The sequence below is a fragment of the Streptomyces sp. CNQ329 genome, assembly GCF_000482585.1.
This window is the reverse complement of the sequence record NZ_AXVU01000031.1, coordinates 1-56,908: the sequence shown is the minus strand read 5'-3', so window position 1 is coordinate 56,908 and position 56,908 is coordinate 1. Positions and strand designations below refer to the sequence as shown.

Below are 56,908 nucleotides of genomic sequence, written 5' to 3'. Positions count from 1 at the left end.
CGTCTCGGGGCTGGACGCCGTGCTGATCGCCGGCTACCCGGGCACGCGGGCCTCGCTCTGGCAGCAGGCCGGGCGCGCGGGGCGGTCCGGGCAGGGCGCGCTGGCGGTGCTGGTCGCACGGGACGACCCGCTGGACACGTACCTGGTGCACCACCCGGAGGCGCTCTTCCGCCGGCCGGTGGAGTCCACGGTGCTGGACCCCGACAACCCGTACGTACTCGCCCCGCACCTGTGCGCCGCCGCCGCCGAACTGCCGCTGACCGACGCCGACTTCACCGGCGACACCGCCTGCTTCGGCGCCGGGGCCGCCGGGCTGCTGCCGCAGCTCGCCGACCGCGGGCATTTGCGCCGCCGCGGCGCCGGACCCGGGGCCGCCTGGCACTGGACCCGGCGGGAACGCGCCTGCGACCTCACCGACATCCGCGGCGGCGGCGGCCGTCCCGTCGACGTCGTCGAGGACGGCACCGGCCGCCTGCTCGGCACCGTCGACGCCGCGGCCTCCCACACCACCGTCCACGAGGGCGCCGTCCACCTCCACCAGGGCCGGACCTATGTGGTCCGCACCCTGGACCTGGAGGACAACGTGGCGCTCGTGGAACGCGCCGACCCCCCGTACACCACCGTCGCCCGCGACACCACCTCCGTCTCCGTGCTGGAGACCGAGCGCGAGATCCCGTGGGGCGACGCCCGGCTGTGCTTCGGGTCGGTCGAGGTCACCAACCACGTGGTCTCCTTCCTGCGCCGACGGCTGATCACCGGCGAGATCATGGGCGAGACGAAACTCGACCTGCCGCCGCGGACGCTGCGCACCCGCGCCGTCTGGTGGACCGTCACCGACGACCAACTGGACGCCGCGGACATCGCCCAGGAGCAGTTGGGCGGCGCCCTGCATGCCGCGGAGCACGCCGCCATCGGCATGCTGCCGCTCTTCGCCACGTGCGACCGCTGGGACATCGGCGGCGTCTCCGTCCCCCTGCACGGCGACACCCTGCTGCCGACGGTCTTCGTCTACGACGGCCACCCCGGCGGCGCGGGATTCGCCGAACGCGCCTTCGGCGTCGCCCACGACTGGCTCAGCGCGACCCGCTCGGCGATCGCCGCCTGCGAGTGCGAGAGCGGCTGCCCGTCCTGCGTCCAGTCCCCGAAGTGCGGCAACGGCAACGACCCCCTGGACAAGGCGGCGGCGCTGCGGCTGCTGACGACGCTGCTGAGGGAGGCGGAGCCGGGCCCGGCGCGGGAGCCGGAGCCGGAGTCCACTGCGGCGGTGGGGACGGCCGAAGGCTGACCGGCCGCACCCGCCTCCGGCGTCCCGTCCTCGTGCACCGGGGTGTCCGGGCCCCGGGCCCTACCGGGCGGTGCCCCGCTCCCCGGGGATCAGCCGGCGGCGTCGAGGCGGGCGCGCTGCTCCTCGCTCAGCTCCAGATCCACCGCGGCCAGGCTCTCGTCCAGTTGCGCCACGGACGAGGCACCGACCAGCGGTATCACCGGCACGTCCCCGCCGATCAGCCAGGACAGCACCACCTGGTTGACCGTCGCACCGGCCTCCTTCGCCACCGCGCGCAGTGCCTCCAGCCGCGCCGGCGTCCCCGGGTGGTCCAGCTCGTGCCCGAGCGGCTTGTCCGCGCGGACGTAGCCGCCGGCGAGCAGCGGGGAGTACGCGACGAGCGTGAGACCGGGGTTGTGGCGCAGGTAGCTGAGCAGCGCGCCGTCCGCGCCGCCGGGGGAGCCGTCCGGGTCCAGCTCGCTGGGCAGGTCGGTCCTGCGGCGCAGGTAGGTGTGGTGGTACTGCAGCAGCTCGTAGCCGGCGAGGCCGGACGCTGCCGCATGGGCACGGGCCCGCTCCACCCGCCAGACCCACTGGTTGCTCACGCCCAGCAGCCCGACGGTGCCCTCCGCGACGAGCGCGCCGAACGCCTCGACGGTCTCCTCCTGCGGCACGGTCATGTCGTCGATGTGTGCGTACAGGATGTCCAGCTTCTCCACCCCGAGCCGCTGCCGGCTCTCTTCGGAGGACTGCCGGATCACCCGCGCCGACAGGCCCTCGGCGTTGTCGACGTACGAGGTGCCGGGCGCGAGCGGCCGGGCGCCGAGCTTGGTCGCGATGACCACCTCGTCCCCGATCCCCCGGCTGCGCCGCCACCGCCCGAGCAGGCTCTCGCTCTCGCCGCCCTGCCGGCCGTTGACCCAGAACGCGTAGTTGTCCGAGGTGTCGACGAACGTGCCGCCGGCTTCGACGTAGCGGTCGAGAATCGCGAACGAGGTCTCCTCGTCGGTCGCGGTGCCGAACAGCATCGCGCCGAGGCTGAGCACGCTGACCTCGCGGCGGCGCTGCGGGTCGGCACCGATCGTGCGGTACTTCATGCGGAGTCCTTTCGTGTGTCTGCCGAAACCGGAGTCTGAGGGCTGGAGCGCGCTCTACCGCAACCCCGGCGGGGAATTTGAACCGACCGGCGACGGCGGGCCGGCGCGAGCGCGGACCTCGGCGGTGAAGCGGCCGGTACGCGCCGCCGCCACCACGTCCGCGACCTCCCCGGACACCGCGCACCGCGACAGGCGGGCGCCCTGCGCCGCCACCACCCGGCGGGCCGCGGCGCACGCCGCCGCCTCGCCGAGCAGCGCCCGGTCCGCCGCCGCCAGGGCGGCCAGGTCGGCCGCCCCGCCGGCGCGGTGGCGGGAGTGCACAGCCTGCCCCAGGCCCAGCGCGGCGGCGAACACCGCGCACAGCGCGAAGCACGCCAGCGCCGACCACACGGTCGCCCCGCCCCGGTCATCGAACGGTCTCTTCCTCAAGGGCGACCGCCTCCCCTCCGAGCTCCAGGGACAACGACCCCGGCCCGGGCGCCGCCGCCCGTACCCGGACGCGCACCAGATCGCCGTCCCGCGCCACCGCCACGTCCGCCCGCCGGGGAGCCGCCGCCAGGGCGGCCCCGCGTACGTCGGCGGAGGACTCGCCCCGGGCGGCGGCCCGCGCGCCCGCACGGGCGGCGTCCACGCACTGGATCTGCGCGGCGGCGGCCATCAGCGCCCAGACGAGCCCGAGAGCGAGGAACACCAGCGCCGGTACGGCCACCGCCGCCTCCGCGGTGACGAACCCCGTATCCGCCCGCATCCGGCGGGCCCGCGGGCCGGCGTCCGCATCCGGCCGCGGGCCGGCGTCCGGGTCAGAACGGAACGTCCAGCGCGCGTTCCACCACCGACTGCAGCGCACCGCTGACCGCATCGCTCGTCACCACCTTGTACAAGATCGCCGCGAACGCGACCGCGGCGATCGTGCCCACCGCGTACTCGGACGTCGTCATCCCCGCGTCCCCGCCGAGCCTCCGTGCGCACGCGCGCACCCTCCGAACGAACCTGCCGGCCATCTCGACCCCCGTGTCTCCGTATCCGTATCCGTGTCCGTCATGCACTGCCGCCCAGCAACTGCGCCGCCAGGCCCATCACCACCGGCGCCACCCCGACCGCCAGGAACGCGGGCAGGAAGCACAGCCCCAGCGGGCCGGCCACCCTGACGCCCGCCCGGCGGGCGCGGGCCGCCGCCGCACGTGTCTCCTCCGCCCGGCACTCGGCGGCCAGCCGGGAGACCGCGTCGACCACCGGTACGCCCGCATGGCCCGCCTGCTCCAGCCAGCCGGCCAGGCGTTCCCCGCCCGGGAGTTCCGCAAGGGGTCCCCAGGCCGCGTGCGGGGCGGCGCCGAGGCGCAGCTCGGCCGCGCCCTGCGCCAGCCGCGAGCCGACCGGGCCGCCCAGCGAGCGGCCCACCTCCGCGGCGGCTTCCCGCGGCTCCGCGCCGGCGGCGAGGCAGGCGGCGAGGAGGTCGGCCGCCAGCGCGAGGTCGGGCCCGGTCCGTATGCCGGCGTCGCGTCGTGCGACGGTGGCGGTCCGGCGCTGCCACCGCCGTATGCCGTACGCGGCGGCGAGTCCCGCCACCGCGCCGACCGCCCCGCCGACGAAGATGAGGACCGCCACGCCCGCCAGCAGGCCCGGTCCCCACCGGGTCACCGGGCCCCGGAGCCGCGCCACGGCCGGCAGCCGCCGGGCGCCGGGCCACCCGGACGGCTCCGGCCGCGCGGGCGGCGCGACGGGACCCGGCACGGCGGGGAGCCGGCGCCGCGCGGCACGTGCGCGCCAGGAGGAGAGGGCCGCATCCGCCGCACAGAACGCGGCGGCCAGGACGGAAAACGTTGTCCACAGGCTGTGGATGAACTCAGCGCGCATGGGCACCCCGCACGATCCGGCCCACCCAGGCCAGCCCCGCCCACTCCAGCAGACCGCCCACGACCAGGCAGACCAGCCCCGCCGGCGTGTGCAGCAGCACCCGCAGCGGCGCGGCGCCGAGCGCCGAGCCCATCAGCAGCCCGAAGCCGGGCAGCAGGGCCAGCAGCAGGGCCGTCGCCCGCGGGCCCGCCAACTGGGCCTGCAACTCGTCCCGTCCGTCCCGCTGCGCGCGCAACGCCGCCGCCACCCGGTCCAGTCCGTCCGCGAGACCTGCGCCGCCGCCCGCGGCCACCTGCCAGCACGCGGCGACGCCCGCCAGTCCCTGCGCCCCGGGCGCGCCGGCCGCCGCGCGCAGGGCGCCCGGCACGTCACCGCCGAACCGCGTGGCGGCCAGCACCTCCGGCCCGCCCGCAGGACCGCCGGGTGCAGCGGCGAGCAGCGCCTCGGCGGGCTGCCGGCCGGCCCGCAGCCCGCCCGCCACCGCCGCGCACAGCTCGACCACGGCCGCCGCCCGGCGCGCCTCCACCCCACGGCGCTCCCGGGCGCGCAGCCGCCGCCCGACGAGCGGCACCGCCGCCGCCCCCGCGAGCAACGGCAGCCACGACGCACCCAGCAGCGCCACCGCGCCACCGGCCGGCAGGCACCACACCTCGCGCCGCCCGGCCCACGTCCGTACGACCCCGGCGACCCGCCGGGGCCCCTGGCGCACCGCACTCACCGGCGCCCCCAGCAGCGCCCGGGCGCGCCGCACCGCGGGCCTCCGCCCGCCGCCGAGCACCACGGCCGCCCCCGCGCACAGGGCCGCTCCGCACACCGGCACCACCGCCGTGACCTCCCCGCTCACTCCGCTCCCCCGCCCCGCTCCAACAGCCGCTCCAGCCGCGGCCACCCGGCCCGCCGCGCGAACCCCGCGGCCGTCCACACCACCGCGGGCACCGCGGTCACCAGCCCCGCGCCGTCCCGCTCCAGGACGTGGACCTCCGCGATACGCCGCCGCCCCCGCCGGTCGCGCACCAGGTGGAGCAGCACCGACACCGCCGCCGCCAACTGGCTGTGCAGAGCGGGCCGGTCGAGGCCCGCGACCGCCCCCAGCGCCTCAAGCCGCGCGGGCACGTCGCCCGCCGCGTTCGCGTGGACGGTGCCCGAGCCGCCCTCGTGGCCCGTGTTGAGCGCGGCCAGGAGATCGACGACCTCGCGGCCCCGCACCTCGCCCACGACCAGTCGGTCGGGGCGCATCCGCAGCGCCTGCCGCACGAGGTCCTGCAGCGTCACCTCGCCGACGCCCTCCTGGTTGGCGGGTCGGGCTTCGAGGCGTACGACGTGGGGGTGATCCGGCCGCAACTCGGCCGACTCCTCCGCCAGCACGATCCGCTCGTCCCGCCGCACCAGCGACAGCAATGCGCTCAGCAGCGTCGTCTTGCCGCTGCCCGTCCCGCCACTGACCAGGAACGACAGCCGGGCGTCGAGGAGTCCGCGCAGGAGTCCCTCGCCGCCCGGCGGCACCGTCCCGGCGGCGGCAAGCTCCGCGAGTCCGAACGCCCGCCGCCGCACCACGCGCAGCGACAGACAGGCCGACCCCACCGCCACCGGCGGCAGGACCGCGTGCAGCCGCGTGCCGTCGGGCAACCGGGCGTCGACCCAGGGACGGGCGTCGTCGAGCCGCCGCCCCGCGACGGCGGCAAGTCGCTGCGCCAGACGCCGTACGGCATCGGCGTCCGCGAACCGCACGTCGACCCGCTCCAGACCGCACCCCCGGTCCACCCAGACCTCGTCAGGCGCGGTGACAAGCACGTCGGTGACGTCCGGCCGGGCCAGCAGAGGCTCCAGCGGCCCGCTGCCGATCATCTCCGAACGCAGCGCGCCCACGATGGCCAGCACCTCGGTGTCGCCGAGCAGCCGCCCCTCCCGCCGCAGCGCGGCGGCCACCCCGGCGGGCGTCGGCTCCCCGCCGCTCTCGGCCAGCCGCCGGCGCACGGCCTCCACCAACTGCCCCGACACGACAGGGGTTTCCCCGTCACCGCCGGCGGCCCCTCCGGACGGGAGCGCATCCTCGGCTACGGGCCCCGGCGGGTCCGCGTCGCGGAGGACCACCGGCCGCATCACGACACGGACAGGCGCACGCCCGGCACCCCGGCCCGGCTGCCCGCCCCCTGAGGCCGCGGAAGCCGGATCGACGACCCCCCGCCCGGCGTCCCGGCCGCCGTGCGCGTCCCGCCCGTACCGCGGCCGGGTCCACCCGGACCCCGCGACCGCCCCGGGCGCATCCTGCTCCGTGCGCCTCATGCCGCGGCCCCCTCCGTGCTCGTGCCGGGCATCGCCCGGGACCAGAAGTCCGTGCAGAAGCGGGCCAGCGGGGTACGCGGGCGGGCGCCCGGGGGAGGGGCGCCGGAATCGGCGGCCTGCGACAGGCCCGGTTCCACGGGGAGTTCGCCGGCCAGCGGGAGGCCCAGGAGATCGGCGACGTCCTCGGCCCTCAGACCGCCCCGCGCCGGGAGCCGGACCACCACACGCAGATCGCCCAGCACCATCCGTACGCCCTCGGCCACCCGGTGCGCCGCCGCGACCGCGCGCACCTCGGCCGGCACCACCAGCAGCCCCACGTCCACCTGAGCCAGCGCCTCGGCCACCGGCTCGTCCACCCGCCGCGGCAGATCGACCACGACGGCCCCGCCCCTCCGGCGGGCCGCCGCCAGCACGGAGCGCATCGCCTCCGGTGCCACCGGTACCGTCCCCGCCTCGCCGCCGCCCCGGTCCCAGCTCAGAAACCGCAGATCGTGCAGCCGCGGCAGCGACTCCTCCAGGGCCGCTCCGGCGATCCGTCCCCGCGACGACGCGAAGGCCGGCCAGCGCAGCCCTTCCGCCTCCTCACCGCCGAGCAGCACGTCGAGCCCGCCGCCCAGCGGATCTGCGTCGACCAGCACCGTCCGCCGCCCGGCCCGCGCCGCGGTCACCGCGAGCGCGCAGGCCAGCGTGGACGCCCCGGCGCCACCCCGGCCGCCGACGACGCCGACCGTGCGGGCCTGCGCGCCTGCCCCCTCCGCGGCGTCGGCGATCCGGTCCACCAGCTCCGTCTCCGCATCCCCCAGCACGAGCACCTGCTCGGCGCCGACCGCCACCGCCCGCTCCCACACCCCCGGGTCGTCCTGATCCCGGCCGACGAGCATCACACCGCCCCGCCGGGCCTGCCCCGCCGCCGCCAGCCGGCCGGCGCTGTCGTCCCCGACCAGCACCAGCGGCGCCGCGGCCCAGTCCTGCCGCCCGGGTGCATGAGAGACCTCCGCCTGCGTACCCGCCGCGGCGCACAGGCGCAGCAGGTCGTCGAGGAGGTCCTCGTCCTCGGTGACGACCAGCGGCCGCCCGTCGCCGCCGTCGTCGCCGGCGCCACCCCCGGAACCGGCTCTCGCGCCCGCCTCACCCCCCGACGCACCACCGCCGCCGGGACGCCCCGCAGCCCCGGCTCCGTGCCCACCGCCGGACAGCCCGCCGCTTCGCAGTCCACCGCCCCGCAGTCCGCCGCCCCGCACCCGGCTCATCACGCCGCCTCCCCGTTCCACCCGCCGCACCACCCGGCACGCCGTCCGCCTCGGCCCGCGCCACCGCCTTCCGCGACAGCACCCGGCCCTCTTCCGGCTCCCACGGTGCCCCGCCGCCGCCCATCTCGTGGATCTTGGTCAGGATCTGGGGATAACCCACCAGTTGTGGACAACTTCGTCACCCGATCGAGGGGGCATGCAGATCAAGGGCAACGGTTACCCACGGTGATGCGTCTAGTTTCACGACAGCGTGAAGACAGCCCGAAGGACGGGCCGAAGCAAGGGGAGACCGGGAAGAGCGGGAGGAGATCCGACGCAACCGGAGAAAAAATCGAAAAAACCGGAGTCCGGACATGCGACGACCCCCGCCGGGGGGGAGAGCGGGGGTCGTCCCCACGGCCGACTCGGGGGGGGAGGAGCCGGTCCGGGTTAGCACGGTCGCGAACGATCCGTGACTTCCATGGTGTACCCGAGAGCCTTCTCAGGCAAACCCACGCGCCACACCTTACGCCGAATGGTGGGCGCCTATGCTCGCACTCGTGGAAAACCACTCGTTGCCCAGGACAGCCGCCTTCTTCGATCTGGACAAGACGGTCATTGCGAAGTCGAGCACGCTGACCTTCAGCCGCTCCTTCTACGCCGGCGGGCTGATCAACCGGAGGGCTGTACTCCGATCCGCCTACTCTCAGTTCCTCTACCTCCTGGGCGGCGCCGACCACGAGCAGACCGAGCGCATGCGCGCCTATCTCTCCGACCTCTGCCGCGGCTGGAACGTGGCCCAGGTGAGCGACATCGTGGCCGAGACCCTCCACGACATCATCGACCCGATCATCTACGACGAGGCCGCCTCCCTCATCGAGGACCACCACCTCGCCGGCCGCGACGTCGTCATCGTCAGCAGCTCGGGCGCCGAGGTGGTCGAGCCCATCGGCGAGCTGCTCGGCGCGGACCGCACGATCGCCACCCGGATGGTCGTCGAGAACGGCCGCTACACCGGCGAGATCGACTACTACGCCTACGGCCCCGCCAAGGCGGAGGCGGTGCGGGAGCTGGCCGCGGCCGAGGGGTACGACCTCGCGCGCTCGTACGCGTACAGCGACTCGATCACGGACGTGCCCCTCCTGCAGACCGTCGGCCACCCCTTCGCCGTCAACCCGGACCGCGCGCTGCGGCGGGAGGCGGAGCAGCACGGCTGGCCGGTGCTGTCGTTCGCCCGGCCGGTACGGCTGAAGCAGCGGCTGCCGCAGTTCTCGCTGCCCTCCCGGCCGGTGCTGGCCGCCGCCGCAGGGCTGGCGGCGGCGACCGCGGCCGGAGTGGTCTGGTACGCGTACCGCCGCCGCGTCCAGGCGGCCTGAGCCCCTGAAGACCGGCGCCACCTGCACAGATTCCGGTTCGCCCGATAAGTTACCTTCGCTAGCATTTGCAGGTGAAAGTAAATAACTGGGCGCCGGGCTTCCCTCTCGCGGCCCGTAGGAGTACAAAGGAATTACGGCCCGCGAGATCAGGGGCTCCGTAAAGGATCCCCGTCAACCACGGTCCCGCGGACCGCACATGGAAGTCGGGAACCCACGCGACGTCGATCCCTCGAATAGGGACCGCCACACCAGGCAACGGACGGGTGCCGGGCCTGATGGGCAAAGAGTTCTGCACGCACTGGTACCCCGGCGGACATGAGATGGCGGCGGTGCCTGAAAGGGTGCCGCCGCAACTCTGTGCCCGCAGGACCGTACGGCCCCGCGGCTACGCCGCTCCCCGCTGCAGCGCCTCGCAGACCGCCGTGCTCTCCCGCGCGCCCAGCTCAACCGCGCGGCCGCAGTGCGCGATCCACCCCGCGACGCCCTCCGGGGTCCCGCTCGCGTAGCCCGCCAGCGCCGTCCCGTACTCCCCGCGGCCCTGCTCCGCGTGCCCCACCTCGGCCGGGCAGACCGCCTTCGGGTCCAGCCCGCTGCCGACGAGCACGATCCGCTCGGCGGCCCGCGCGACCAGCCCGTTGCCGGTGCGGAACGGCCGCAGCGTCAGCAGCTCACCGTGCACCACCGCGGCCATGACCAGCGCCGGAGCGGACGAGCCCGCGACGACCAGGGCCGCGAGCGCATCCAGCCGCGCCGCCGCCTCCGCGGCGCCCGGCAGCGGCGACGGCAGTTCCGCACCCGGTTCCGTGACGCTCTCGCCCGCCAGCCGCGGACGTCCCACCGCCTCGGCCGGATCCACGCCGGCGTCCCCCGCCCCCGCGGCCGGATCCCCCGTACCTCCCGACACCACCACGTGCAGCCGCGCCAGCACCTGCATCGGCGACTGCCGCCAGGTGCTCAGCAGCTGTCCCGCCTCGGCACTCGCCCGCAGCGCCCCGCCCACGGTCCGCGGCTCCCCCGCACCGGAGAAGTCGCTGCGCCGGCGTACCTCCTCCAGCGCCCAGTCCGCGCCCGACAGCGCCGCCGAGGCCCGCGCCCCGCGCAGCGCCGCCTCCGCCGACACCTCGTTGCTGCGCCGCCGCATGACCCGGTGCCCGTAGACGCGATCGACCGCCCTCCTTACAGAGGACACCGCCTCCTCCACTCCCGGGAGGGTGCTCAGGGCCGCCAGCGGGTCGGTCACGCTCGTCATGCGTACGAGACTACGCAACCCGATGGAGTGGACTTGTGCAGCCCTTTCCCCGACCGCGGGGCAGGATCCCGCTACCGTTCCTGAACATGAAGATCGCTTTCGTGGGAAAGGGCGGCAGCGGCAAGACCACCCTGTCGTCCCTGTTCGTCCGGCATCTCGCCGGCACCGGTCGCCCGGTGCTCGCCGTCGATGCGGACATCAACCAGCACCTGGGCACCGCCCTCGGGCTCGACGAGGAGGAGGCCGCCCGGCTGCCCGCGCTCGGCGCGCATCTCCCGCTCATCAAGGAACACCTGCGCGGCACCAACCCGCGGATCGCGGACGCCGCGGGCATGATCAAGACAACGCCCCCCGGAACGGGTTCCCGCCTGCTCACGGTCACCGGGGACAATCCGGTGTACGCCGCCTGCGCGCACCCCGTGCGGCTGGACAACGGCTCCGTACGCCTGATGGTCACCGGCCCGTTCACCGAGGCCGACCTCGGCGTGGCGTGCTACCACTCCAAGACCGGCGCGGTGGAGTTGTGCCTCAACCACCTGGTCGACGGGCGCGAGGAGTACGTCGTCGTCGACATGACGGCGGGCAGCGACTCCTTCGCCTCCGGGATGTTCACGCGCTTCGACATGACCTTCCTCGTCGCCGAGCCCACCCGCAAGGGCGTCTCCGTCTACCGTCAGTACAAGGAGTACGCCCGCGACTTCGACGTCGCCCTGCGCGTCGTCGGCAACAAGATCCAGGGCCCGGACGATCTGGAGTTCCTGCGCGCGGAGGTGGGCGCCGACCTGCTGGCCGCCTTCCCGCATTCGGACTGGGTGCGGTCGATGGAGAAGGGCCGCCCGCCGGCGTTCGCGCGGCTGGAGGAGCCTGCCGCGCAGGTGTTGCGGAAGCTGTACGGAGCCGTGGACGCGTCGTACGAGCGGCGCGACTGGGCCCGTTACACCGACCAGATGGTGCACTTCCACCGCAAGAACGCGGAGAGCTGGGGCAACGCGAAGACCGGAGCCGATCTGAGGGACCAGATCGACCCCGGCTTCGTCCTGGGCGAGGCCGCGCACCTGCGGACTCTCCCCGCCGCACAGGGCACGGCCGCCGCTCCTCAGCCCGCCTGAGGCTGCTTGGCGTGCGTGGTGCCGGCGTGGTCCTTCCGCGCGGACCCCGCCGGCTCTCCGGCGCGCCGCGCGCTGCCCCGCTTCGCCTTCGGCGACAGGAACTTCTCCCAGCCCTTCGCCGGCTCTTCGCCCACGTCCAGCGTGCGCAGCCTGGCGAGCATCTCCGGGTCCTGGGCGTCCAGCCAGTCCACCAACTGCCGGAAGGAGACACAGTGCACGTCCTTCTTGGGGCAGACGGTCTTGATGGTGTCCTCTACGGCGCGCATGTACGCGCCGCCGTTCCAGCTCTCGAAGTGGTTGCCGATGATGAGGGGCGCGCGGTTGGTCGTGTACGCGCGCTCGAAACCCGCCAGTAGCCCCTCGCGCATCTGCCGTTCGAAGGCCGCGTGCTGGGCGGAGGGCGCATAGGCGGTGCCCGACTGGTTGGCCATGAAGTTGTAGTCCATGCTCACGACTTCGAAGGAGCGGCCGGGGAACGGGACCTCCTGCAAGGACAGGTCCCAGAGGCCCTCCTTCTTCCTGGGCCACACCTGACTGCTGACACCGCTGGTGTCATAGCGGAAACCCATCTCCTTGGCGGCCTTCATGAGGTTCTTCTGCCCCTCCAGGCAGGGGGCGCGACCGCCGACCAGCTCCTTGTCGTAGTCGAAGGGAAGCGGATCGGCCTTCTTCCGGCCGGTGTTCGTCTTCCAGTGCTGCACGAACTGCTTGGCCTGCGCGATCTCGCTCTTCCAGTCCTCCTTCGACCAGCTCGCGACGCCTGTACGGCCGCAGAAGTGGCCGTTGAAGTGGGTGCCGATCTCGCTGCCCTCCAGCCACGCCCCGCGCACCTGCGCCAGGGTGGCGACGACCTCCTCCTCGTCCAGGTAGCCGATGTCGGAGGCCCCGCGGGGACGGCCGGGGGGCGCGTACTCCATGCGCTTGTCCCGCGGCAGCACGTACACGCCGCTGAGGAAGTACGTCATCGCCGCGTCGTTCTCGCGCGCCACCTTGCGGAAGTGGGAGAAGAGCCGCTGGCCGTCCTCGCCGGCGCCGTCCCAGGAGAAGACGACGAACTGCGGCGGCCTGGTGCCGGCTGTCATCCGGCCGATCGTGGGCTGGTTGGGCTGGGCGCCGGTAAAGGCCGTGGAGCCGTCGCCGATGAGCTTCACCGGCCGCGTCTTGCCGGGTGCCTCGCCATCGCTCCGTGAACGCTGCGCATCGCCTTCCGGTCCCGTCCCGGGAGAACAGCCGGCGACCGCCACGCCGCCGAGTGCGAGGACGCCGCAGATTCCCACGGCCGCCCGCCATGTTCCGAACAAAGCTCCCACCTCTTCCCGACGCCGCCAGGGACGCTGACTCGAATGGCCGCATGCGCGCGATTTCTCGCCGCACTCTCAGAAAGAGGGATAACCGGGAATTCAGATTATCTCTCTGTATTCACTCGATGGATGGGAGAAGTGGGCCGACCAGCGCAAAACACTTCGCTCACTCTTTACGCGGCATTACGATTCATTTACTCAACCTTGAGGGTCACCGAACCGTCACACTGAGTGATGCAACCCGTGTGCCCGTGCTGCACGACGCCCCCTCCGCATCGAGGAGACGCCACATGCCCGCAGGACGCCCGACGCCCCTGGAAAGCCCCTCCGCCGAGCGCGCGAAGGAGCCGGAACACGATCCCGGACACCACCCGGAACACACGGATGCCGCACCCGCGAAGCCCGCCGGGCACATCGCCGTTCCCGGCCCCACCGCTCCCCCCGAACGCACCGCACCCCGGCGGCCCTTCGCCGCGGACCTCTCCGCCTCCGTGACCGTCTTCCTCATCGCCCTGCCGCTCTCCCTCGGCATCGCGCTCGCGACCGGCGCCCCGCTGCAGGCCGGGCTGCTGTCCGCGGCCGTGGGCGGCATCGTCATCGGCCTGATCGGCGGGGCGCCGCTGCAGGTCAGCGGGCCCGCGGCCGGGCTGACCGTGGTCATGGCCGACCTCATCCAGCTGTACGGCTGGCGCGTCACGTGCGGGATCACCGCCGTCGCCGGGCTCGCGCAGCTCGCACTCGGCGCGCTCAGGGTGGCCCGTGCGGCGCTGGCGGTCAGCCCGGCCATCGTGCACGGCATGCTCGCCGGCATCGGGGTGACCATCGCCCTCGCCCAGTTGCACGTCGTCCTCGGCGGCAGCCCGCAGAGCTCGCCGGTCGACAACTTCCTGGCGCTGCCCGGGCAGCTCGCCGACCTGCACGCGGGTGCGGTGTCGGTGAGCGCCGTCGTCGTCATCGTGCTGCTCGGATGGCCGCGGCTGCGCGGGCGGGGCACGGATTTTCTGCGGTACGTACCGGGGGCGCTGGCCGCCATCGTGCTCGCGACCGGGTTCGCCGCCCTCGCCGGGCTGCGGCTGCCACGCGTCGACCTGCCGTCCTGGAGCAGTCACGCGCTCGCGGGGATGCCGGACGGGCCGGTGCCGGGGCTGGTGACCGCGGTGCTGACGATCACGCTCGTGGCCAGCGTGGAGTCGCTGCTGTCCGCGGTGGCGGTCGACAAGCTCGCGGTGGCACGCGGCGGCGGGCACCCCGTCCCGCGCGCCGACCTCGACCGGGAGCTGCGCGCGCAGGGTGCCGGCAACTTCCTCGCGGGACTGCTGGGCGGACTGCCCGTGACCGGCGTCGCGGTGCGCAGTTCGGCGAACGTCGCGGCGGGGGCGGTCGGTCGCCGGTCCGCCGTGCTGCACGGCGTGTGGGTGGTGCTGGCGTCGCTACTGCTGGTGGGGATGCTGGAGCTGATCCCGCTGGCGGCTCTGGGAGCGCTGGTGATGGTGGTCGGCATCCAGATGGTGAAGATCAGCCACGTGCGGTCGGTGCGGCGGCACCGGGAGATCCTCGTGTACGCGGCCACCTTGGCCGCCGTCGTCCTGCTGGGCGTGCTGGAGGGCGTCGCGGTGGGGATCGCGGTGGCGGTGGCGGTGTCGCTGCACCGGCTCTCCCGTACGCGGGTCACGCTGGAGCGGCACGACGGGGGTGCGGTACCGGACGCGACGAGCGGGACCCGGGAGGCCCCCGGGGAGACGTTCCTCGTGCGGGTGGGCGGGCAGCTCACCTTCCTTGCCGTCCCGCGGCTGAGCCGGGTGCTCGCCCAGGTGCCGCGGGGTGCGACCGCGCAGGTGGAGCTGACCGGCTCGTTCATGGACCACGCCGCGTACGAGACACTGCAGGAGTGGCGCCAGGCGCACATCGCGTACGGCGGCGCCGCGGAGCTGATCTCCGCCGCGGGCCACCGCATCGCCGAACCGGCCGCATCGCACCACTGCCACCCGTGGACGCCGTGGCGCAACCACTGCTGTGTCTCCGCACCGGAACGGCCCGCCCCGGCCCACCGGCTGCTCAGCGGGATCAGCAACTTCCAGCGCAACACCGCGCCGCGGGTGCGCGAGGAGCTGGCGCGGCTGGCCCGCGAGGGGCAGCGGCCCACCCAGCTCTTCCTCACGTGCGCGGACTCCCGGGTGGTCACCAGCATGATCACGTCGAGCGGGCCGGGCGACCTGTTCACGGTGCGCAACGTGGGGAACCTGGTGCCGCCGCCGGACGAGAGCGGGGACGGCGCCCTGCCCGACGACTCCGTCGCGGCGGCGATCGAGTTCGCGGTCGAGGTGCTGCGGGTCGAGTCGATCACGGTGTGCGGCCACTCCGGCTGCGGCGCGATGCAGGCTCTGATCGACGAGGAGGCCGGGCAGGGGAACGCTGGACCCACCGGCGAACGGCCCACTCCGCTGCGGCGCTGGCTGCGGCACGCGCTGCCGAGCCTGGCGCGGGCAAGGGCAGCAGACGGCCCCCGGATCGCCTCCCGGCCGTACGCGGACGACGCCGAGCGGCTGAGCCTGGCCAACGTCGCGCAGCAGTTGGACCATCTGCGCCGGCACCCGTGTGTACGCCGCCGGATGGCCGAGGGCTCTCTGAGCCTGCACGGGATGTACTTCCACGTCGGCGAGGCGCAGGCTTATGTGCTGGGCGCGCAGGACGACTTCACGGCCGTCCATCCCGCGGGAATGCCGGGGCAGGCTGCCGCCGATGTTCGCTAGCGCACGGCCCCTGCGGTGACCCATAGGTCTAAACCAATTTATCCCCAGGCCCTTGTCACGCCCTCCCCACGCCTGATGAGCTAGGCCCGGGACTGAGGCGGACATCCTGGAAAGGGAGATGTCGTGAGCAACGAAAGCCTGGCCAACCTGCTCAAGGAGGAACGCCGGTTCGAGCCGCCAGCCGAGCTGGCCGCACACGCGAACGTCACGGCGGAGGCGTACGAGCAGGCACGCGCGGACCGGCTGGGCTTCTGGGCGGAGCAGGCCCGGAGGCTCAGTTGGGCCACCGAGCCCACCAAGACGCTCGACTGGTCGAACCCGCCGTTCGCGAAGTGGTTCGAGGACGGCTCGCTCAACGTCGCGTACAACTGCGTGGACCGGCACGTCGAAGCCGGCCTGGGCGACCGCGTCGCGATCCACTTCGAGGGCGAGCCGGGCGACAGCCGCACGATCACCTACGCCGAGCTGCAGCGGGAGGTCGCCAAGGCGGCCAACGCGCTGGTGGAGCTGGGCGTGCAGACCGGCGACCGGGTCGCCATCTACATGCCGATGATCCCGGAGACCGTCGTCGCCATGCTGGCCTGCGCCCGCGTCGGCGCGCCCCACTCGGTGGTCTTCGGCGGCTTCTCCGCCGACGCGCTCGCCACCCGCATCGCCGACGCGGACGCGCGCGTGGTCATCACCGCCGACGGCGGGTACCGGCGCGGCAAACCGTCCGCGCTCAAGCCGGCGGTGGACGACGCGGTGCAGCGCACCGAGCAGGTGCGCAACGTCCTGGTGGTCCGCCGTACGGGCCAGGACGTGGCCTGGACCGAGGGCCGCGACGTGTGGTGGCACGACGTCGTCGACCGGCAGGCGGACACGCACACCCCCGAGGCGTTCCCCGCGGAGCACCCCCTCTTCATCCTCTACACCTCGGGCACCACGGGTAAGCCCAAGGGCATCCTGCACACCACCGGCGGCTACCTCACCCAGGTGTCCTACACCCACCACGCGGTCTTCGATCTCAAGCCCGAATCCGACGTGTTCTGGTGCACGGCCGACGTCGGCTGGGTCACCGGCCACTCGTACATCGTGTACGGCCCGCTCTCCAACGGCGCCACCCAGGTGCTCTACGAGGGCACGCCGGACACCCCGCACCAGGGCCGCTGGTGGGAGGTCATCCAGAAGTACAAGGTCTCGATCTTCTACACCGCGCCCACCGCGATCCGCGCCTGCATGAAGTGGGGCGACGCCATCCCGGCCAAGTTCGACCTGAGCAGCCTGCGGGTGCTCGGCTCGGTCGGCGAGCCGATCAACCCCGAGGCGTGGATCTGGTACCGGGAGCACATCGGCGCCGGCCGCACCCCGGTCGTGGACACGTGGTGGCAGACCGAGACGGGCGGCATCATGATCAGCCCGCTGCCCGGCGTGACGAGCACGAAGCCCGGCTCGGCGCAGGTGCCGCTGCCCGGTATCGCGGCCACCGTCGTGGACGACGAGGCGCGCGAGGTGCCGGACGGAGCGGGCGGCTATCTGGTGCTCACGGAGCCGTGGCCATCGATGCTGCGCACGATCTGGGGAGACGACCAGCGCTACAAGGACACCTACTGGTCCCGCTTCGAGGGCCGGTACTTCGCGGGTGACGGCGCCAAGAAGGACGACGACGGGGACATCTGGCTGCTCGGCCGGGTGGACGACGTCATGCTCGTCTCCGGGCACAACATCTCCACCACAGAGGTGGAGTCCGCTCTCGTTTCGCACCCCAAGGTCGCCGAGGCCGCGGTCGTCGGCGCCACCGACCCGCAGACCACGCAGGCCATCTGCGCCTTCGTGATCCTGCGCGGGGGCGCGGAGGAGGCCGAGGGGCTGGTGGAGGAGCTGCGGGCGCACGTGGCGAAGGCCCTGGGCCCGATCGCCAAGCCCAAGCGGATCCTGCCGGTCGCGGAGCTGCCCAAGACCCGCTCGGGCAAGATCATGCGCCGCCTGCTGCGGGACGTCGCCGAGAACCGCCAGATGGGCGACGTCACGACGCTGACGGACTCCACGGTCATGGACCTCATCCAGGCCAAGCTGCCGAGCGCGGCCTCGGAGGACTGAGACGGCCGGGGCGGCGCACGCCGTCCCGGCATGCCCTGAGCGGTGCGCGGCGCCGGCGGCGGGGACACCCCGCCGCCGGCAGCCCTGCCGCACCGTCTACCCCGTTATGCCCGTAATCTGACCCCAGGTCGATCGACCGGTGCCGCCCTGTAGGGTGGCGGAGACAGGTGAAGAGAGAGATAGCACCCTGAGGCGCGCCGGGAAGTCTGGTCGGCACACAGCACTCGTGTATCCGCCGCCCACCTCCCGGAGGCCCTGCCGTGACCGCGCCCCAGCGCCCTCAGCAGTCCCATTTCCTGCGCAGACCGTCCCTCAGAGAGAGCAAGTTCCTCACCGAGGCCCTGCGTACGGAGACCGTCGGCGGACTGATCCTGCTGGCCGCGGCCGTCATCGCCCTCATCTTCGCCAACAGCGCCCTCAGCGGTACCTACGAGGACATCAAGGGCTTCGCCTTCGGACCCTCTTCGCTCGACCTGCACCTCGATCTCGCCCACTGGGCCAAGGACGGGCTGCTGACGATCTTCTTCTTCGTCGTCGGGGTCGAGCTCAAGCGCGAGCTGGTCGACGGCGAGCTGCGCGACCCGCGGGCCGCCGCGCTGCCGATCGTCGCCGCGCTCTGCGGCATGGCCGCCCCCGCGCTCTTCTACGTCGCCGTCAACGCCGGCCGGGGCGACCTGGGCGGCTGGGCCATCCCCACCGCCACCGACATCGCGTTCGCCCTGGCCGTGCTCGCGGTCATCGGGAGCAATCTCCCCTCCGCGCTGCGCGCCTTTCTGCTGACGCTGGCCGTCGTGGACGACCTCTTCGCCATCCTGATCATCGCGGTCTTCTACACCGCCGGCATCAACCTCATCGCCCTCGGATCCGCGGTCGCCGGCCTCGTCCTCTTCTGGTTCCTCCAGCGCCGCGATGTCCGCGGCTGGTACGTGTACGTACCGCTGGCCGTCGTCATCTGGGCGCTGATGCACGCCAGCGGCGTGCACGCCACCATCGCGGGCGTCGCCATGGGCCTGACGCTGCGCGTCACCACCCGACCGGGCGAAGAGGTCTCGCCCGGCGAGCGCATCGAGCACCAGCTACGTCCCCTCTCCGCCGGTCTCGCCGTCCCCGTCTTCGCCTTCTTCGCGGCCGGCGTGGCCGTCGACGGCGCCGCGCTGAGCGGTGTGTTCACCGACCCCGAGCCCCTCGGCGTGGTGGCCGGCCTCGTCCTCGGCAAGGTCCTCGGCATCTCGCTCGGCTCGCGGCTCGCCGCACGGTTCACCCGGGCGGAGCTGAACCCGGCGCTGAGATGGCCCGACGTCTTCGCCGTCGCGACACTGGCCGGCATCGGCTTCACCGTCTCGCTGCTCATCAGCGAGCTGGCCTTCGCCGAGGACGGCAAGCTCGCCGAGGAGACCAAGGCGGCGGTGCTGACGGGCTCGGTCATCGCCGCGGTCCTCGCGTGCGTCCTGCTGAAGATCCGCGACAATCGTTACAAGGCGATCGCGGAGGAGGACGAGCGCGACGAGGACATGGACGGGATACCGGACATGTACCAGCAGGACGATCCGGAGTACCACCTCCGGATGGCCGCGATCCACGAGACAAAGGCCGCGGAACACCGGAGGCGTGCCGAAATGCGGCGCCCGCCCGGCGAGCAGGGTGACGGTCGGGCATGATGTGACTTCAGGCGGCGAAGGGACGGACGATGAGCGCAGCCGGTAACGGTCCAGCAGGAAACCGGACGGCCGCGGAGCCGAGCACCACGGCACAAGCCAGCACGATGAGAGCCGGCACGGCGAGGCACACCGTGGCCGTCGACCTCGACGCCGACGCCCACCTCGACGGGCAGCAGAGCCTGGGGCAGCTCGTCTCGACCGCCACCACCGGCCTGAGCGCGCTGCTCCACGACGAGATCGCCCTGCTCAAGGCCGAGACCCGGGAGGACATCAAGCGCGCCGGCGCCGGCGGCACCGCCCTCGGCGTCGCCGCCGTCCTCGTCCTCTTCGGCATCCCGGTGCTCAGCTTCGCCGCCGCGTACGGGCTGCACGCCCTGGGCCTCGCGCTCGCCTGGTCGTTCCTCATCGTCTTCGGCGCCCACGTGGTCCTCGGCGGGCTCGTCGCCCTCTGGGGCATCACCAAGATGCGCCAGATGCGCAAGCCCGAGCGCGCGATGAACTCCACCAAGGAGACCGCCACCGTCCTCTCCGACTCCCTGCGCGGCCGAGGTCATCCGGCGGACCGACACAAGCCGGCCGCGGGCGTGGCACGCTCGGAGTCATGACGGCACCGTCGCCAGTCGATCCGGCAGTCCACATCGAGGGGCCCTGGACCCACAGGGACGTCGCGGCCAACGGCGCCCGCTTCCACATCGTGGAGATGGGCGAAGGGCCGCTGGTGCTGCTGCTGCACGGGTTTCCGCAGTTCTGGTGGACCTGGCGCCATCAACTGCCCGCGCTCGCCGAGGCCGGCTACCGCGCGGTGGCGATGGACCTCCGCGGCGTCGGCGGCAGCGACCGGACCCCCCGCGGCTACGACCCCGCCAACCTCGCCCTCGACGTCACCGGCGTGATCCGCTCCCTCGGTGAGCCGGACGCCGCGCTCGTCGGTCACGACCTCGGCGGCTATCTCGCCTGGACCGCCGCCGTGATGCGGCCCAAGCTGATCCGCCGGCTGACCGTCTCCTCGATGCCGCACCCGCGCCGCTGGCGCTCCGCGATGCTCACCGACCCGCGGCAGAGCGCCGCGGGCTCCTTCGTCTGGAGCGCCCAGCCCCCGTGGCTGCCCGAGCGGCAACTCGTCGCCGGGGACGCCGCGTTGGTCGGCCGGCTGATCCGCGACTGGTCGGGCCCCCGGCAGCCGGACGACAAGGCGCTCCAGGTCTACCGGCGCGCGATGACCGTGCCGTCCACGGCGCACTGCTCGGTGGAGCCGTACCGCTGGCTCGTACGGTCGCTGGGGCGGCCGGACGGCATACAGTTCTACCGCCGTATGAAGCTGCCGGTGCGGGTGCCCGTGCTGCATCTGCACGGTTCCCTCGATCCGGTGATGCGCACGCGCAGCGCGGCGGGATCGGTGGCGTACGTGGAAGCGCCGTACCGGTGGCGGCTTTTCGACGGTCTCGGGCACTTCCCGCACGAGGAGGACCCGGTCGCGTTCACGACCGAACTCATCAACTGGCTACGGGATCCCGAGCCCGACCGCTGAACCACCGCAGCTCACCGGCCGGTCCACCGCCCGTACGCCACTCTCCGCCACGGCGGCGCCGCGGCTCCCCCACGACCCTCGCCTGAACCGCACACGTCAATTGCACCCTGCATAGGCCGATGGGCCCGAGAAAGGGCGATTACCGGCCGCCCGGCGGGGGGAGGATCCGGGGTATGGGTTGGACGCATGACTACAACGACGTAGGAACCCACCGCTCCCCCGCCCCGGACGCCAGACCGCTCCAGGGCGCCGCGGCGCATCGCGAAGTGGACCTCCGTCTGGGGATCCCGCACATTCTCCGCCGCCGGGCCCGCTGGATGAGCGCCCGATTGCGGCGCGTGCACTGAGCGGCTCCGCCGGAGCCGTGTCCTGACAAGGATTCCCGGGGGCCTGCGCCCCCGGCCTCTCGGCATCTCACATGGCGCAACCGTCGCTGTCCACCGGCCGCGACGCCGTGCGCCCGCGCTCGATGTCCTCGCGTACCTCGTCGACGGTCAGCGCGTAGCCGGTGTCCTTGTCGTCCATGGACCTGGCGAAGATCACGCCCACGACACCGCCCTCGGGGTTGAGCAGCGGGCCGCCGGAGTTGCCCTGGCGGACCAGGGTGCGCAGGGAGTACACGTCGCGGTTGACCGTGCCGCGGCGGTAGATGTCCGGGCCGTTGGCCGTTATCCGGTCGCGCACGCGCGCCGCCCGTACGTCGAAGCCGCCGTTCTCCGGGAAACCGGCGACGACGGCGTCGTCGCCGCGCTCCGCGTCGTCCTGGTCGAAGGGCAGGGCGGGGGCGTCCAGCCCGGGGACCTCCAGGACGGCGACGTCCCGCTCCCAGTCGTAGAGCACGACCTCGCCGTCGTAGAGCCGGCCCTCGCCGCCGATCTGCACGGTGGGCTCGTCGACGCCGCCGACGACGTGGGCGTTGGTCATCACGCGCTGCGGCGCGAAGACGAACCCGGTGCCCTCCAGCACCTTGCCGCAGGACGGGGCCGTCCCGACGACCTTGACGATGCTCTCCCGCGCCCGCTCCACCACCGGGCTGCCGACCAGCGCGGGGTCGGGCGCCGGGACGTTGGTGATCTGCTCGCTCTGGAACGGCGCGAAGACCTGGGGGAAGCGGTTCTCCGAGAGCACGGAGCTGAACTCGCCGAACCAGGTGTCGGCGCTCTTCGGCATCACCTCGGCCACGCCGTTGAGCACCTTGGAGGCGCGCACCTCACGGGCGACGGTCGGCAGCGTCGTCGACCCCAGCGCCGTACCGAGCAGCCAGGCGACGAGCAGCAGCGCCACGACGTTGACCAGCGCGCCGCCGGTGGCGTCGAGCGAGCGGGCCGGCGACCAGGTGATGTACTGCCGCAGTTGGTTGCCGAGGTGGGTGGTGAGTCCCTGGCCCACGGAGGCCGCTATGAGGACGAGGACGACGGCGGCGAACGCGGCCGTCGGGCCGAGGGCGGCGCCGTCGGTCACCAAGTCCCAGACGACCGGCAGCAGATAGATCGCCAGCAGCCCGCCGCCGACGAAGCCGCACACGGACAGGACACCGACCACGAAGCCCTGGCGGTAGCCGACCACGGCGAACCACACGGCGGCCGCCACCAGCAGGATGTCCAGCACGTTCACCCGGTCACCGTCTCATGCGTGCCAGTCCAGCGGCACCCTGCGTTCGCGATCCCACGGGCGCTCCCACCCGGCCAGGTGCAGGATGCGGTCGATCACTCCGGCGGTGAAACCCCAGACCAGCGCGGAGCCGACAAGGAACGCGGGGCCGAGGTGGCCGCGCGGATGGACGGCCATGGCGCGGTTCGCCGGGTCGGTGAGATCGGCCACGCTGACGCTGAACACCCGTGCCGTCTCGGCCGGATCGACGACTCCGACGGGGCTGCGCTCGCGCCACCAGCCGAGCACGGGCGAGACGACGAAGCCGCTCACCGGGATGTACAGCCGCGGCAGCACGGAGAACACCTGCACGCCCGCCGGATCGAGCCCTGTCTCCTCCTGCGCCTCGCGCAGCGCGGCACGCAGCGGTCCTTCGCCCGCGGGATCGCCGTCCTCCGGGTCGAGGGAGCCGCCGGGGAAGGAGGGCTGGCCCGCGTGCGAACGCAGGGAGCTGGCGCGCTCGGTGAGCAGCAGCTCGGGGCCGTCCTCGCCGTCGCCGAAGAGGATGAGCACGGCGGCGGGCCGGCCGCCACCGCCGTCGGGCGGTAGGAAGCTGCTCAGCTCTTCGGGCCGTACGGTACGGGCCGCGTCGGCGACCGGCGCCAGCCAGCCGGGCAGTCCGTCGTCGCTGACGTGGACGGGCACACGGGACGCCGGTGTACCGGGCGCGGGTGTCCGGACCGGGGGCGCAGGGGCGGAGTCCGCTCCCGCGGAGCGCCCGTCCGCGGCGCCCACGGCTTCCGGGCCGCCGCGCACGCTCCCGTTCGCTTCACCGCGCGCCCCACCCGCCCCCGTACGCACCGAAGCGCCGGGCGCCGCCCCGTCCGCCGTACCGCGCGCCGCACCCGCGGTGGCGCCGCCGCCCGGCCCGCCGCCCGGCCCGCCGGGCATACCGCCTGAGCGTGTCATGCGGCGCCCAGCGGAGGCGCGGGCTTCCCGGGATAGTCCGGCGGAGGCTTGAGGCGCTGCCCGGGCATGCCGCCCTTCTCGTATTTCAGCAGCTTGCGGGCCTTCTCCGGATCCGTCTCCCCCTCGCCGTACGCCGGGCAAAGCGGGGCGATGGGGCAGGCGCCGCAGGCGGGCTTGCGGGCGTGGCAGATGCGCCGGCCGTGGAATATCACGTAGTGCGAGAGCATCGTCCAGTCCTTCTTGGGGAAGAGGGACCCGACCTCCTGCTCGATCTTGTCCGGGTCGGTCTGCTCGGTCCACTTCCAGCGCCGCACGAGCCGGGCGAAGTGCGTGTCGACCGTGATACCGGGGACCCCGAAGGCGTTGCCGAGGACGACGAACGCCGTCTTGCGGCCCACACCCGGCAGCTTGACCAGGTCCTTCAGGTTCCCCGGGACCTCACCGCCGAAGTCGTCCCGCAGGGCCTGCGAAAGCCCCATGATCGACTTGGTCTTGGCGCGGAAGAACCCGGTGGGCCGGATCAGCTCCTCGACCTCCTCCGGGTTGGCCGCGGCCAGATCCTCGGGCGTCGGGTACTTCGCGAAGAGCGCGGGCGTGGTCTGGTTCACCCGCAGGTCGGTGGTCTGCGCGGAGAGCACCGTGGCGATGAGGAGCTGATACGGGTTCTCGAAGTCCAGCTCAGGATGCGCGTACGGATACACCTCGGCCAGCTCGCGGTAGATCCGCCGGGCCTGGCGCACCAGTCCCGTCCGCGTCGGTGCCGGTTTCGCCTTGCGCACCACCGCGCGGCCCCCCGCCGCCGATGCCGCCTCGCCACTCTTCGCCATGGGGCCAGCCTACGGGCCCGGACTGACACCGAAGAGCGAAACCGCTGGGGGTCCCCTCCCGGGGAACGGAAACCAAGATTGAGCGACCGCCGTCCTGAGTAGGGTACGCATGAACGTCGCGAGCAGGGTGATCGAGGGGGAATCCATCGATGGTGCCTGACGACGCCGTGATCGGCTGTCTCGGCGTTCTCGTCATCCCCACCCGAGGGTCCGCCGGCCCCGGCGAGGTGCTGGTGCGGGTACGGGGCGGCACCGAGACCTTTCTCGCCTGGTCCGCCGAGCCCTTGCCGCAAGGGGCGGAGGTACTCGTCACCGAGTACTGCGGTGGTCGCCAGGTCACCGTGATCGCGTGGACCGATCCGCTGGAGGAGCTGACCGGCGGCATCGGTTCCGTGGAGTGAGGAGGTAAGCATGTTCGGCTATCGCGTTCCGGCCCCCGACCAGGCCATGCTCGTTTCGGGCGGCAGGCGCCGGCGGGACGGGGCACCGTTCCGCGTCGTCGTCGGGCACGGCAGGTTCGTGTTACCGATCTTCCGCAAGACCCGCTTTCTGTCGCTGGCGATGCACGAGTCGGAGGTCGCCGAGTACTGCGTGACCAGGCAGGGCATCCCCCTGACCGTACGGTCCGTGATCGCTTTCAAGGTCGGCAACGACATCGAGAGCATCGTCAACGCCGGGCAGCGCTTCCTCTCCGAGCAGAAGGAGATGTCGGTGCTGACCGGGCGGATCTTCGCCGGGCACCTGCGCGCCATCATCGGCTCGATGACGGTCGAGGAGATCGTCACGGAGCGGCAGAAGCTCGCCTCCGAGGTGGTGGAGACCTCCAAGAGCGAGATGGGCAGGATCGGCCTGATCGTCGACTCGTTCCAGATCCAGTCGATCGACGACGGCGACACCGGCTACATCCGGGCCATGTCGGCGCCCCATCAGGCGGCCATCCAGCGCGAGGCGAAGATCGCCGAGGCACAGGCGGCGCAGAAGGCGTCCGAGGCGGAGCAGGAGTCCGCGCGCAAGCAGGCCGAGTACGCCCGTCAGACCGCCATGGTGCGGGCGCAGTACCAGGCCGAGGTCAGCCGCGTCGAGGCGGAGGCGGCGCAGGCCGGGCCGCTGGCGCACGCGCACGCACAGCAGGACGTGCTCGCCGCGCAGACCGAGCTGGCCGAGCGCGCGGCCCGGCTCCGCCAGCAGGAGCTCCAGGCGGAGGTGGTCAAGCCGGCCGAGGCGGAGGCCGAACGGGTCCGGGTGCTGGCGCTCGCCGAGGCGGAGCGGATGAAGATCCAGGCCGAGGCGGCGTCCTCGTACGACAGGGTCGCTCTGGACCAGCAGTTGATCGAGCAGCTCCCGAAGATCGTCGAACGGGCCGCGGCCAGCCTGCAGGGCGCGAACATCAACGTGCTGAACGGCGCCGACGGCCTGGGTCAGCTCACCGCTGGGCTGGTGGGCCAGGGCATGACCATCCTGGACACCGTCAGGAGCTCCATGCCCCAGCCCCGCTCCCCGGAGGACGAACGGCAGGACGGCTGACGCGCGTCGATCCGGATGGCCCGGCCCTCTCCCCCGCCGGCAGGTGCCGTACACGGCTGGGGGAGGCCGGCCGCATGGGCGGACGGCCGAATCCCGCGAAGGCTCCGGGGACGCGTCTCGCGCGCCCGGCAGGCCGTGGCGGGCGCGTCCGTGCTCCGGTCGCTTGACCTGAACCTTCGTTGAACTTCTACGGTGGCCGCGTCGAGTCGATCAGGACGGGAGCGTGGTCGCGGTGCGTGCGATCGAGGTACGGGAGTTCGGCGGGCCGGAGGTGCTGGTGCCCGCGGAGGTGCCCGAGCCGGCGGCCGGGGCCGGGCAGGTCGTCGTGGGGCTGGAGATGGCCGACGTCATCTATCTGGACACCCTGCTGCGCGGCGGCTGGGGCAGGGAGATCTTTCCGGTGCGACCGCCGTACGTGCCGGGCGGAGGTGGCGCGGGGACCGTACTGGCCGTCGGGGAGGGGGTCGACGCGGCGTGGGTGGGGCGGCGCGTGGTCGCCCCGGCGTCCGCCGGGTACGCGGAGCAGGTCGTCGCCGAGGTGGCGCAGATCGCCGCCGTCCCCGGCGCGCTCGGCCCGGCCGAGGCGGCGGCCCTGCTGCACGACGGCACCACCGCGGTACGTCTCGCCCGCGCGGGGCAGGCCCGCGCGGGCGAGACGGTGCTCGTGGCGGCGGCGGCCGGCGGGGCGGGGTCGCTGGTGCTGCAGTTGGCGCGCGACGCGGGTGCGCGCGTCATCGCCGCGGCGCGCGGCGAGCGCAAGCTCGCCCTCGCCCGCGAGCTGGGCGCGGAGCACACTGTCGACTACTCCGAGGACGGCTGGCAGGACCGGGTCCGCGAGGCCGCCGGCGGGGACGGCGTCGACCTCGCCTTCGACGGCGCCGGGGGCGAGCTGGGCCGGGCGGCGTTCCGGACGGTGGCGCGGGGCGGCCGGTTCGTGACGTACGGGACGTCCGACGGCGGCCTCGCCGAGATCGATCCGAGCGCGGCGGAGGAGCGGGGCGTGCGGGTGACGAACCTTCTGGCAGGCGGCCCGCCCGCCGCGTCCGTGGCGCAGGCGGCGCTCGTCGAGGCCCTGGACCTCGCCGCCGCGGGCCGCATCAGGCCGGTGATCGGCGCGACGTATCCGCTGGCCCGCGCCGAGGACGCGCACGCCTCGCTCGCCCGGCGCACGACGGTGGGCAAGTCGCTGCTCGTCGTGTGAGCCGGTGGACGCGTCCGCGGCGCGGGGGCGCGTGAGGGTGCGAGGGAGGCGTACGGGCGTCAACCGGGCGCGGGCGGCGCTCACATGTGGATCGTGGGTGCCCCGCCCTTCAGTTCCCCGGGCACGCCGGACCGGTACAGGGGCAGCGTTACCACCGCACCCACGGCGAAGAAGCCCGCCGACCACCAGAACGCCGTGTGGTAGCTCTCCAGCGCCGCCTGCGCCCGTACGGCCGGGTCCCTGGGGTTGCGCCCGACGAGGTAATCGGTGGCGGCGCCGGCGGAGAGGGTGTTGAGCAGGGCGATGCCGATGGAGCCGCCGACCTGCTGCATGGCGTTGACCGTCGCGGAGGCCACGCCCGCGTCGTGCACGGAGACGCCCAGCGTGCCCAGGCTCATCGCCGTCGCCACGACCAGTCCCAGGCCGAAGCCGACGATCACGGTCATCGGCAGGATGTGCGCCGCGTACGAACTACTCAGAGTCAGCGTCGTCATCCACACCAACCCGGCCGTCGCGACCGCCATCCCCACCGGCACCACCACCCGCGGCCCGATGGTCGGTACGAGCACGTTGGTGGCGAGCGTCGCGGCGATCACCAGACCGCCGACCATCGGCAGAAAGGCGACGCCGGAGTCGATCGGCGTGTAGTCGAGACCGGTCTGCATGTAGTACGTGAGGAACAGAAAGACGCCGAACATCCCGCCGGCGGCGATCAGCATGCCGAGGAAGGAGGCGCCGCGGTTGCGGTCGGTGACGATGCGCATCGGCAGCAGGGGGTGAGGGCTGCGGGTGGACCACCAGACGAACGCCGCCAGCAGCACGCCGCCCGCGATCAGCAGCCCCCAGGTGGCGGGTGCGCCCCAGTCCTGGTGCTCGGCGTTGGAGAAGCCGTAGACGACGCCGAACAGTCCGGCGGTGACCAGGACCGTGCCGGGCACGTCGATCCTGACGCTCCGGTCGCGCGCGGTACGGGTCAGCAGCGCGGAGGCGAAGCCGAAGGCGACGACGGTGAGGACCACGTTCACGTACAGGGTCCAGCGCCAGTCCAGGTACTCGGTGAGCACGCCGCCCAGCAACAGGCCGATGGCACCGCCCGCGCCGGACACGGCTCCGTAGACACTGAACGCCTTCGCGCGCTCGCCGGGGTCGGTGAACGTCGTCGTCAGCAGCGACAGCGCGGACGGCGCGAGGAGCGCGCCGGAGGCGCCCTGGAAGGCGCGCGCGGTGATGAGCATGTCGAAGTTCACGGCGGCGCCGGCCACGGCGGATGCGGCGGCGAAGCCGACGAGACCGACGAGGAAGGTGACCTTGCGGCCGACGAGGTCGGCGATGCGGCCCCCGAGCAGCAGCAGGCTGCCGAAGGCCAGCGAGTACGCGGTGACGACCCACTGCCGGTCGCCGTTGGAGAAGCCGAGGTCGTCCTGGGCGGACGGCAGGGCGATGTTCACGATGGTCACGTCGAGGACGACCATCAGCTGGGCGAGGCCGAGGACGCCGAGGATCAGCCAGCGGTGGCGGTGGGCGCGCTCGTCGTGGGGGGAGCCGGCGGCGCCGGCCGGGCCGGGGCCGTCGGCGGGACCGCTGCCGGCTTCGGCGCGGGTACGGGACATGGCGGGCTCCGTGGGGGGTCGGATGCTCGGAGGCCGGATGCGGTGGGTGGGTCGCATACGGGGTAGGGGTATATGCCCGTGGCGAGCCGGGCCAGGCGTCGGTTCAGAAGCGGCGTACGGAAGCCCGCGGGGCGGTGAGGGGCGTACGGGTCAGGAGTGGCGCAGCGCCGGCAGCACGACCAGGTCCACGAACCGCGCGAGATACGCGGAATCGGCGAACGCCCCGTCGACCAGCGGGCGTATGACGACCGCGCCGAAGAGCAACTGCGGCAGGAACCCGGCCGCGCCCGGCCGCCCTTGCAGCTCGCCGCGCTCCACCGCGCGGTCCAGCAGCCCGGACAGGTGCGTCAGCTCGTAGTCCACGAGGGAGGTGTGCAGCGTGGCCGCCAGGTCCGCGTCGGTGAGCGCCGCGTGGTGTATCGCGGCGATCAGCGCGGTGTCCTTCTCCGCCGTGGTGGACAGCTCCTCGACGAGGCTGATCAGATCGCCGCGAAGGGAGCCGGTGTCGGCGGCGCCGGCGCCCACGGGCCGGTTCGCGACCATGGCGGCCACGACCATCTCCGCCTTGCTGTGCCACTGCCGGTACAGGGTCGCCTTGCTGCATCGCGCCCGGGTCGCGACGAGGTCCATCGACAGCGCCTCGTACCCCGACTCGCGCAGCACGCCCAGCACGGCTTCGAGCAGCTCGCGCTCGCGCTCGGGGGTCATGCGGGGGCGGCGGATCCGGGCGCCGGAGGTCTGGCCGGGGAGCCGGCCCACGGATCTGCCGGGCATGGCGGGCGGTCCTCTTCGCACGGAGGGATGACGTACCGTCACGCTAGATCCTGGCCGGGAGAAACGCAATCGTTTCACCCGGCGGTTCACGAAGGGATCTCCACCCTGCCAATCCCCCTTTTATGCCTACTCTTTCGAGCGATTGCCGCACTCGGCGCAGACTCCTAGCGTCGAAGTATGACGATCTCCCCGCCGGCCCGCACGGAGGCCGGGTGCCGCACATGACCGGAGCAACCGCCGAAGCACTCCGCGCCCTCCTGCCTCCCGGCCCCACCGGCCTCGGCACCGCCGCCGCGCATCCGCTGTCCGGGTACGTACCGCAAGCCGCCCCGTCGCCCGGCGCGGGGCCCTCCAATCGTGCGGACGCCGCGCCGGAGCCCGCATCCGGCGCCGGGCCCGGCGCCGGACCCCCCGCCGGCTCCGGGACCGCCGCCGCCCCGCCGCCCGACGGCGGCACCGAGCGCGGTGGCCTGCGGATCCCGCCGCTGTACTGCCCGGACGCCCTCCGCAACGACCCCGTGCTCGGCGAGGAGGTCAACGAGCGCCTGGTCGAGTGGGCCGAGGAGATCGGCATCTTCACCGGCCGCATCGAGCGCCTGCGCTCCCACCAGTTCGGCAGCCTCTTCATGCTCGCCCACCCCGACTGCGACGACCCCGACCGGCTGCTGGCCGCCGCCAAGTGCGGCCTGTCCGAGTGGTCCGTCGACGACCACTGGGTGGACGAGGGCGAGGACCCGGATCCCGCCCTGCTCGGCGAGCGGATGGCGCTGGCGCACGCCGTCATCGACCCCGTACGGCTCCCCGCGCGCTACATGCCGCAGTTCGAGGAGACCGTTCAGCGCGAGCCGGTGCTGCGCGCCTTCCGCTCCGCCCTCGCGCACCTCTCGCGGTACGCGAGCCCCACCCAGGTCGCCCGGCTGCGGCACGAGTTGGCGGTCATGTTCGTGGGGTACGGCCAGGAAGCCGAGTGGCGGGCCTCGGAGCGCATCCCCGCGGTCTGGGAGTACTTGCTGCACCGCTACGAGAACGCGTTCTTTCCCTGCATGGTCCTCGTGGACCCCGTCAGCGGATACGAGCTGCCGCCCGACGAGTTCGCCGACGCCCGGGTCCGCCGCACGTACCTCTACGCCGGCACCGCCAGCGTGCTCCTCAACGACCTGTACTCGATGGAAAAGGAAGACCCCACGGACACCAACCTGCCCAACCTGATCGCCGCCGAAGAAGGCTGCACCCTCCAGGAGGCTGTGGACCGGACGGCCCTGATCCACGACGAGCTGATGCACACCTACGAGACGGAGGCCGCGGCCCTGACCGCCGCCGGCTCCCCGCAGCTCGGCCGCTTCCTGGCCGGGGTGTGGGCCTGGATGGGCGGGTGCAAGGAGTGGCACGCCACGAGCGCGCGCTACCGGACCGCCTGACCCGCCCGTCCCCGCGGTGCCCCTGACGCACCCGCCCGACCTCTGACGCACCCCCGGGTCCGCCTGACGTCCCCACGCGTCACGCATCGGCACGCCCTCGACCACGCCTCAGCAGCCTCTGCACGCTCACGCACGCCCTCAGAAGGAGAACGACCATGGCGGCAGCCACTCACACGAACGTCCTCACCAGCCCGTACCAGCACTCCATCGCCGACTACTGGAACCGGGAGAAGGATCCGGTCAACCTCAAGCTCGGCGAGGTCAGCGGGACGTACCACCACCACTACGGCATCGGCGAGGTCGACCAGTCCGTGCTGGCGGGCCCGGAGGAGACCCGGGAAGCGCGGATCATCGCGGAGCTGCACCGCCTGGAGAACGCCCAGGCCACCCTTCTGCTGGACCACCTCGGCGAGCCCGACCCGGCCGCCCGGCTGCTGGACGCCGGCTCCGGGCGCGGTGGCACGAGCTTCATGGCGCACGAACGATTCGGCTGCCGCGTCGACGGCATCTCGATCTCGCAGTCGCAGGTCGCCTTCGCCAACGACCAGGTCCAGCGCCGTGGCCTGGGGAACACGGTGCGGTTCCACCTGAAGAACATGCTCGACACGGGCTTCGAGACGGGCGCGTTCCGCGGGATCTGGAACAACGAGAGCACGATGTACGTGGAGTTGGTCCAGCTCTTCAAGGAGCACTCACGGCTGCTCACCCGCGGCGGCCGGTACGTGACCATCACCGGCTGCTACAACGACGCCTACGGGCTGCCGTCCCGCGCCGTCAGCCAGATCAACGCGCACTACATCTGCAACGTCCATCCGCGGTCGACCTACTTCAAGGAGCTGGCGGCGCACCGGCTGGTGCCCGCGCAGGTCATCGACCTGACCGAGGCGACGATCCCGTACTGGGAGCTGCGGGCGAAGTCCCCGGTGGCCACGGGGATCGAGGAGGTCTTCCTCACGGCGTACCGCAGCGGGAGCTTCCAGTACCTGCTCATCGCCGCGGACCGGGTCTGACGGGACCGACCGGTCCGACCGGCTCGCCCGCCGGGATCCGGGGGCGGGTGGAGGAACACGCTGTTCAGGCCGAGGGCCTGGTCAAGCACCGAACCGCTTGGCCAGGCCCTCGGCCTGATTGCGCGGGTCATACGGGTGTCCCCTTCCCGGTCCGGGGGAAGGACCCTCGTGCCGAGGGCGCCCGCACGGTGCGCGCAGAGCACCGCCACAATGGCGTTATATCCGGTTTATCGGATTGCGGGAGGTGCGTTCGCTGAGAGCGGAATGGGGCCGTACGGGTCAACCCACGCGCCCCGCACGGCGGCGCCCCGACCGGCTCGTTGAGCCCTCGGCCGACCTCCCACGCGCAACCGCGCGCCCCCGCCCCGACCCCCCGGGCGCCCGCCGGGGAGGACCGGAAAAGTGCCGCCAATCGGACCCCTGGCGTACGGTTCACGCTGCGGTACGTCAAACTTGTGACTGATCGCACTGTTTTACTGTCCGGCATCATGGAAAGCGTGACGGGCCGACCGAGCAACGGCCCGCGGTCGCCCGGGCACCCGACAAGGAGAGAACTCGTGGACGACGTTCTGCGGCGCGCGCCCCTCTTCGCCGCGCTCGACGACGAGCAGGCAGCGGAGCTGCGTGCCTCCATGACCGAGGCGACGCTGTCGCGCGGTGACGCTCTCTTCCACGAGGGCGAGCCCGGCGACCGGCTGTACGTCGTCACCGAGGGCAAGGTCAAGCTCCACCGCACCTCCCCCGACGGGCGGGAGAACATGCTGGCCGTGCTCGGCCCCGGCGAGCTGATCGGCGAGCTGTCCCTGTTCGACCCGGGCCCGCGCACGGCCACGGCCTCGGCGCTGACCGAGGTCAAGCTGCTGGGTCTCGGCCACGGCGACCTCCAGCCCTGGCTGAACGCCCGTCCCGAGGTCGCCTCCGCGCTGCTGCGCGCGGTCGCCCGCCGGCTGCGGCGCACGAACGACCAGATGTCCGACCTGGTCTTCTCCGACGTCCCGGGCCGTGTCGCCCGCGCCCTGCTGGACCTCTCCCGGCGCTTCGGCGTGCCGGGGGACGAGGGCATCCACGTCGTGCACGACCTGACGCAGGAGGAGCTGGCCCAGCTCGTCGGCGCCTCCCGGGAGACGGTCAACAAGGCGCTCGCGGACTTCGCCAGCCGTGGCTGGCTGCGCCTGGAGGCCCGGGCCGTGATCCTGCTGGACGTCGAGCGCCTGGCCAAGCGCTCGCGCTGACGAAGCCACCACGGCGCGGGCGTGGCCCGGGGCCGGCTACGTGATCAGGCCGTGCTCCTTCAGGTACTCGAACTGAGCCCGCACCGACAGCTCAGCCGCCGGCCACAGGGTGCGGTCCACGTCCGCGTACACGTGCGCCACCACGTCCGCGGGGGTCCGGTATCCGTTCTCGACCGCCGTCTCGACCTGTGCCAGTCGCGTCGCGCGGTGCGCCAGGTAGTACTCCACCGCGCCCTGGGCGTCCTCCAGCACCGGCCCGTGGCCCGGCAGCACCGTCGAGACGCCGTCGTCCAGGGTCAGGGACTGCAGCCGGCGCAGCGAGTCCAGATACTCGCCCAGGCGGCCGTCCGGATGGGCGACCACCGTCGTGCCGCGGCCGAGGATCGTGTCACCGGTGAGCACGGCCCCGTCGGCCGGCAGGTGGAAGCAGAGCGAGTCGGCCGTGTGCCCCGGTGTGGGCACGACCCGCAGCTCCAGCCCGCCGACGGATATCACGTCCCCCGCGGCCAGCCCTTCGTCGCCGAGGCGCAGCGCCGGGTCCAGGGCCCGCACCTGGGTCCGGGTCAGCTCGGCGAAGCGGGCCGCGCCCTCGGCGTGGTCCGCGTGCCCGTGGGTGAGCAGCGTGAGCGCCACCCGCAGACCGGCCCGTTCCGCGGTCTCCACGACCGCCGCCAGATGGCCTTCGTCCAGCGGCCCGGGGTCGATCACCACGGCGCGCGCGGAGTCCGGCTCGGCGACGATCCACGTGTTCGTGCCGTCGAGGGTCATGGGCGAGGCGTTGGGCGCCAGCACGCATGTCGCACGGGCGGTGGCCGGCCCGCCGAGCACCCCGCCGCGCGGCTGTCCCGGCGCCGCCGCCGTCATGACGGCAGCCTTCGCGTGAACTCCTCGTGTCCGGGAGCGCTCAGCACGACTTCGTCCCCCTCCATCCTGGCCTTCACCAGCACCGCGGTCAGGTCCCGCTCCCCGGCCGCGTCCAGCGCCTCGGCGGCCGACCCGTACGCCCGCAGCCCGCGCAGCATGGAGATCGTCGGCGGCAGCATCGCCCTCTCGCCCCGCTCGAACCCCGCGGCGGCCTCGGCGGGCCTGACCCACTCCGCGCGATCCGCTTCCGTCGAGGCGTTGCGCGTGCGCTGCCCCTCGGGGAGCGCGGCGACGAAGAACCACGTGTCGTACCGCCGGGTCTCGAACTCCGGGGTTATCCAGCGCGCCCAGGCGCCGAGCAGGTCGGTCCGCACGACCAGGCCGCGGCGGGCCAGGAAGTCGGCGAAGCCCAGCTCGCGGGCGACCAGCGCCGCGCGGTCCGCCTCCCAGTCCGCTCCCGTGGTGTCCGCCACCACCTCCGCCGCCGAGGCCCCGGCCAGCAGCACCCCGGCCTCCTCGAACGTCTCCCGCACCGCCGCGCAGACCACCGCCTGCGCCACCGGCTCCGGCACCTCCAGCCGCGCCGCCCACCGCGCCGGAGACGGCCCGGCCCAGGCCGCCGGGTCCAGCGGGCGCTCATCGCGCGGGTCGACCCCGCCGCCCGGATACGCGTACGCACCGGCGGCGAAGGACATGGAGGACTTCCTCCGCAGCATGTACACCCACAGGCCGCCGGGCGCCGTGCCGCGCAGCAGCAGCACCGTCGCCGCACGGCGCGGTGGGACGGGCGTCAGCTCCCCGCGGGCGAGCGCGCGGATACGCTCGGAGGGCAGGGCCCACCGGGCGCCCTCGCCGGCCGGGGCGTTCATGTCGGACATGACGGGGAGCCTACGGGCTGCCGACGACATGTTCGAGTGGGCCACCGCAGCCTGTGGACAACCGCCGTATGACCCCGACCGCGGCAGACGGCCCCCGCCCGTCCGCCCCGCGCCGGAACCCGGCGGACAGCACTCACCCCGGAGGGACGCCCGGGGACGGCAGCCGCCCGCCTACCCGGCCAGCTCCGCCTGGAACTCGATCTCCACGGGCGCGTCCAGCGGCAGCACCGCCACCCCCACCGCGCTCCGCGCGTGCACACCCGCCTCGCCCAGCACCTCGCCGAGCAGCTCGCTCGCCCCGTTGATCACACCGGGCTGAGCCGTGAAGTCCGGCGCCGAGGCGACGAAGCCGACGACCTTCACGATCCGCACGACGCGGTCGAGGTCCCCGGCGACCGACTTGATCGCCGCCAGCCCGTTCAGCGCACACCGCGCCGCCAGCTCCCTGGCCTCCTCCGGCGTGACCTCGGCCCCGACCTTCCCGGTCAGCGGCAGCGTGCCGTCGACCATCGGGAGCTGGCCGGCGGTGAACACGTACGACCCGCTGCGCACCGCGGGCACGTACGACGCCAGCGGCGGAACCACCTCGGGCAGGCTGAGCCCCAGCTCCGCGAGCTTCCCCTCGACCCGCCCCGCCATCAGCTCTTTTCCCGCTTCAGATACGCCACGAGCTGTTCCGGGTTCGGCCCCGGCACGACCTGGACCAGCTCCCAGCCGTCCTCGCCCCACTGGTCCAGGATCTGCTTGGTGGCGTGCACGAGCAGCGGCACGGTCGCGTATTCCCACTTCGTCATGGGCCAGACTGTAGCCCGCCACGACCGGCCCCCGCTCGGGGCCTTCGGCGGAGGCGGTCTGCTGAGTCGCGCGCCGAGGAATTAGGCTCGCGGACATGAGCGGGCTCCAAAGGCTGCACGTGGTGACCGGCAAGGGCGGGACCGGCAAGACGACCGTCGCCGCCGCACTGGCACTGGCTCTGGCCGCCGACGGCAGGCGCACCCTGCTCGTCGAGGTGGAGGGGCGCCAGGGCATCGCCCAGCTCTTCGAGACCGAACCGCTGCCGTACGACGAGCGGCGCATCGCCTCGGCGCCCGGCGGGGGCGACGTGTACGCGCTCGCCATCGACGCCGAGCAGGCCCTGCTGGACTACCTGCAGATGTTCTACCGGATGGGCAGCGCGGGACGCGCCCTCCGCCGCCTCGGCGCCATCGACTTCGTCACCACCATCGCCCCCGGCCTGCGCGACGTCCTGCTCACCGGCAAGGCGTGCGAGGCGGCCCGCCGCCAGGACAAGCACGGGCGGCACGTGTACGACGCGGTCGTGATGGACGCTCCGCCCACCGGTCGCATCACGCGCTTTCTGGGCGTCAACGCCGAGGTCGCCGGGCTGGCCAAGGCCGGGCCCATCCACAACCACGCCCGGTCCGTGATGCGGGTGCTGACCTCGGCCCGTACCGCCGTGCACCTCGTCACCCTCCTTGAGGACATGCCGGTGCAGGAGACCGTCGACGGCGTCGCCGAGCTGCGCGAGGCCGGGCTCCATGTCGGCGCCGCGGTGGTCAACATGGTGCGTCCGGCCCTCATGGACGAGGCGGAGCTGGAACGGGCCGCGGCCGACCCGGCGGCCCTCGCCGCCGCGCTGTCCGCCGCCGGCCTGGGCGGCGCCAGCCGGGGCGCGCGGGCGGAGCGGCTGGTCGCGCCGCTGCTGCTCCAGGCACGCGAGCATACGGAGCGGCTGGCCCTGGAACGTACGCAGCGGGCGGCGCTGGCGCGGCTGGAGCTGCCGCAGTACGAGCTGCCGCTGCTCACCGACGGAGTGGATCTGGCCGGCCTCTACCGGCTGTCCGGCGAGCTGGGAAAGCAGTGGCCCCTATGAGCCTCGACACCGCGCCCCGGCTGGACGCCGACGCGCTCCTCGACGACCCGCAGACCCGCATCGTCGTCTGCTGCGGCGCCGGCGGCGTCGGCAAGACGACGACGGCCGCCGCCCTGGGCGTACGGGCCGCGGAGCGCGGGCGCCGCGTCGTCGTGCTCACCATCGACCCGGCGAAGCGGCTGGCGCAGTCCATGGGCATCGACGCCCTGGACAACAGCCCGCGGCGGGTCGGGGGCATCGAGGGATCCGGCGAGCTGTACGCCATGATGCTCGACATGAAGCGCACCTTCGACGAGATCGTCGAGGCGCACGCGGACGCGGACCGGGCCCGCGCCATCCTGGAGAACCCCTTCTACCAGTCGTTGTCGGCCGGCTTCGCCGGTACGCAGGAGTACATGGCGATGGAGAAGCTGGGCCAGTTGCGGGCCCGGGACTCCTGGGACCTGATCATCGTGGACACCCCGCCGAGCCGCTCCGCGCTGGACTTCCTGGACGCGCCGAAGCGGCTGGGCTCCTTCCTCGACGGGCGCTTCATCAGGCTGCTGACGGCGCCGGCGAAGGCGGGCGGCCGGGCGGGGATGAAGTTCCTCAACGTCGGGATGTCGATGATGACGGGCACGCTCGGCAAGCTGCTGGGTTCCTCCCTGCTCCGGGACGTGCAGACGTTCGTCGCGGCGATGGACACGCTCTTCGGCGGCTTCCGTACGCGCGCGGAGGCCACGTACCGGCTGCTGCAGGCGCCCGGCACGGCCTTCCTGGTGGTGGCGACGCCGGAGCGGGACGCGCTGCGGGAGGCGGCCTATTTTGTCGAACGGCTCGAAGCGGACCGGATGCCGCTCGCGGGACTGGTGCTCAACAGGGTGCACGAGAGCGGTGCGGCGCAACTGAGCGCGGAGCGGGCGCTGGCGGCGGCCGAGGCGCTGGACGAGCGGGGCGTGGACGACGCGGGCTCAGGCGCGAAGAGCGCGGGGGCGGCGGGAGCGTCCGGTACGAGCGCCGCGAGCACCGGCGACGCGGACACGGCGGGCACCGGGAGCGCCGGTGCCGAGGGTGCAGCGGCACTGCTGCGGCTGCATGCGGAGCGGATGCAGGTGCTGGCGCACGAGCGCCGTACGCGGGACCGCTTCGCGGCACTGCACCCGGAGGTTCCGGTGACCCAGGTCACCGCGCTGCCGGGGGATGTGCACGACCTCGGGGGGCTACGGGACGTGGCCGAGCGGCTGACGGCGCAGGAGGCACCGGGCACGTAGGCCGGAGCGCGCGTGGGGGGCGTAGCCGGGCGTACGGCACACGGCCTGTGCCCGGCCCGTACAACGGGCTGAGGACAGGCCTACGACAGGGCTTGCGGGGGCTCACAACGGTCACGCGGGCGGGCTCCCGGCAGGGCTCAGGGCCCCGTGGAGCCCGGGGTCAGCCCGCGGCGACCGGCAGTTCCTCCGCCGCGCGCAGCGCGTCCTCGTGCAGGGCGCCTTCGTGCAGCGGCGTCCCCGCGCTCTCGTACTCCTCGCGTGCCGTCTCCAGCAGTCTGCGCCACGACGTGACCGTCGGCCGTCGGCGCAGCAGCGCCCGCCGCTCGCGCTCCGTCATCCCGCCCCATACGCCGAACTCGACGCGGTTGTCGAGTGCGTCGGCGAGGCACTCCGTGCGCACCGGGCATCCGGTGCAGACCGCCTTGGCTCTGTTCTGTGCCGCGCCTTGCACGAACAGTTCGTCCGGATCGGCAGTGCGGCAGGCTGCCTGTGCGCTCCAGTCGGTAACCCAGCTCATGCTGGTGCCGTCCTCTCCCGAATTGAGGCTCCCCCACGGCGGCAAAGGGCATATGCACCGTTGCCAGTTGAGGACGTTACGGAAGGAGTGCGGCAACGCAACACCCCCGTCAGGCCCAAAGTTGAATGGCCCGAACGGACTACGCGTACGCGCCAGATCACCCACCGGAGTGAGCCCTCCCGGCCAAGGATGATCCGGTCAAAAGCGGCAGGCTGTCGGCCTGTAATCGGATCTCGGGCGTCACATGTCGTCAATTCGGTCAAGCCTCATCACCCACAGGAGTGAATCAGCGGGTGAGGGAGACCGTGGCCGGTGGTGATGGCCGAAAACAGAGTAGGCGAACAGACGGGCGCCTGTCCCGGGAATCAGAAGTTAGGGTGGGCTCCATGGCCTACAAGCGCCCGGGCGGCGGACTCACCGTCGCGCAGCAAGCCGCGAAGTTCCTCGGCGTCAGCGTCCTCGCCGGCTCCGTACTCGCGGGGCTCGCGCTGCCCGCCGCAGGTCTGCTGGGCCTGACCGCCAAGGGCACGGTCTCGGAGTTCGACGACATCCCCGCCGACCTCAAGCGCCCGCCGCTCAGCCAGAAGACCACCATCCTCGACAGCAAGGGCGGCCACCTGGCCGACGTCTACTCACGCAACCGCACGGTCGTCGCGTTCGACGACATCGCGCCGGTGATGCGGCAGGCGATCGTCGCGATCGAGGACGAGCGCTTCTACGAGCACGGGGCCGTCGACCTGCAGGGAATCCTGCGCGCGCTCAACAGCAACGCGCAGTCCGGCACGGTCTCCGAAGGCGCCTCCACGCTCACCCAGCAGTACGTGAAGAACGTCTTCGTCGAGGAAGCGGGCAACGACGCCGACAAGGTCGCCGAGGCCACCCGGCAGACCCTCGGGCGCAAGATCCAGGAGCTGAAGTACGCGATCCAGGTCGAGAAGGAGCTGACCAAGGACGAGATCCTGGAGAACTACCTGAACATCGCCTTCTTCGGGCAGCAGGCATACGGCATCGAGGCCGCGGCCGAGCGCTACTTCAGCAAGTCCGCCGACAAGCTGACCCTCGCCGAGTCCGCGATGCTCGCCGGCATCGTGCAGTCACCGAGCCGTTACGACCCGCTCAACGACCCGGAAGAGGCCGAGAAACGCCGCAACACGGTGCTGCGGCGCATGGCGAGCAACGACCACATCACGCGGGCCGAGGCCGACAAGGCCGTGAAGGAACCGCTCGGCCTCAAGGTCAGCGAGCCGCGCAACGGGTGCATCACCGCCGTCAGCGGTGCCGGGTTCTTCTGCGACTACGTACGCGAAGTGCTGCTCAAGGACAAGAGCTTCGGCAAGACCCCCGAGCAGCGCCTCAAGCGCTGGAACCGCGGCGGCCTGACCATCCGCACCACGCTCGACCCCACGGCCCAGAAGTCCGCCAACGACTCGATCAAGAGCCACGTCTACCAGAGCGACAAGGTCGCCACCGCCGTGACCATGGTGGAGCCGGGCACCGGCAAGATCCGCGCGATGGGGCAGTCCAAGCCGTACGGCTCCCGCAAGAACGAGACGATGATCAACCTGTCCGTGGAGAAGTCCATGAACGGGTCCAACTACGGCTTCCAGGTCGGCTCCACCTTCAAGCCGCTCACCGCCGCGGCGGCGCTGGAGAAGGGGGTGCCGAACACCAAGAAGTACCCGTCGCCGAACGAGATGCCCTATCCGAGCCCGGTGGAGACGTGCGAGGACGGCAAGGACTGGGTCAACACCGAGGGCTCCGAGGTCGCGAACGAGACGGAGGAGGAGGTCGGCCCGTACAGCATGCGCGAGGCCACCGCCAAGTCCATCAACACCTACTTCGTCGATCTCATCTCGGACATCGGCATCTGCCCGGTCAAGGAGCTGGCGCAGAGCATGGGCGTCCACCGGGGCGACGGCGGGGAACTGGAGGAGTCCCCCTCGCTCACCCTCGGCGGCCAGACCATCGCACCGCTGGCGATGGCCAACGCCTACGCGACCTTCGCCAACCGCGGCGAGTACTGCAGCCCGGTCGCCATCGAGTCGATCAAGGACGCCAAGGGCAGGAAGCTCCCGGTGCCGAAGTCGAAGTGCAAGCAGGTCATGTCGGAGAAGACGGCGGGCACGATCAACACCCTTCTCTCGGGCGTCGTCGAGGACGGCACCGGCCGGGAGGCCGGGCTGACCGGGCGCGACAACGCGGGCAAGACCGGTACGACGGACGAGCGGAAGGCCGCCTGGTTCGTCGGCTACACCGCGGACCTCGCCGCAGCGGTGTGGGTCGGCGGGCCCACCGACGACGTCTCCATGGAGAACATCCAGATCGGCCCGACGTACCACGACCGCGTCTTCGGCGGCGGGGTCCCCGGCCCCATCTGGCGCGACGCCATGAACGGCGCCCTGGCCGGCAAGACGTCGCCGGCGCTCTACAAGGTCCCGGTCGCGGCGGACCGCCCGGACAAGGGCAGGGACGACGACGAGGACGACGACGAGGACGACGACAAGCCCGACAACCCGCTGGGCGGCCTCATCGAGGGCGGCAACGGAAACGGCGGGAACGGCGGCGGCCCCGGTGGCGGAGGCCCCGGCGGCGGCACGCTCGACGGAGGCACGCTGGACGGCGGCGCGCTCGACGGCGGGACCGGAGGCTGGCCCGACGGCAGGTGAGGGGGATCCCGGCCGCAACCGCCGGAACCCCCCGCGCTCCGCGCCCCCGGGCTCAGCGCCCGGCGGCGGTCACCCCTCGGCGAGGGCGCGCCTGACGGCGGCGGCCACGCGCCCGCCCTCCGCCCGCCCGGCCACCTTGGGGTTCACGATCTTCATCACGGCGCCCATGGCCCGCGGCCCCCCGGCCCCGCCCGCCTTCGCCTCGGCGACGGCCTCCGCGACCAGCGCACCCAGCTCCTCGTCACCGAGCTGCTTCGGCAGGTAGTCCGCGAGCACCTCTCCCTCCGCGCGCTCCCGCTCGGCGGACTCCGCCCGGCCGCCCTGCGCGAAGGCGTCCGCGGCCTCGCGCCGCTTCTTGGCCTCGCGGGTGATCACCTTCAGCACCTCGTCGTCGGAGAGCACGCGCGCCTCCTTGCCCGCGACCTCCTCCTTCGTGATCGCGCTGAGCGTCATGCGGAGGGTGGCGGCGCGCAGCTCGTCGCGGCCCTTGATGGCGGCCGTCAGGTCGTCCTGCAGCTTCGACTTGAGCGTGGTCATGGTCGGAGTCTCCCATGCCGCGCCGGCCGCCCGCCGACGCCGCGGGGTCCGGCCCCCGGCGCCTCGCACCCCGCGCCTCTGCAACGATAGGAAGATGCGCGCGCGATACGGAGTGCCCCTGGGCCTGGCCGCTCTCTCGGCCGGCGGCATCGCCTACGCCGGCGTGGTCGAACCCCGCGCCTTCCGGCTCCGCCGGGTGACCGTCCCCGTACTGCCGGAGGGCATGCATCCGCTGCGTGTGCTGCAGATCTCGGACATCCACATGGTCTCGGGCCAGCACGCGAAGAGGCGCTGGCTGCAGTCCCTGGCGGGCCTGCGGCCGGACCTGGTGGTGAACACGGGCGACAACCTGTCGGACCCCGACGCGGTGCCGGAGCTGCTGGACGCGCTGGGCCCGCTGATGGAGTTCCCGGGCACGTACGTCTTCGGCTCCAACGACTACTACGCACCGACGTTCCGCAACCCCGGCCGCTACCTGATCGAGAAGGCCCGCGGCATACACGGCCTCAACGGCCGCCACAGCCTCCGCCACAACGTCCCCCGCAACCCCTGGGAGGGCATGCGCGACGCCTTCGACGCGGCAGGCTGGGTGGGCCTGGACAACAGCCGCGGCCGGCTGAAGCTGGACAGCGGCGCCGTGCTGGGCCTCACCGGCCTGGACGACCCGCACATCAAGCACGACCGCTACACCGCGGTCGCCGGCGGCCCCGACCCGGAGGCGGACTTCTCCCTCGCCCTCGTCCACGCCCCGTACCTGCGCGTCCTCGACGCCTTCACGGACGACGGCTACCCCCTGATCCTCGCCGGCCACACCCACGGGGGCCAGCTCTGCATCCCCTTCTACGGCGCCCTGGTGACCAACTGCGACCTGGACACCGACCGCGTCAAGGGCCTCTCCACCCACACCGCCGGCTCCCACCGCGCGGCCCTCCACGTCTCCGCCGGCTGCGGCGCCAACCGCTTCACCCCCTTCCGCTTCGCCTGCCCCCCGGAAGCCACCCTCCTCACCCTGACCCCCACCCCCGGAAACGAATTTCACCCGACCCGCCCGGGTGGGCTACAGTAGTTCTCGCAGTCACGGGGTGTGGCGCAGCTTGGCAGCGCGCTTCGTTCGGGACGAAGAGGTCGTGGGTTCAAATCCCGCCACCCCGACACAGGTCAGAGGGCCAATCGCATGATCGCGATTGGCCCTCTGTCGTGCTCGGGGGGCCAAACAGGGGGCCAAAGCCACGAGAAGCAGGAGGGTTCCTGCCCTCTGCGGTACAGAGGGCAGGAACCCAGGTGCAGCGACGGTCAGGCGACCTCGATGCGGTTACGCCGATTCTTGTTCCACTCATGGGCGACCAACCGGTACGCCGTCTTGGAGCGCGAGGCGGTGCCGTCGCTGTGGGCGCCGGCACCCGTCGCGGCGGTGTGGACCTTGCCACGCCACGCGTACGCAGGGCCAACCTTTCCAAGCTTCACAGCGAGGGTGTCGGCGGGAATGGTCCACGTCAGCACCTTGGTGCCGTTGTGGTCGCTCGTCTCGTGACCGTGCCGGTAGTAGAACTCAGCCAGGCCGTGCAGCAGGACGTTGTCCCACGACTCGGCGGTGCGGCCCCACGCCTTCTCTGCGACGGTGAGGGCCTGGTCAAGGAAGAGGTCGCCGAACTTCTGGACGATGGACAGCACGCCCTTGATGCCGCGGATCTGGTTCGCGGAGCGGTTGCCCATCGACAGGCCGTGAGACTTGATGATCTTTTCGGTGTCGATGAACAGCGGGTGACCAGCGGTGAGGCCGATCCGGTATTCATCCTTGGGCGAGACCTTCTGCGACTCCATGTTCTTGATGATGAACATGGAAGCCTCCTCAGCCTTCGAGAGTCCGCTGTGGATCTCGGCGGAGATCTCGTTCACGCCCGCGAGCTGACAAGCGAACGCTCGGTGCATGCCGTCGATGACGTACTTAGCGCCATCCGGCCGCTCCGACACCAGGATCGTTCCGAGCGCGGTGGGAACGAGGTTGTCGGCGATCTTCTGCGCACGGGGCTTGTTGAGCGAGCGCTGTGCGTCCGGGTCGAAGTTGAGCTTGTTCGGGTCGACCCTTTCATGCCGGATGGGATGATCCGAGATGTCATACGTGTACTGCTTAATCGCCATGTGGGCTCCTTTGATGCTGCATGCCCCGAACCAGCGGGGACTCTTTGAGTCGTCCACTTAACCCCATAGCGCCCCAACTCCGCACGGGAATAGTCACATTCACGTTCCGCGACGCACGCAGACTGCCGGATGCCGGCGCCGCGTGTCTGTGGTGCCGGCATCGTTCGAGCGGTAACCCAGGCATGCCGGAGATACGTTCAGGCGGCGCGTATGAACAGGGCCGCGCTACGCGATGGTCAGCCGTCCGCAAAGATGTCGTCCATCGCTTCGGCACCCTCCGTGATCACGGGCCGGAGCTGCTTGCGGTAGACCGCTTCCGTGGTCGCTTGGCTGCTGTGACCGACCAAGAGGGCGATCCGCTCCAGGGGGATGCCATGGTCGGACAGCAGGGACACGAAGCTGTGCCGCAGTTCCCTCGGCGTCCACTCGTGCGGCTCCACCTCGATGCCGGGCATCTTGGCCGCCCTGGCGAGGACGCCGCGGAAGTCGCGCCGGACGTTGGCCGCGTCTAGCGGCTCACCGCTCCGGGTCGTGAAGACTCGACCGGCCGGGCTCCACTCCATTCCCACCGATGCCCGCTCCTGCTTCTGCCACCGCATGTGCTCTTCGAGGACGTCGACCACCTGTCTCGGGAGAGCAATGGTCCGGCGGCTCTTCCTGGTCTTAGTCTCACCGTGCTTGCGCACCGACCGCCACACCGCCACGTGGGGCGGGACGCCGTCCTTCGTCTCCAGAAAGACGTGATCCCAGGTAAGGGGCCGCGCCTCTTCCGTGCGCACTCCGCTGAGGAGCGAGAGCACGAGGTAGGCGTAGAGCCGTGACGGACGCGCGGCAGCGAGCACGGCCTTCGCCTGCTCCAAGTTCAGCGCCTTGCTCGGCCGGCCGGGGCGACCCTCCGGTGCGGTGATGAGCAGGGCGACGTTCCGCGCGGCCTTGTCCCTGCGTTGAGCGTGTGCGACGGAGCGGCGCAGGATGGCGAGCAGGTCACGCAGGCTGCGCGTCGCGAGGAATTCAGCCCTGCCGTCCAACCAGTCATCGACATCATCCGCGCTGAGTTCCTTCAGCTTGGCCTTGCCGATGAACGGAATCAGGTGCTTGTTCGCCATCGAGCGGTTCTTGCCGATGGTGCCCTTCTCGTCGCGCCCCTTCAGTCCGCGCTCCAGCCAGTCGTTCACGGCATCGGCCACCGTGTAGTTGGCCGGAGCCTTGACGCCGGTCTGTACCTCCTTCTTCAGGTCCCGGATCTTCTGGCGGACTTCGGTCTTCGTCTTGCCGTACACCTTCGGTCGACGGCGCTTGCCGTTCGGGGCGTACCCGAGGGAGACGGCCCCCACGTAGCTCTTCTTGGCGGGGTCCCAGTAGATCGTGTCCGCACCGTGGCCGGCCCTTTGGGCGCGTTTCGGGGTCTCACTCATGCTCTGTTATGCCTCCATACGCGGGCAGGGCCGCGCCGTGAACGGCGCGGCCCTGCTGGGTTGTCGGGTGAGGCTCAGGCGGCCTGTGCCTCGCTCTTAAGAAGTTCGACGTACCGTTTGATGTACTCCGGCGGCACGAGACGACGGCGGCCGATGCGGACGGTCTGAAGTCGCCCGAGTCGGATCTCCTCGTACAGCATCGACCGGCCGATGCGGAGAACTTCGGCGGCTTCTTCGGGCCGATAGAGGAGCTGTTCGGCAGGTTCAGCAGCAGTGCTCACGCGGCTGTGCCTCCTCGGCAAGGTTCGGGGAGTCTGGCCCTCTTCTCTGAGGTCCGCTACTTCCGCTACCGCCGCTACCGCCCTGGTCAGGGCCGTGATCGAGGTAGCGGGAAGGGGTAGCGGTAGCGGATGGGTAGCGGGAACTGACGCCGGTTCCCGCTACCTCGTTACTGCTGGTCAGGCTACGTTTTCGGCGCCCGGTAGCGGAGGTAGCGGACTTTCCTGGGGTGGGGGGCAGTAGCGCTGCCATGCGTCATGAAGATCGGCGGCGTAGTAGCCCTTGAGGACGCTCGCCCCGGTCTTGATATTGCGGGACGCGATGGGCTCGTTGTCCGCCGTCATGTACTCCGCGAGCATCCGGGAGAGCCGACGGTTGTCGAGCGGCTTGCCGTTGAGGTCGGCCCACGGTGCGTCATCCATGGCGTTCAGCCGGTCCAGGATGGCAACGGTGGGCAGGCGGTCGATGCCGGTCATGACGTGGTCACGCAGGTCGGTGAGGAGTCGGACGCCGGTGCTGCCTTTGTCGTTGGCGCGGGAGGCGGTCACGAGAGCCACGCACGCGGCGCGGGCCCGCTCGGGCCACGGACCGCCCACAGCGTCGGCGACGGCGAGCAGCGGTTCCCATACGTCGGCAGGGCGGTCGGTAACCCCGTCGGGCATCTCCGGCCAAGCACCCATGACCGTGCTTCGGACGTGTTCGGCCCACGCGGCGAGTTGGTCACGGAGCTTGTGACCCTCGGCTTCGTGGATGCGGGCCCGGAAGGGCTCCACCTTCTCGTTCCGCGCACGCCGGCGCATGCGGATGATGACGGAACGGCTCAGGATCGTGTCCGGCAGTGAGCCCAGACCAGCAACCGCGACACCGCAGTACGAGGGGAACGCCTGCACGCTCTGATTGCCGCCGTCGCCGATGCACCGGTAGGTGACCCCGGTACGCCGGTGCCCGGCGTTGAGGAAGCCGCGTAGCTCCTCGTTGTCCCCGGCTTTCGGTCCGAACACCGTGTCAATCTCATCGAAGAGGATGGTCGGCTTGCCGTTGCCGCTGGAGACGCTGCGGAACAGCGCGGCGGCGGAGGCATTGACGGCCGTCATGGGCTGCGGCACCAGCGTCTCCACGATCTCCAGCGCCCGTGTCTTGCCCGACCCCGGTTCAGGGGAGAGGAAGGCGAGTCGGGGGGTGGAGTCGAAGCAGTCGAGCAGATGCGCGTGCGCGTCCCACAGCGCGACCGCGACGTAAGCGGCTTCGGCGGGGAAGACGTTGAAACGGCGGTGAAAGGCTTCCACCTCGTCCAGCAACGCGGCTCCGTCGAGGGCAGTGGTCATGCGGCGGTCCTTCCTTCCTGGTTGCTGCGCAGCGGGCAGGTTTCTCGGTGGGCCGTGTGCGCGGTGATGAGCGCCAGCACGCGCGTCAGGCCGACGGCGTTGCGGGCCCAGCCGCACAGGCACACCGACCGGGCCGAAGGCACGGCGCGGGCAGGGGCGGAAACGTGCAGCCACGCGACCGCGTAGCGGCCGTCCCCGGTGGCGTTGTCGGCCCGCGACGGCTGCGGGGGAAGGACTGAAGGGACGCCCTGACGGGCGACACCCTGTCGGGCGCCAGCGTCAGCCTGTACGACCGTCTGTGCCGCGTCCTGCGACCCGGCGGTGGGCTGCTTGAGGCATTTCAAGGGGGGATTGTGGCGCGGGTTCACAGGGCCTCCCTCGGCCGCGCGGAACGCAGGGAGGCGTTCAGGCCGCTGCGGACAGCAGCACGACACTCGGAAGGCGTCAGACCGGCGGACTCCCCCGCCCATTGAAATGCCTCTTCCACCGCACCCCGGCTGAGGTCGCCCCACGCGACGAACCGGCCCAGCTTGAACGCGGCCCGGTTCAGCGTCCTGTTCCGCTCCCCCTCCGGCGCGGCTACAACCACCGCTTGCTCCCGCTCCAACGCCACCGCCGCAGCACGCGAGGCACTGCGCACGACCGGCGCGGCCGGCGTCGTCGCCGGGCGGGTGTCCTGCCGCAGCAGCGCGGCCAACCAGCCGGGCAGCGGCGCGGGGTCGCGGTCGTCGGTGAGGGTGTAGGCGTGGCCGTGAACGACGCTGCCCGGAGCGACGACGTAGCCGCCCCATGCGCGGGTGTCGATGTTCGCCCCGAGCTTGCCCGCCGTGTTGCTCAGCCGCGGCCCGTCCGGCGTGGTGAAGTACAGGTGCTCTCCGCCGCTGGCGGTCCGCAGCGTGAACGTGGCCGGTACCGGCTTTCCGGTGCGCTCGCAGAGCGCCTGAAGGGTCGCCGCGCCGCCAGGCGCGTCGTTCTCGTCTTTGGCCACGTCGAGGTCGATGACGACCAGCCCGGCCGGGCCGGTCGCGACCCCGATGTTGAACGCTCCTGCGCTCCAGGCGGCGCGGATGCGGTCGGGGTCGGTGGTGGCGCGCTCCTGCCACTTCACGTGACCACCGGCACAGACCCCGGTGCCGGGACAGCGCGCGTCACCGTGCAACGCCGGCGGCTTGCCGCCGGGACGGAGAGGGAAGACGGGCCAGCCGCGTTCCGCCGCTGCGAGAGCGGCAGCGAGCAGGGCTCGCGTAGTGTCGTTGGGTTGGGTCATTCTGGAGACCTCCACTGGTCTGTTGAGACGGGTGGATGGGGCGGCCCCGGGTCATTGGCGTGAGTGGGGCCGCCCTTGCTACGTCAGGCCGCGCGGGCGGGATGACGTGTTGTCAGCGGTGGCCGCTAGATTCGCGGTATGTCGAGTCTTGACCTTGCTCAGGGAGCCACCACGACGCGAGCGGAGTTGGCTGCGGCCTACGGCGGTTCGCAGTACGGCGGCGGGATCGTGCCTGCTAACCAGTCGCAGAACATCTTTGTGTTCTCCGATCCCGCAGCCGGAGCGGAGCACGATTACACCTTCGACGGTCGTGCGGACGACGATGAGTTCGGCGTGCTGTACCTGTACACGGGCGCCGGGCAGGGCACCACCGACCAGCAGATGACCGACCGCAACCGCTCCTTGCTGAACCACGTACAGGCCGGCCGAGACGTGCATCTGTTCGTCGCGGACGGCTCTCCGCCGGGCAGTGAAACGGTGATTCAGCGCTACCTCGGTCAGGTCGTCGTCGACACGGTGCAGCCGTACGAAGAACGCTGGACACAGGTTGACGGGAAGCCGGGCCGCCGGCTGTATGTCTTTCGGCTGCGGCCCGCACCCGGAATCACGCTTGCCCTGACGCCCAAGGACACGCTGACACCGGCGCCTGCGAGCGAGACCCTGCCGGTGCCGCCGGCTACGCAGGATCCGGCCGCGACGTCGGCGACAGCAGTCGCTACCGAGCAGCACAACACCCATTCCACGACCGCGGACGTCACCGGCGGTCCGCGGACCGTGCGCCGGCGTGAGGGTGAACTGGCCAGGGCCTTTGAGGCGCATCTGGCCGCCCACGGGCATGCCGTCCACCGGTTTCAGATCCGGGTGGCAGGCGAGCGGGGAGCTTTCCTCACCGACCTGTACGACGCGACCGATAACGTCCTTTACGAGGTCAAGGGCAAGGCCAGCCGCGAACACGTGCGGATGGCGATCGGGCAGTTGCTCGACTACCGGCGCCACCTCAACGTGCCCAACGGGTTGCGGCTGGCCATCCTGTTGCCAGACGCCCCTTCCGCAGACCTGAGAGCACTGCTGGAGACGGAAGGCATCGCGCTGGTGACGCAGACGGCTGACGGGGACTTCGCCGGGTTCCCTCTCTCAGCCGCCGACGGCTAGGGGCACATGCTTAGCCGTTGAAGGTGTTGCGCTTGAACACGGCCTTGCGGATGTTGACCGTCGTCCCGCCGCCCTTGCCGCCGAAGACCTGTACGGCGATCCAGCCGCCGAAGCAGACGGCGGCGAGGATGACGAGTTGGGTGACGAACGCGGTGAGCGCGGCGACGAACGAGGTGAGCAGGAACAGCCCGCCGCACACGGCGCAGAACCCGACCCCGCCCAGCGCGACGTTCACCGCCGTACGGGACACGGCCGGCTGCGTCTGCGCGGCGAACGTCGCCGGGACCGGCTGCGCGGTGGTGGTCGGGGTGAGGGTGTAGCCGGTGACGATGCGGCCGTCGGGCAGCACGACGCTCGTGACGGCCGGGACGGTGCCCGGCTGGACCGGTGCGAGCGGCGCCGCCGCGGGGGTCGTGGGCGGTATCGGGGTGGGCTGGTGGATGGTCACAGGCGGCCGTTCGGCCCATGCATGGCCGGGGTGTTCGGGGTGCATGCGGAATCCCTTCGAGGCGTGAGGCAGGGAGGCGGAGGCACCCCCTTCCGGGGTGCGTGTGGAGGGGGTTTCGAGGCCCCTGACCGGGGCGCATCCCTGACTCCCTGCGGATCATTGCTGCTGGTCAGGGCGAGGGAGGCAGGCCAGGGAGGGGGTCAGGGAGTTCTCCCTGCCTCCCTGGCCCGCCAGGGGTACGGCTCCCTCTACTCCGAGGCGGAAGCGGAACCGTCCTCGGGGCGGTTGGCGAGTGCGCGGGCGATGCGGTCGCGGCCGATGACCATGCGGCCGTCGGACTTGTACGGCTCCGCTCCGGTGCCCGCCAAGACGCGCTTGAGGTCGATGAACGACCAGCCGCCGTAGGCGTCCTCATCCACCGCCGTGAGGCGCTGCAACACGTCCTTAGTCAGCACGCGGGCAGCGTCGCCGACCACGGCGGCGATGTCGGCCAGCGCATCGCGCTCCTGCCCGCGCTCGATGACGTGCAGCGTCATCACGCCGTCGCGCATCGCCTTGGCACGGCCGGCGATCTCGGCGGCCTGGTCGTTGTCGACGTAGTGCGTGCGCACCGTGATGGACGACTGCCCCGCCGGGATCGTGATCCCATCGGAGGCGACGACGACGGTCCCCTTGTCCAGCCCGGGACGCAGCAGGTTCGGCGCCGCGCCGCCGTCAACGGCCTTGTCGCCCAGCGCCATGCGCGCCTGCGACTCCGTACCCAGGGCGAGCGATGCGCGGGTGTGCGCACCCTCGCGGACCAGCTTGGGAAGGTTCTGGTCGGTGGGGTCCTGGGTGCCCTGCCACAGCAGCACGTTCACGGCCCGACCCTGGTTGTGGATCTTCCGGGCAGCCATGAAGTACCGCGAGCTGGCCTTACTGCCGCCGTACGGGCGCTTCTGGTCGTCGACCACGGGGCACATGAACGCCACCTGTGCCTCATCGACCAGCAGAATCAGCGGCGGGAAGTCCGAGCCGGGCGGCGCCTGGAGACGACGCTCCATCTCCGCCACCCCGTCCTCCAGCATCTCCGTCGCGTCGATCACGTGGTCATCGGTCGGACCCTGGATGAGCACGGACGCCAGACCCTCGAACATGGCCCAGTCGCCAGCGCCCTTGAGGTCCGCGACGCGGAACTGCACCGACCGGTCCAGCGCCAGCCACAGGGCCAGCGCCCGCAACGCGGCCGTCTTGCCCTGGTTCGACAGGCCCGTGATCAGAAGATGCCGCTGGAACAGGCTCAGGCTCGCCGCGTCGCCGCGGAGGTCCTGACCCCACGGGGCCCGGCCGCGCTTGTAGTCGGCGCGGGTGTCGGGGTCGGTGACCAGCGGGGACGGGCCGATGGGCTCATCGAGCGCCCCGGAGTCTGCGATCCACAGCCGGACCGTGCGGGCGGCCGGCGGGATGGTGATGAACACCTCGTGCTCGTGCCGGAACAGGTTCTCTGCCAGCTTGCGGCGGCGGCGCTGCACCTCGTCGGTGGAGACGCCGGACGGCAGGGTGACGTCGACCTCGACGCCGCATCCGGCTATGCGGATCGGCCCGAGCATGCCCGCGCCGGCGTCGTTCATGTCCTTGATGGCGTTGCGCAGCGGCGCGACCCCCAGGTCGCGCAGGGCGCGGACCACGATGGACGGCGTGATGGGCTCACCCTCGTTCGTACCGCGGTCCGGAAGCGCCCACTGGGGCGCGGCTTGGCGGTGCCGGCCGACGCCCCACACGGACGCCAGGGCGGCGAACGGCAGGCCGATGAGGACCGGTTCCCAGACCACGGAGGCGATGAACGCACACCAGCCGATGAGCTGCACCACCGCCACCAGCGGCGTGAGAATCTGCGCCGGGTCGTCGTTGGCCCAGGCGAGCACGCAGCCCAGGAGCAGCAGCACGCCGGCGCCGGTACCGGCGACGGACACGGCCGCCTTGGGCGCGTCGACCATCGCCGCGAGCATCTGCATGCGCCGCTTGTGCCGCGCCTTGCGGAACGCGGCAGCGCGCTTCTCCCACTCCTTGATCTCGTCGTAGTTGCCCGCGGCTTCGGCGCTGCGGATCATGCGCTCGTAGCGGGAGGCGGTGCGGCCGTCCCACGCGCGGCGGGCGACGACCCGGGAGCCGCCGACGACGTACGCGCCGTGACGCACGACCAGGCGGCCAGCGGTGCGGGTGCGCTCATCAGCGAAGAACGCACGCACGGCCTGCCGTGAACGCGCCCACGCCGGCAGCGCCGGCCGCTGCACGGCGGGCACGCCCGCGGGCGGCGCGGTGTCGGTGGGGGTGTCCTTGGTGAGCGGGAAGGTCAGCACCTTTCCCGCTGTCTCTACCGCATTCCGCGGCGGCGGGATCGGGGTTGCATCGGTCACGATGGAATTGCTCCTTCACGGGAGTCGACGGGCCCGGCCGCGTGCTGTGGAAGGTGAGCGGCCGGGCCCGGGATCCGGGGTAATTTGGATGTCGCGCTGTTCCTCGGGATAGGCGCAGGTCACGCAGGCGCCGAGCGTCGCGGGGATGTCGTATCCGGCATCGCGGCGGCACCCGGGGCACCGCCGACGGGCGCGCATCATCGCCTCGTGTGAACGCCACCGGCCGGCCGTCATCGGCCGCACCCGCGCGGCCAGTCGGACGCGGTAGAGGTAGGCGATCAGCGGGCCGCGCTCCTTGCGCGGGCGCATGAGCTGAGCAGCGATGTCCTGCCCGCCGGGCCGCAGGTGTCGGGCGCGGAGCTGGCGGCGGGTGGCGTAGCCGTCGGGCGCCAGCTTCCACGGGAACGTCGGGATACCGAACCGCTCGCCGGTCGGGTCGTAGCAGTCGGCCAGCGTCCGCGGCATCACGCCGCGACCGCCCCACCGCCACCGTCGCGCTTCGCGCGCTCAGCAAGGATCGTGTCCCGCAGTCGGCGAGCGTTGGCCGAGGAGGTGCGCACCGCGCGGCGGATGCCCTCGCCGGTCACCTTCGCGTCCGCCCAATCGGCCGTCACCTTCCGCGCTTCGGCAAGCAACTGCTCCGGCGTGCGCTTCGGTCGAGGCGGCTTCGCCGCCTGCGGCACGCGGCCGGTGGCGCGGCGCGGTCGGGTCGACTCTGCCGCCACCGCGCGCCGCGGAATCGGGTCGACCGGTGCGGGGTCGACCTGCGGGGGCGGCTTGGCCGTGGGGGTCGACTTCATGAAGCCGACATCCACCGGCCGGGGCAGCGCCGCCGTGTTCGGGATGATCGACGCGGGGGTCGATACGGGCACGTCAGTCCTAGACCGAATCCTCTCGGTCTCGGTGGATTCCTCCGCATTCTTGTTCGCGGCCGGAATCGGGTCGGGCTGGTGGTGCAGCACCTTGGCCACCAGATCGGAACCGAAGTAGATCGACCCGACCGGCAGCGACGTAGCGAGCAGGACCAGGGCCCAGTTCGCCGGGTCCCAGTCGGCCAAGCGCCCCCAGTCGACCGTCTCGCCGTGAAGCTCGGGCACGAGCCCGTGCACGTAGTTCAGGACCAGCGACGCGACGGTGTAGGTACCCAGCACCCTCAGCGCGAACGTCCGGTCCCTCCCGTCGAGCACGAGCGTGGCGATCAGGGCCAGAGCCATCAGACCGTCGACCACGAACGGGTACAGCGTCGCGGCCGTGTCGTCCGCACCGACGGCGCCGGCGATGTCCCGCAGCGCGTTCCACGACACCCGGAACGCCATGCCGACCACGACGACCAGCGCCAGCACAAGCGCGGCACGGCCCTTGCGGTGAAGGCTCATGCCGCACCGCCGTCCCGCCCGGCCGGGACGTTGAGCTGGTCGCGGTGAGCGGCCAGGACCCGACGGCGGGCGCGGCGGGTGCGCAGCTCGTCCAGCTCGGCGGGGGCACGGTCAAGGGTGATGATCTGTGCGTCGAGCAGGTCCATCTCCGCGAGGATGACGGGCATCTCGCGCTCGATGGCGTCCAGCTCCGCGTCCGTGGGCTCCATGAAGTCCGCGAACGCGGTAACAGCATCCTGAACAGTGACAATATGGTCCATGGGTCGTGGTCTCCCTTGCAGTGGATACGGCCCGAACAGCGCCCCCGGAGTGCCAGCTCCGGGGGCGCCCGCCGTAGGGGTTGTTGAAGCGAGAAGCGCTGAGCCGTACAGGTGCAGGTGCCGGGTTCCGGCTCCCCGCGCTCCCACCCGTTCGCGCGCCCACCGTGTGGACCGTGCGTACGGGCGGGAAAGCCGACCCACCGCGGCGTACGCGGCGGAACCGGAGGCGGACCGGGGTGTGTGCGGCGCCGCCGGCCGGTCCGTACCGGCGGCGCCCTCGTAGTCGTCGGTACACGCCAGCCTCCCGCAGATCGCAGGGACACGGCTTCGCCGGCGCCCCGTTGCCACAGAGCGCCGGCCCCGAGCCGGTGGAGTCGGGCGCGTCATCGTCACTGCTCTGACGCCAGCAGGGCAGCGCGCGCCAGGTGGCACCTATGGGGCTTACCTCCCGAAAGAGAGGGATGATCCCCATGGGCGTTCTCCAGAGCTGACGCGCAGGGCGGGACGTGTTCACCCGCCGCAAAGTGGCTGCCGGCGGCCGTCACCCGGGCCGTCGCGGGGACGGGGTACAGCCCCGTCTCGGTTGTCTCTGTTCAGTTCTCAAGAGTGCGAGCGGTCACGGAGGCCCGTTAGGCGCGCGGCGCAGCGCCTTCCTCGGCCGCCTCCGGCCACGGATTTCCCCAGCTCAAGACACCTGGGAGGCATCCGCCGGTAATCATTGACCGTACAATGGGTACAGTCAGGATGTTGACATGATCGAAGTCCGGGAGTCAAGACCTTTGGCTGGATTGCCTAGACAATGGCGTCCATGCAGCGGTTTCATGGAGGCATGGCTGTGACGACGCGACGCGGACGGACACCGAAGTACCAAGAGATCGCTGACGCCCTGCGGCAGCAGATCGACAGCGGCGAGCTGGCGCCAGACGACAAGCTCCCCACCGAAAAGCAGCTAGAGGAGGCTCACGACGCCTCCCGCGAGACGGTGCGCAAGGCGCTCGCCCTCCTCGTCAACGAAGGGCTGGTCATCTCGGCGCGGCCTACAGGCCACTTCGTACGACGCCGTGAGCCGATGGCCCACCGCCCACAGGAAGAGTTCCAGAAGCGGCCCCGCATGCCGGAGATGGACGCCTTCATGACGGAGTTCTCGGGCGAAGGCCGCGAGCCGGAGCAGGTCATAGAGGTCCACATCGTGGAGCCGCCGGCAGAGGTGACCAAGCGCCTCCACCTGGAGCCCGGTGACCTCGCGGTCGTACGCAAGCGGGTCCGCTCACTGGATGGGGAGCCGTTCAACACCAACGACAGCTACTACCGCCACGACTTGGTACAGGGCTCTGAGATCATGCGCCCAGAGAACATCGGGCGCGGCGCGAACGAGGTGCTGGCAGAGCTGGGCCACCGGCAAGTGCGCGCGTTGGACGAGATCCACGTGCGGATGCCGAAGCCCGACGAGGTCCACCGCCTGAAACTGGTCCCCGGCACCCCGCTCGCCGTGCTCATCACGACCGGCTACACCGAGGACGGAACCCCGGTGCGCGTCGTCATCAACGCCCTACCGGGAGACCGGAACGTCATCACGTACGAGCGACGACGCGAGACGCCGGCAGAAGAGTCATGAGCGATCTGGAGATCCGCGCTGCCCGCCCGGACGAAGTCGACGTTATCGAGGGCCTGCTGGTCGAGGTCTCCGAGTGGCTCGCCTCGCGCGACATCGACCAGTGGCAGTACCCCCCGCACCGGGATCGCATCCTCCACGCTCTCGCACGCGGACAGGTCTACCTCGCCATCCTCGACGGCAAGCCGGTCGGCACACTCCAGCTCGACGACTACGCCGACCCGGAGTTCTGGACGTCTGACGACCGACCGGAGACGGCGCTCTACATCCACCGCATGGCGGTCAGCCGCTCCGCAGCCGGACAGGGCATCGGCAGCGTGATGCTCGACTGGGCAGCGCGCCGCGCCGCCGACTCAGGCAAACCACGGCTTCGCCTCGACGCCTGGAAAACGAACCCCGGACTTCACCGCTACTACCGCGGAGAAGGGTTCCAACTCGTACGGCTGGTGAACCTGCCCCATCGTCGCTCCGGAGCACTCTTTGAGCGCTGGATCTCACAGCGCGGCAAATGATCGAATTAACCGTTTTGCCCCGACGGCTGGCGTTGCCGACCAGGTAGTTCACTCCCTGGAGGATCATCCTTCTCGGTCGAGCAGCCAACCGTTCTGGCTGCAGACGCGCCGTCTCGGTCACTCGCAGGGGCGCCTATCGGGACCCGCCTCGACAGGTCACGCCGCAGAAGGCCAACCGTCGCTTACCGCACTCTGGGATCAACACCCGCTCCCTGAAATGCTGTTGAACCAGCTTGGCGAGGCCATCCCTTGTGGCACGATCAGCGCATGGCTGGGGGAGGAACGAGCTACGCGCCGTACTTGATCACGGCAACCGCAACGCTTACTGGCGTGCTGATCACGGCAGTATTCGCCGAGTACCGCGAACGTCGACGGTCGCGCGAAGAGGAACAACGCGAGCGGGATAGGACTGTTGAAGGGCGCTGGAAGTGGCTTCGGCAGGAGCGACGCCAGAGCTACGCGGCGCTCGTTCACCTGGGCTTTCAGGCTGCCTCCCTTCTCTTGGAAGCGGCCTCACGCCTCTACGACCGCAACGATCCGAAGGGTGCGCGTGAGCTGTGGCAACGTCTCGATGAACTACGGGACGCAATCCACGCTCAGGTGGCGGATGTGGCGCTTGTCGGTAGCGAGGACGCGATCAAGGCGGCACACTACTTGCGCCGGTCGATGCGACGCACGCCGAGCCTGCTGACTCAGGGCATTGAGGCCGTCGAATCCGGTGCCGCAGTGAGTGATGAGCGTCGGGAAGACCTGTCCCGCAGAGTCCGCACCCTGTACGACGCAACGAACGGCCTGGTAGAAGCAGCAACAGCAGATCTGCATGTTGCGCTCGATGCCAGCGATGCAACTGATCACGCCGCCTGACTTCTTAGTCACTTACCGCTCTCTGAGAGGGCGGTTCGTGATCTGATGTCCGTTTCCTGGTGAGGTTGGGGCAGGGCTGGTGGTCGCGGGGCTTGGTCGGCTATTGCTTCCTGGCGAAGCTGCCCGTGTCGATCTCGGTGATGATGCCGAGCTTGACCAGGCGTTTCAGCTTGGCGCGGGTGCCCTCGATGTTCTTCGGCAGCAGTTCGTGATCGAGGGCTTCGCAGACATCCCGGGCCCGTAGCGGTCCGGTCGCACCGTTGAAGACGGCGAGGATGCGGGGGTAGTCCGGGTGCTCGGGCAGGTCTGGTGGGACGGCCGGGAGCCGGTCGGCGATGGCGGTGAC

At 71.9% G+C, this 56,908-nt stretch carries 52 protein-coding genes, 1 tRNA gene and 2 pseudogenes (1 of these 55 cut by a window edge); 23 read left to right on the top strand and 32 right to left on the bottom strand.

Translation table 11 applies throughout. The annotated features are described in order from the left end of the window. Positions 1-1,285: the final stretch of a DEAD/DEAH box helicase gene (locus tag I003_RS32765; RefSeq protein WP_051368363.1), read on the top strand. It extends 1,307 nt beyond the left edge of the window; the window shows 1,285 of its 2,592 coding nt (coding positions 1,308-2,592); its start codon lies beyond the left edge, outside the window; its stop codon occupies positions 1,283-1,285. A gap of 89 nt (positions 1,286-1,374) precedes the next feature. Here the strand turns inward: I003_RS32765 and I003_RS0120820 are convergent, their stop codons facing one another. From I003_RS0120820 to ssd, 8 genes are all read right to left on the bottom strand, one after another. Further along, on the bottom strand, positions 1,375-2,361 hold the full coding sequence (locus I003_RS0120820) for an aldo/keto reductase (protein WP_027773278.1): 987 nt from the start codon (positions 2,359-2,361) through the stop codon (positions 1,375-1,377). A gap of 54 nt (positions 2,362-2,415) precedes the next feature. Beyond that, positions 2,416-2,790, bottom strand: a complete 375-nt coding sequence (locus I003_RS0120815; protein ID WP_078564226.1) for an Rv3654c family TadE-like protein — start codon at positions 2,788-2,790, stop codon at positions 2,416-2,418. Beyond that, positions 2,768-3,109, bottom strand: coding sequence for a TadE family type IV pilus minor pilin (locus I003_RS0120810; protein ID WP_051368362.1), 342 nt, complete (start codon positions 3,107-3,109; stop codon positions 2,768-2,770). The genes I003_RS0120815 and I003_RS0120810 overlap by 23 nt, the downstream gene beginning before the upstream one ends. Positions 3,110-3,161: 52 nt before the next feature. Further along, positions 3,162-3,362, bottom strand: coding sequence for a DUF4244 domain-containing protein (locus I003_RS0120805; RefSeq protein WP_051368361.1), 201 nt, complete (start codon positions 3,360-3,362; stop codon positions 3,162-3,164). A gap of 37 nt (positions 3,363-3,399) precedes the next feature. Next, the gene (locus I003_RS0120800; RefSeq protein ID WP_027773274.1) at positions 3,400-4,221 is read right to left on the bottom strand and encodes a type II secretion system F family protein; all 822 of its coding nucleotides are present in this window, start codon (positions 4,219-4,221) and stop codon (positions 3,400-3,402) included. Then, entirely contained in the window at positions 4,205-5,059 is an 855-nt protein-coding gene (locus I003_RS0120795) for a type II secretion system F family protein (RefSeq protein WP_051368360.1), read from the bottom strand. Before I003_RS0120795 ends, I003_RS0120800 begins: the two co-directional genes overlap by 17 nt. Next, positions 5,056-6,201, bottom strand: a complete 1,146-nt coding sequence (locus tag I003_RS0120790; RefSeq protein ID WP_037721316.1) for a TadA family conjugal transfer-associated ATPase — start codon at positions 6,199-6,201, stop codon at positions 5,056-5,058. Before I003_RS0120790 ends, I003_RS0120795 begins: the two co-directional genes overlap by 4 nt. A gap of 293 nt (positions 6,202-6,494) precedes the next feature. Further along, positions 6,495-7,748 (bottom strand): septum site-determining protein Ssd, encoded by a 1,254-nt coding sequence (gene ssd / locus I003_RS0120785; RefSeq protein ID WP_037721306.1) that lies wholly within the window; start codon positions 7,746-7,748, stop codon positions 6,495-6,497. Positions 7,749-8,275: 527 nt separating this feature from the next. Between ssd and I003_RS0120780 the strand changes: the two genes are divergently transcribed. Further along, on the top strand, positions 8,276-9,103 hold the full coding sequence (locus I003_RS0120780; protein ID WP_027773270.1) for an HAD family hydrolase: 828 nt from the start codon (positions 8,276-8,278) through the stop codon (positions 9,101-9,103). 385 nt (positions 9,104-9,488) lie between these two features. Here I003_RS0120780 and I003_RS0120775 read toward each other — a convergent pair whose 3' ends face one another. Next, complete coding sequence (locus tag I003_RS0120775) at positions 9,489-10,352, bottom strand: Fic family protein (protein WP_037721305.1); 864 nt, start codon at positions 10,350-10,352, stop codon at positions 9,489-9,491. An 86-nt stretch (positions 10,353-10,438) separates the two neighbouring features. Here I003_RS0120775 and I003_RS0120770 point away from each other — a divergent pair, with 86 nt between their 5' ends. Further along, positions 10,439-11,461, top strand: coding sequence for a nucleotide-binding protein (locus I003_RS0120770; RefSeq protein ID WP_027773268.1), 1,023 nt, complete (start codon positions 10,439-10,441; stop codon positions 11,459-11,461). Here I003_RS0120770 and I003_RS0120765 read toward each other — a convergent pair. Continuing rightward, entirely contained in the window at positions 11,449-12,762 is a 1,314-nt protein-coding gene (locus I003_RS0120765; protein WP_486584313.1) for a polysaccharide deacetylase family protein, read from the bottom strand. The genes I003_RS0120770 and I003_RS0120765 overlap by 13 nt on opposite strands. A gap of 290 nt (positions 12,763-13,052) precedes the next feature. Between I003_RS0120765 and I003_RS0120760 the strand changes: the two genes are divergently transcribed. The 5 genes from I003_RS0120760 (at position 13,053) to I003_RS0120740 (ending at position 20,777) form a co-directional block, all read left to right on the top strand. After that, a complete protein-coding gene (locus I003_RS0120760; protein ID WP_027773266.1) occupies positions 13,053-15,512 on the top strand; it encodes a SulP family inorganic anion transporter in 2,460 nt (819 codons plus the stop codon). A gap of 123 nt (positions 15,513-15,635) precedes the next feature. After that, entirely contained in the window at positions 15,636-17,591 is a 1,956-nt protein-coding gene (gene acs, locus I003_RS0120755) for an acetate--CoA ligase (RefSeq protein ID WP_027773265.1), read from the top strand. Between the two features lie 260 nt (positions 17,592-17,851). Next, positions 17,852-19,249, top strand: coding sequence for a Na+/H+ antiporter NhaA (nhaA, locus tag I003_RS0120750; RefSeq protein ID WP_027773264.1), 1,398 nt, complete (start codon positions 17,852-17,854; stop codon positions 19,247-19,249). A 104-nt stretch (positions 19,250-19,353) separates the two neighbouring features. Continuing rightward, positions 19,354-19,854, top strand: coding sequence for a phage holin family protein (locus I003_RS0120745; protein ID WP_078564224.1), 501 nt, complete (start codon positions 19,354-19,356; stop codon positions 19,852-19,854). Continuing rightward, entirely contained in the window at positions 19,851-20,777 is a 927-nt protein-coding gene (locus I003_RS0120740; RefSeq protein WP_027773262.1) for an alpha/beta fold hydrolase, read from the top strand. Before I003_RS0120745 ends, I003_RS0120740 begins: the two co-directional genes overlap by 4 nt. 414 nt (positions 20,778-21,191) lie before the next feature. Here I003_RS0120740 and I003_RS0120735 read toward each other — a convergent pair whose 3' ends face one another. From I003_RS0120735 to nth, 3 genes are all read right to left on the bottom strand, one after another. Beyond that, complete coding sequence (locus tag I003_RS0120735; protein WP_027773261.1) at positions 21,192-22,391, bottom strand: MarP family serine protease; 1,200 nt, start codon at positions 22,389-22,391, stop codon at positions 21,192-21,194. 12 nt (positions 22,392-22,403) lie between these two features. After that, positions 22,404-23,183, bottom strand: coding sequence for an NUDIX domain-containing protein (locus I003_RS0120730; RefSeq protein ID WP_078564228.1), 780 nt, complete (start codon positions 23,181-23,183; stop codon positions 22,404-22,406). A gap of 149 nt (positions 23,184-23,332) precedes the next feature. Then, a complete protein-coding gene (gene nth, locus I003_RS0120725) occupies positions 23,333-24,163 on the bottom strand; it encodes an endonuclease III (protein WP_027773259.1) in 831 nt (276 codons plus the stop codon). 149 nt (positions 24,164-24,312) lie between these two features. On the opposite strand from nth, the gene I003_RS0120720 reads away from it, so the two are divergent. The 3 genes from I003_RS0120720 to I003_RS0120710 all read left to right on the top strand — a co-directional run bounded on the left by I003_RS0120720 (position 24,313) and on the right by I003_RS0120710 (position 26,888). Beyond that, positions 24,313-24,564 (top strand): hypothetical protein, encoded by a 252-nt coding sequence (locus tag I003_RS0120720; protein ID WP_027773258.1) that lies wholly within the window; start codon positions 24,313-24,315, stop codon positions 24,562-24,564. Between the two features lie 10 nt (positions 24,565-24,574). After that, positions 24,575-25,687: a flotillin family protein gene (locus I003_RS0120715; RefSeq protein WP_027773257.1), complete on the top strand. Its 1,113-nt coding sequence runs from the start codon at positions 24,575-24,577 to the stop codon at positions 25,685-25,687. A gap of 223 nt (positions 25,688-25,910) precedes the next feature. Then, a complete protein-coding gene (locus I003_RS0120710; RefSeq protein WP_078564222.1) occupies positions 25,911-26,888 on the top strand; it encodes a zinc-binding dehydrogenase in 978 nt (325 codons plus the stop codon). 80 nt (positions 26,889-26,968) lie between these two features. Here the strand turns inward: I003_RS0120710 and I003_RS0120705 are convergent, their stop codons facing one another. Both I003_RS0120705 and I003_RS0120700 read right to left on the bottom strand, forming a co-directional pair. After that, complete coding sequence (locus I003_RS0120705; RefSeq protein WP_027773255.1) at positions 26,969-28,498, bottom strand: MFS transporter; 1,530 nt, start codon at positions 28,496-28,498, stop codon at positions 26,969-26,971. A gap of 150 nt (positions 28,499-28,648) precedes the next feature. Further along, a complete protein-coding gene (locus I003_RS0120700) occupies positions 28,649-29,272 on the bottom strand; it encodes a TetR/AcrR family transcriptional regulator (RefSeq protein ID WP_027773254.1) in 624 nt (207 codons plus the stop codon). A gap of 221 nt (positions 29,273-29,493) precedes the next feature. On the opposite strand from I003_RS0120700, the gene I003_RS0120695 reads away from it, so the two are divergent. The 3 genes from I003_RS0120695 (at position 29,494) to I003_RS0120685 (ending at position 32,932) form a co-directional block, all read left to right on the top strand. Further along, a complete protein-coding gene (locus tag I003_RS0120695) occupies positions 29,494-30,690 on the top strand; it encodes a family 2 encapsulin nanocompartment cargo protein terpene cyclase (protein WP_027773253.1) in 1,197 nt (398 codons plus the stop codon). A gap of 155 nt (positions 30,691-30,845) precedes the next feature. Next, entirely contained in the window at positions 30,846-31,700 is an 855-nt protein-coding gene (locus I003_RS0120690) for a geranyl diphosphate 2-C-methyltransferase (protein ID WP_027773252.1), read from the top strand. A gap of 557 nt (positions 31,701-32,257) precedes the next feature. Beyond that, positions 32,258-32,932 (top strand): Crp/Fnr family transcriptional regulator, encoded by a 675-nt coding sequence (locus I003_RS0120685; RefSeq protein ID WP_018835840.1) that lies wholly within the window; start codon positions 32,258-32,260, stop codon positions 32,930-32,932. A gap of 36 nt (positions 32,933-32,968) precedes the next feature. Here the strand turns inward: I003_RS0120685 and I003_RS0120680 are convergent, their stop codons facing one another. From I003_RS0120680 to sp36, 4 genes are all read right to left on the bottom strand, one after another. Continuing rightward, a complete protein-coding gene (locus tag I003_RS0120680; RefSeq protein WP_027773251.1) occupies positions 32,969-33,796 on the bottom strand; it encodes an MBL fold metallo-hydrolase in 828 nt (275 codons plus the stop codon). Continuing rightward, positions 33,793-34,665 (bottom strand): NUDIX domain-containing protein, encoded by an 873-nt coding sequence (locus tag I003_RS0120675; RefSeq protein WP_027773250.1) that lies wholly within the window; start codon positions 34,663-34,665, stop codon positions 33,793-33,795. The genes I003_RS0120680 and I003_RS0120675 overlap by 4 nt, the downstream gene beginning before the upstream one ends. A 180-nt stretch (positions 34,666-34,845) precedes the next feature. Further along, a complete protein-coding gene (locus I003_RS0120670; RefSeq protein ID WP_027773249.1) occupies positions 34,846-35,313 on the bottom strand; it encodes a RidA family protein in 468 nt (155 codons plus the stop codon). Then, positions 35,313-35,468, bottom strand: a complete 156-nt coding sequence (gene sp36 / locus I003_RS35670) for a Sp36 family protein (RefSeq protein WP_018835836.1) — start codon at positions 35,466-35,468, stop codon at positions 35,313-35,315. Before sp36 ends, I003_RS0120670 begins: the two co-directional genes overlap by 1 nt. 95 nt (positions 35,469-35,563) lie before the next feature. Between sp36 and bagA the strand changes: the two genes are divergently transcribed. After that, a complete protein-coding gene (gene bagA, locus I003_RS0120660; protein WP_027773248.1) occupies positions 35,564-36,547 on the top strand; it encodes an ATPase BagA in 984 nt (327 codons plus the stop codon). Next, a complete protein-coding gene (gene bagB, locus I003_RS0120655; protein ID WP_027773247.1) occupies positions 36,544-37,797 on the top strand; it encodes an ATPase BagB in 1,254 nt (417 codons plus the stop codon). The genes bagA and bagB overlap by 4 nt, the downstream gene beginning before the upstream one ends. Before the next feature lie 160 nt (positions 37,798-37,957). Here bagB and I003_RS0120650 read toward each other — a convergent pair whose 3' ends face one another. Beyond that, entirely contained in the window at positions 37,958-38,314 is a 357-nt protein-coding gene (locus I003_RS0120650) for a WhiB family transcriptional regulator (protein ID WP_018841321.1), read from the bottom strand. 386 nt (positions 38,315-38,700) lie between these two features. On the opposite strand from I003_RS0120650, the gene I003_RS0120645 reads away from it, so the two are divergent. Further along, complete coding sequence (locus tag I003_RS0120645; protein WP_027773246.1) at positions 38,701-40,980, top strand: transglycosylase domain-containing protein; 2,280 nt, start codon at positions 38,701-38,703, stop codon at positions 40,978-40,980. A 69-nt stretch (positions 40,981-41,049) separates the two neighbouring features. Here I003_RS0120645 and I003_RS0120640 read toward each other — a convergent pair whose 3' ends face one another. After that, positions 41,050-41,517, bottom strand: coding sequence for a GatB/YqeY domain-containing protein (locus tag I003_RS0120640; RefSeq protein WP_027773245.1), 468 nt, complete (start codon positions 41,515-41,517; stop codon positions 41,050-41,052). Between the two features lie 94 nt (positions 41,518-41,611). Between I003_RS0120640 and I003_RS0120635 the strand changes: the two genes are divergently transcribed. Next, positions 41,612-42,583 (top strand): metallophosphoesterase, encoded by a 972-nt coding sequence (locus I003_RS0120635; protein ID WP_051368359.1) that lies wholly within the window; start codon positions 41,612-41,614, stop codon positions 42,581-42,583. A 12-nt stretch (positions 42,584-42,595) separates the two neighbouring features. Beyond that, a tRNA-Pro gene (locus I003_RS0120630) sits at positions 42,596-42,669 on the top strand. Between the two features lie 141 nt (positions 42,670-42,810). Here I003_RS0120630 and I003_RS0120625 read toward each other — a convergent pair. From I003_RS0120625 to I003_RS0120605, 5 genes are all read right to left on the bottom strand, one after another. Further along, a complete protein-coding gene (locus tag I003_RS0120625) occupies positions 42,811-43,656 on the bottom strand; it encodes a DUF6551 family protein (protein WP_027773243.1) in 846 nt (281 codons plus the stop codon). 236 nt (positions 43,657-43,892) lie between these two features. Further along, the gene (locus I003_RS0120620) at positions 43,893-45,071 is read right to left on the bottom strand and encodes a site-specific integrase (protein ID WP_027773242.1); all 1,179 of its coding nucleotides are present in this window, start codon (positions 45,069-45,071) and stop codon (positions 43,893-43,895) included. A 74-nt stretch (positions 45,072-45,145) separates the two neighbouring features. Then, complete coding sequence (locus I003_RS0120615; RefSeq protein ID WP_027773241.1) at positions 45,146-45,352, bottom strand: helix-turn-helix domain-containing protein; 207 nt, start codon at positions 45,350-45,352, stop codon at positions 45,146-45,148. 177 nt (positions 45,353-45,529) lie between these two features. Further along, positions 45,530-46,675: a DUF3631 domain-containing protein gene (locus tag I003_RS0120610; protein WP_027773240.1), complete on the bottom strand. Its 1,146-nt coding sequence runs from the start codon at positions 46,673-46,675 to the stop codon at positions 45,530-45,532. 364 nt (positions 46,676-47,039) lie between these two features. Continuing rightward, positions 47,040-47,942 (bottom strand): bifunctional DNA primase/polymerase, encoded by a 903-nt coding sequence (locus I003_RS0120605; RefSeq protein ID WP_027773239.1) that lies wholly within the window; start codon positions 47,940-47,942, stop codon positions 47,040-47,042. Positions 47,943-48,080: 138 nt separating this feature from the next. Between I003_RS0120605 and I003_RS0120600 the strand changes: the two genes are divergently transcribed. Beyond that, positions 48,081-49,094 (top strand): SRA domain-containing endonuclease, encoded by a 1,014-nt coding sequence (locus I003_RS0120600; RefSeq protein WP_027773238.1) that lies wholly within the window; start codon positions 48,081-48,083, stop codon positions 49,092-49,094. A 10-nt stretch (positions 49,095-49,104) separates the two neighbouring features. Here I003_RS0120600 and I003_RS0120595 read toward each other — a convergent pair whose 3' ends face one another. The 5 genes and pseudogenes from I003_RS0120595 to I003_RS0120575 form a co-directional block, all read right to left on the bottom strand. Next, positions 49,105-49,587, bottom strand: coding sequence for a hypothetical protein (locus tag I003_RS0120595; protein ID WP_027773237.1), 483 nt, complete (start codon positions 49,585-49,587; stop codon positions 49,105-49,107). 203 nt (positions 49,588-49,790) lie between these two features. Further along, positions 49,791-51,881, bottom strand: coding sequence for an FtsK/SpoIIIE domain-containing protein (locus I003_RS0120590; RefSeq protein WP_027773236.1), 2,091 nt, complete (start codon positions 51,879-51,881; stop codon positions 49,791-49,793). A gap of 150 nt (positions 51,882-52,031) precedes the next feature. Continuing rightward, positions 52,032-52,403: pseudogene (locus tag I003_RS32760) on the bottom strand (RRQRL motif-containing zinc-binding protein); the annotation flags it as partial. Continuing rightward, entirely contained in the window at positions 52,403-53,314 is a 912-nt protein-coding gene (locus I003_RS32755) for a DUF2637 domain-containing protein (RefSeq protein ID WP_037721299.1), read from the bottom strand. The pseudogene I003_RS32760 and the gene I003_RS32755, both read right to left, overlap by 1 nt. Beyond that, positions 53,311-53,574, bottom strand: a complete 264-nt coding sequence (locus I003_RS0120575) for a DUF6284 family protein (protein ID WP_027773235.1) — start codon at positions 53,572-53,574, stop codon at positions 53,311-53,313. The genes I003_RS32755 and I003_RS0120575 overlap by 4 nt, the downstream gene beginning before the upstream one ends. 829 nt (positions 53,575-54,403) lie before the next feature. On the opposite strand from I003_RS0120575, the gene I003_RS0120570 reads away from it, so the two are divergent. The 3 genes from I003_RS0120570 (at position 54,404) to I003_RS36140 (ending at position 56,562) form a co-directional block, all read left to right on the top strand. Continuing rightward, positions 54,404-55,189: a GntR family transcriptional regulator gene (locus I003_RS0120570; RefSeq protein WP_051368364.1), complete on the top strand. Its 786-nt coding sequence runs from the start codon at positions 54,404-54,406 to the stop codon at positions 55,187-55,189. Next, a complete protein-coding gene (locus tag I003_RS0120565) occupies positions 55,186-55,698 on the top strand; it encodes a GNAT family N-acetyltransferase (protein WP_027773233.1) in 513 nt (170 codons plus the stop codon). Before I003_RS0120570 ends, I003_RS0120565 begins: the two co-directional genes overlap by 4 nt. A 330-nt stretch (positions 55,699-56,028) precedes the next feature. Further along, the gene (locus tag I003_RS36140) at positions 56,029-56,562 is read left to right on the top strand and encodes a hypothetical protein (protein WP_158689009.1); all 534 of its coding nucleotides are present in this window, start codon (positions 56,029-56,031) and stop codon (positions 56,560-56,562) included. Positions 56,563-56,662: 100 nt separating this feature from the next. Here I003_RS36140 and I003_RS0120560 read toward each other — a convergent pair. After that, positions 56,663-56,908: pseudogene (locus tag I003_RS0120560) on the bottom strand (hypothetical protein); the annotation flags it as partial.

Coding starts and splice junctions, on each gene's coding strand:
- I003_RS0120820 (WP_027773278.1), bottom strand. CDS start 2,361: ATGAAGTACCGCACGATCGGTGCCGACCCGCAGCGCCGCCGCGAGGTC.
- I003_RS0120810 (WP_051368362.1), bottom strand. CDS start 3,109: ATGCGGGCGGATACGGGGTTCGTCACCGCGGAGGCGGCGGTGGCCGTA.
- I003_RS0120805 (WP_051368361.1), bottom strand. CDS start 3,362: ATGGCCGGCAGGTTCGTTCGGAGGGTGCGCGCGTGCGCACGGAGGCTC.
- ssd (WP_037721306.1), bottom strand. CDS start 7,748: ATGAGCCGGGTGCGGGGCGGCGGACTGCGGGGCGGTGGACTGCGAAGC.
- I003_RS0120780 (WP_027773270.1), top strand. CDS start 8,276: ATGCTCGCACTCGTGGAAAACCACTCGTTGCCCAGGACAGCCGCCTTC.
- I003_RS0120775 (WP_037721305.1), bottom strand. CDS start 10,352: ATGACGAGCGTGACCGACCCGCTGGCGGCCCTGAGCACCCTCCCGGGA.
- I003_RS0120770 (WP_027773268.1), top strand. CDS start 10,439: ATGAAGATCGCTTTCGTGGGAAAGGGCGGCAGCGGCAAGACCACCCTG.
- I003_RS0120760 (WP_027773266.1), top strand. CDS start 13,053: ATGCCCGCAGGACGCCCGACGCCCCTGGAAAGCCCCTCCGCCGAGCGC.
- I003_RS0120745 (WP_078564224.1), top strand. CDS start 19,354: ATGAGAGCCGGCACGGCGAGGCACACCGTGGCCGTCGACCTCGACGCC.
- I003_RS0120740 (WP_027773262.1), top strand. CDS start 19,851: ATGACGGCACCGTCGCCAGTCGATCCGGCAGTCCACATCGAGGGGCCC.
- nth (WP_027773259.1), bottom strand. CDS start 24,163: ATGGCGAAGAGTGGCGAGGCGGCATCGGCGGCGGGGGGCCGCGCGGTG.
- I003_RS0120720 (WP_027773258.1), top strand. CDS start 24,313: ATGGTGCCTGACGACGCCGTGATCGGCTGTCTCGGCGTTCTCGTCATC.
- I003_RS0120715 (WP_027773257.1), top strand. CDS start 24,575: ATGTTCGGCTATCGCGTTCCGGCCCCCGACCAGGCCATGCTCGTTTCG.
- I003_RS0120705 (WP_027773255.1), bottom strand. CDS start 28,498: ATGTCCCGTACCCGCGCCGAAGCCGGCAGCGGTCCCGCCGACGGCCCC.
- I003_RS0120700 (WP_027773254.1), bottom strand. CDS start 29,272: ATGCCCGGCAGATCCGTGGGCCGGCTCCCCGGCCAGACCTCCGGCGCC.
- I003_RS0120695 (WP_027773253.1), top strand. CDS start 29,494: ATGACCGGAGCAACCGCCGAAGCACTCCGCGCCCTCCTGCCTCCCGGC.
- I003_RS0120690 (WP_027773252.1), top strand. CDS start 30,846: ATGGCGGCAGCCACTCACACGAACGTCCTCACCAGCCCGTACCAGCAC.
- I003_RS0120680 (WP_027773251.1), bottom strand. CDS start 33,796: ATGACGGCGGCGGCGCCGGGACAGCCGCGCGGCGGGGTGCTCGGCGGG.
- I003_RS0120675 (WP_027773250.1), bottom strand. CDS start 34,665: ATGAACGCCCCGGCCGGCGAGGGCGCCCGGTGGGCCCTGCCCTCCGAG.
- I003_RS0120670 (WP_027773249.1), bottom strand. CDS start 35,313: ATGGCGGGGCGGGTCGAGGGGAAGCTCGCGGAGCTGGGGCTCAGCCTG.
- sp36 (WP_018835836.1), bottom strand. CDS start 35,468: ATGACGAAGTGGGAATACGCGACCGTGCCGCTGCTCGTGCACGCCACC.
- bagA (WP_027773248.1), top strand. CDS start 35,564: ATGAGCGGGCTCCAAAGGCTGCACGTGGTGACCGGCAAGGGCGGGACC.
- bagB (WP_027773247.1), top strand. CDS start 36,544: ATGAGCCTCGACACCGCGCCCCGGCTGGACGCCGACGCGCTCCTCGAC.
- I003_RS0120650 (WP_018841321.1), bottom strand. CDS start 38,314: ATGAGCTGGGTTACCGACTGGAGCGCACAGGCAGCCTGCCGCACTGCC.
- I003_RS0120645 (WP_027773246.1), top strand. CDS start 38,701: ATGGCCTACAAGCGCCCGGGCGGCGGACTCACCGTCGCGCAGCAAGCC.
- I003_RS0120640 (WP_027773245.1), bottom strand. CDS start 41,517: ATGACCACGCTCAAGTCGAAGCTGCAGGACGACCTGACGGCCGCCATC.
- I003_RS0120635 (WP_051368359.1), top strand. CDS start 41,612: ATGCGCGCGCGATACGGAGTGCCCCTGGGCCTGGCCGCTCTCTCGGCC.
- I003_RS0120625 (WP_027773243.1), bottom strand. CDS start 43,656: ATGGCGATTAAGCAGTACACGTATGACATCTCGGATCATCCCATCCGG.
- I003_RS0120620 (WP_027773242.1), bottom strand. CDS start 45,071: ATGAGTGAGACCCCGAAACGCGCCCAAAGGGCCGGCCACGGTGCGGAC.
- I003_RS0120610 (WP_027773240.1), bottom strand. CDS start 46,675: ATGACCACTGCCCTCGACGGAGCCGCGTTGCTGGACGAGGTGGAAGCC.
- I003_RS0120605 (WP_027773239.1), bottom strand. CDS start 47,942: ATGACCCAACCCAACGACACTACGCGAGCCCTGCTCGCTGCCGCTCTC.
- I003_RS0120600 (WP_027773238.1), top strand. CDS start 48,081: ATGTCGAGTCTTGACCTTGCTCAGGGAGCCACCACGACGCGAGCGGAG.
- I003_RS0120595 (WP_027773237.1), bottom strand. CDS start 49,587: ATGCACCCCGAACACCCCGGCCATGCATGGGCCGAACGGCCGCCTGTG.
- I003_RS32755 (WP_037721299.1), bottom strand. CDS start 53,314: ATGAGCCTTCACCGCAAGGGCCGTGCCGCGCTTGTGCTGGCGCTGGTC.
- I003_RS0120575 (WP_027773235.1), bottom strand. CDS start 53,574: ATGGACCATATTGTCACTGTTCAGGATGCTGTTACCGCGTTCGCGGAC.
- I003_RS0120570 (WP_051368364.1), top strand. CDS start 54,404: ATGGCTGTGACGACGCGACGCGGACGGACACCGAAGTACCAAGAGATC.
- I003_RS0120565 (WP_027773233.1), top strand. CDS start 55,186: ATGAGCGATCTGGAGATCCGCGCTGCCCGCCCGGACGAAGTCGACGTT.